49 protein-coding genes (1 of these 49 cut by a window edge) are annotated in these 57,314 nt (G+C 61.4%); 26 read left to right on the top strand and 23 right to left on the bottom strand.

Annotated elements, in window-relative coordinates; translation table 11 throughout:
* On the bottom strand, positions 1 to 1,165 hold the 5' portion of the coding sequence (locus E2F43_RS06295) for an inorganic phosphate transporter (protein WP_133210673.1). The gene continues 122 nt to the left of window position 1, outside the view; the window shows 1,165 of its 1,287 coding nt (coding positions 1-1,165); it begins with the start codon at positions 1,163 to 1,165; the stop codon falls past the left edge of the window.
* A 14-nt stretch (positions 1,166 to 1,179) separates the two neighbouring features.
* The gene (locus tag E2F43_RS06300; RefSeq protein ID WP_133210675.1) at positions 1,180 to 1,860 is read right to left on the bottom strand and encodes a TIGR00153 family protein; all 681 of its coding nucleotides are present in this window, start codon (positions 1,858 to 1,860) and stop codon (positions 1,180 to 1,182) included.
* A gap of 188 nt (positions 1,861 to 2,048) precedes the next feature.
* Here E2F43_RS06300 and tfpB point away from each other — a divergent pair, with 188 nt between their 5' ends.
* From tfpB to E2F43_RS06335, 7 genes are read left to right on the top strand one after another with little or no spacing between them, the layout of a single operon-like run.
* The gene (gene tfpB, locus E2F43_RS06305; RefSeq protein ID WP_133210677.1) at positions 2,049 to 3,824 is read left to right on the top strand and encodes a type IV pilus assembly ATPase TfpB; all 1,776 of its coding nucleotides are present in this window, start codon (positions 2,049 to 2,051) and stop codon (positions 3,822 to 3,824) included.
* A gap of 12 nt (positions 3,825 to 3,836) precedes the next feature.
* Positions 3,837 to 6,725, top strand: coding sequence for a bifunctional [glutamate--ammonia ligase]-adenylyl-L-tyrosine phosphorylase/[glutamate--ammonia-ligase] adenylyltransferase (gene glnE / locus E2F43_RS06310; protein WP_133210679.1), 2,889 nt, complete (start codon positions 3,837 to 3,839; stop codon positions 6,723 to 6,725).
* A complete protein-coding gene (gene waaF, locus E2F43_RS06315) occupies positions 6,722 to 7,765 on the top strand; it encodes a lipopolysaccharide heptosyltransferase II (protein WP_133210681.1) in 1,044 nt (347 codons plus the stop codon). The genes glnE and waaF overlap by 4 nt, the downstream gene beginning before the upstream one ends.
* A complete protein-coding gene (waaC, locus tag E2F43_RS06320; protein WP_165954206.1) occupies positions 7,765 to 8,760 on the top strand; it encodes a lipopolysaccharide heptosyltransferase I in 996 nt (331 codons plus the stop codon). Before waaF ends, waaC begins: the two co-directional genes overlap by 1 nt.
* A gap of 2 nt (positions 8,761 to 8,762) precedes the next feature.
* Positions 8,763 to 9,908, top strand: a complete 1,146-nt coding sequence (locus E2F43_RS06325; RefSeq protein ID WP_133210683.1) for a glycosyltransferase family 4 protein — start codon at positions 8,763 to 8,765, stop codon at positions 9,906 to 9,908.
* Positions 9,901 to 10,746, top strand: a complete 846-nt coding sequence (gene rfaP, locus E2F43_RS06330) for a lipopolysaccharide core heptose(I) kinase RfaP (RefSeq protein WP_133210685.1) — start codon at positions 9,901 to 9,903, stop codon at positions 10,744 to 10,746. The genes E2F43_RS06325 and rfaP overlap by 8 nt, the downstream gene beginning before the upstream one ends.
* Before the next feature lie 2 nt (positions 10,747 to 10,748).
* Entirely contained in the window at positions 10,749 to 11,492 is a 744-nt protein-coding gene (locus E2F43_RS06335; RefSeq protein ID WP_238946792.1) for a lipopolysaccharide kinase InaA family protein, read from the top strand.
* Here the strand turns inward: E2F43_RS06335 and E2F43_RS06340 are convergent.
* Positions 11,489 to 12,259: a sulfotransferase family protein gene (locus E2F43_RS06340; protein WP_133210689.1), complete on the bottom strand. Its 771-nt coding sequence runs from the start codon at positions 12,257 to 12,259 to the stop codon at positions 11,489 to 11,491. The genes E2F43_RS06335 and E2F43_RS06340 overlap by 4 nt on opposite strands.
* A 128-nt stretch (positions 12,260 to 12,387) precedes the next feature.
* Between E2F43_RS06340 and E2F43_RS06345 the strand changes: the two genes are divergently transcribed.
* A complete protein-coding gene (locus E2F43_RS06345) occupies positions 12,388 to 13,002 on the top strand; it encodes a sulfotransferase family 2 domain-containing protein (protein WP_238946762.1) in 615 nt (204 codons plus the stop codon).
* Between the two features lie 8 nt (positions 13,003 to 13,010).
* Here the strand turns inward: E2F43_RS06345 and E2F43_RS06350 are convergent, their stop codons facing one another.
* Both E2F43_RS06350 and E2F43_RS06355 read right to left on the bottom strand, forming a co-directional pair.
* Positions 13,011 to 13,763 carry a lipopolysaccharide kinase InaA family protein gene (locus E2F43_RS06350; RefSeq protein WP_133210691.1) on the bottom strand — a complete coding sequence of 251 codons (753 nt, stop codon included), beginning with the start codon at positions 13,761 to 13,763 and terminating at the stop codon, positions 13,011 to 13,013.
* An 8-nt stretch (positions 13,764 to 13,771) separates the two neighbouring features.
* Positions 13,772 to 15,307 (bottom strand): hypothetical protein, encoded by a 1,536-nt coding sequence (locus E2F43_RS06355; protein WP_133210693.1) that lies wholly within the window; start codon positions 15,305 to 15,307, stop codon positions 13,772 to 13,774.
* Positions 15,308 to 15,387: 80 nt separating this feature from the next.
* On the opposite strand from E2F43_RS06355, the gene rfbD reads away from it, so the two are divergent.
* Complete coding sequence (gene rfbD, locus E2F43_RS06360; RefSeq protein WP_133210695.1) at positions 15,388 to 16,260, top strand: dTDP-4-dehydrorhamnose reductase; 873 nt, start codon at positions 15,388 to 15,390, stop codon at positions 16,258 to 16,260.
* Position 16,261: 1 nt separating this feature from the next.
* Positions 16,262 to 17,323, top strand: coding sequence for a dTDP-glucose 4,6-dehydratase (gene rfbB / locus E2F43_RS06365; protein ID WP_133210697.1), 1,062 nt, complete (start codon positions 16,262 to 16,264; stop codon positions 17,321 to 17,323).
* 237 nt (positions 17,324 to 17,560) lie between these two features.
* On the opposite strand, the gene rfbC is transcribed toward rfbB, so the two are convergent.
* Together rfbC and rfbA are read right to left on the bottom strand one after the other, a co-directional pair.
* Positions 17,561 to 18,109 carry a dTDP-4-dehydrorhamnose 3,5-epimerase gene (rfbC, locus tag E2F43_RS06370; protein WP_133210699.1) on the bottom strand — a complete coding sequence of 183 codons (549 nt, stop codon included), beginning with the start codon at positions 18,107 to 18,109 and terminating at the stop codon, positions 17,561 to 17,563.
* Positions 18,099 to 19,016, bottom strand: coding sequence for a glucose-1-phosphate thymidylyltransferase RfbA (gene rfbA / locus E2F43_RS06375; RefSeq protein ID WP_133210700.1), 918 nt, complete (start codon positions 19,014 to 19,016; stop codon positions 18,099 to 18,101). The genes rfbC and rfbA overlap by 11 nt, the downstream gene beginning before the upstream one ends.
* Before the next feature lie 257 nt (positions 19,017 to 19,273).
* Here rfbA and E2F43_RS06380 point away from each other — a divergent pair, with 257 nt between their 5' ends.
* From E2F43_RS06380 to E2F43_RS06390, 3 genes are read left to right on the top strand one after another with little or no spacing between them, the layout of a single operon-like run.
* Positions 19,274 to 20,548 carry a glycosyltransferase family 4 protein gene (locus tag E2F43_RS06380; protein ID WP_133210702.1) on the top strand — a complete coding sequence of 425 codons (1,275 nt, stop codon included), beginning with the start codon at positions 19,274 to 19,276 and terminating at the stop codon, positions 20,546 to 20,548.
* Entirely contained in the window at positions 20,535 to 21,251 is a 717-nt protein-coding gene (locus tag E2F43_RS06385) for a class I SAM-dependent methyltransferase (RefSeq protein ID WP_133210704.1), read from the top strand. Before E2F43_RS06380 ends, E2F43_RS06385 begins: the two co-directional genes overlap by 14 nt.
* Positions 21,248 to 22,318 (top strand): prenyltransferase/squalene oxidase repeat-containing protein, encoded by a 1,071-nt coding sequence (locus E2F43_RS06390; RefSeq protein ID WP_133210706.1) that lies wholly within the window; start codon positions 21,248 to 21,250, stop codon positions 22,316 to 22,318. Before E2F43_RS06385 ends, E2F43_RS06390 begins: the two co-directional genes overlap by 4 nt.
* Positions 22,319 to 22,408: 90 nt before the next feature.
* On the opposite strand, the gene E2F43_RS06395 is transcribed toward E2F43_RS06390, so the two are convergent.
* Positions 22,409 to 23,026: a class I SAM-dependent methyltransferase gene (locus tag E2F43_RS06395; RefSeq protein ID WP_133210708.1), complete on the bottom strand. Its 618-nt coding sequence runs from the start codon at positions 23,024 to 23,026 to the stop codon at positions 22,409 to 22,411.
* Between the two features lie 112 nt (positions 23,027 to 23,138).
* Between E2F43_RS06395 and hldE the strand changes: the two genes are divergently transcribed.
* Positions 23,139 to 24,575 (top strand): bifunctional D-glycero-beta-D-manno-heptose-7-phosphate kinase/D-glycero-beta-D-manno-heptose 1-phosphate adenylyltransferase HldE, encoded by a 1,437-nt coding sequence (gene hldE, locus E2F43_RS06400; RefSeq protein WP_133210710.1) that lies wholly within the window; start codon positions 23,139 to 23,141, stop codon positions 24,573 to 24,575.
* Positions 24,576 to 24,582: 7 nt separating this feature from the next.
* On the opposite strand, the gene E2F43_RS06405 is transcribed toward hldE, so the two are convergent.
* Complete coding sequence (locus E2F43_RS06405; protein WP_133210712.1) at positions 24,583 to 25,371, bottom strand: aldo/keto reductase; 789 nt, start codon at positions 25,369 to 25,371, stop codon at positions 24,583 to 24,585.
* Positions 25,368 to 26,564, bottom strand: a complete 1,197-nt coding sequence (locus E2F43_RS06410; protein WP_133210714.1) for an FAD-dependent oxidoreductase — start codon at positions 26,562 to 26,564, stop codon at positions 25,368 to 25,370. Before E2F43_RS06410 ends, E2F43_RS06405 begins: the two co-directional genes overlap by 4 nt.
* Before the next feature lie 151 nt (positions 26,565 to 26,715).
* Between E2F43_RS06410 and waaA the strand changes: the two genes are divergently transcribed.
* Positions 26,716 to 27,987: a lipid IV(A) 3-deoxy-D-manno-octulosonic acid transferase gene (gene waaA, locus E2F43_RS06415; protein WP_133210716.1), complete on the top strand. Its 1,272-nt coding sequence runs from the start codon at positions 26,716 to 26,718 to the stop codon at positions 27,985 to 27,987.
* 19 nt (positions 27,988 to 28,006) lie between these two features.
* Here waaA and E2F43_RS06420 read toward each other — a convergent pair whose 3' ends face one another.
* Entirely contained in the window at positions 28,007 to 29,419 is a 1,413-nt protein-coding gene (locus E2F43_RS06420) for a TolC family outer membrane protein (protein ID WP_133210718.1), read from the bottom strand.
* Positions 29,420 to 29,623: 204 nt separating this feature from the next.
* On the opposite strand from E2F43_RS06420, the gene E2F43_RS06425 reads away from it, so the two are divergent.
* The 3 genes from E2F43_RS06425 to parE all read left to right on the top strand — a co-directional run bounded on the left by E2F43_RS06425 (position 29,624) and on the right by parE (position 32,922).
* Entirely contained in the window at positions 29,624 to 30,067 is a 444-nt protein-coding gene (locus E2F43_RS06425; RefSeq protein WP_238946763.1) for a DUF1249 domain-containing protein, read from the top strand.
* Between the two features lie 26 nt (positions 30,068 to 30,093).
* The gene (gene cpdA / locus E2F43_RS06430; protein ID WP_133210722.1) at positions 30,094 to 30,933 is read left to right on the top strand and encodes a 3',5'-cyclic-AMP phosphodiesterase; all 840 of its coding nucleotides are present in this window, start codon (positions 30,094 to 30,096) and stop codon (positions 30,931 to 30,933) included.
* A 102-nt stretch (positions 30,934 to 31,035) separates the two neighbouring features.
* Positions 31,036 to 32,922 (top strand): DNA topoisomerase IV subunit B, encoded by a 1,887-nt coding sequence (gene parE, locus E2F43_RS06435; protein WP_133210724.1) that lies wholly within the window; start codon positions 31,036 to 31,038, stop codon positions 32,920 to 32,922.
* Positions 32,923 to 33,201: 279 nt separating this feature from the next.
* Here the strand turns inward: parE and arsH are convergent, their stop codons facing one another.
* From arsH to E2F43_RS06455, 4 genes are all read right to left on the bottom strand, one after another.
* The gene (gene arsH / locus E2F43_RS06440) at positions 33,202 to 33,978 is read right to left on the bottom strand and encodes an arsenical resistance protein ArsH (protein WP_476707500.1); all 777 of its coding nucleotides are present in this window, start codon (positions 33,976 to 33,978) and stop codon (positions 33,202 to 33,204) included.
* 126 nt (positions 33,979 to 34,104) lie between these two features.
* Complete coding sequence (gene arsB, locus E2F43_RS06445) at positions 34,105 to 35,154, bottom strand: ACR3 family arsenite efflux transporter (RefSeq protein ID WP_133210726.1); 1,050 nt, start codon at positions 35,152 to 35,154, stop codon at positions 34,105 to 34,107.
* Positions 35,154 to 35,624 carry an arsenate reductase ArsC gene (locus tag E2F43_RS06450; protein ID WP_133210728.1) on the bottom strand — a complete coding sequence of 157 codons (471 nt, stop codon included), beginning with the start codon at positions 35,622 to 35,624 and terminating at the stop codon, positions 35,154 to 35,156. Before E2F43_RS06450 ends, arsB begins: the two co-directional genes overlap by 1 nt.
* Positions 35,621 to 35,977, bottom strand: coding sequence for an ArsR/SmtB family transcription factor (locus E2F43_RS06455; protein WP_133210730.1), 357 nt, complete (start codon positions 35,975 to 35,977; stop codon positions 35,621 to 35,623). The genes E2F43_RS06450 and E2F43_RS06455 overlap by 4 nt, the downstream gene beginning before the upstream one ends.
* A gap of 153 nt (positions 35,978 to 36,130) precedes the next feature.
* On the opposite strand from E2F43_RS06455, the gene E2F43_RS06460 reads away from it, so the two are divergent.
* Both E2F43_RS06460 and E2F43_RS06465 read left to right on the top strand, forming a co-directional pair.
* The gene (locus tag E2F43_RS06460) at positions 36,131 to 36,721 is read left to right on the top strand and encodes a YceI family protein (RefSeq protein ID WP_133210732.1); all 591 of its coding nucleotides are present in this window, start codon (positions 36,131 to 36,133) and stop codon (positions 36,719 to 36,721) included.
* Positions 36,708 to 37,703 (top strand): alpha/beta fold hydrolase, encoded by a 996-nt coding sequence (locus E2F43_RS06465; RefSeq protein WP_133210734.1) that lies wholly within the window; start codon positions 36,708 to 36,710, stop codon positions 37,701 to 37,703. Before E2F43_RS06460 ends, E2F43_RS06465 begins: the two co-directional genes overlap by 14 nt.
* Here the strand turns inward: E2F43_RS06465 and E2F43_RS06470 are convergent.
* Together E2F43_RS06470 and E2F43_RS06475 are read right to left on the bottom strand one after the other, a co-directional pair.
* Positions 37,700 to 38,305 (bottom strand): YhgN family NAAT transporter, encoded by a 606-nt coding sequence (locus E2F43_RS06470; RefSeq protein ID WP_133210736.1) that lies wholly within the window; start codon positions 38,303 to 38,305, stop codon positions 37,700 to 37,702. The two genes, E2F43_RS06465 and E2F43_RS06470, sit on opposite strands and share 4 nt — an antisense overlap.
* On the bottom strand, positions 38,305 to 39,282 hold the full coding sequence (locus E2F43_RS06475) for a sulfotransferase domain-containing protein (RefSeq protein WP_133210738.1): 978 nt from the start codon (positions 39,280 to 39,282) through the stop codon (positions 38,305 to 38,307). The genes E2F43_RS06470 and E2F43_RS06475 overlap by 1 nt, the downstream gene beginning before the upstream one ends.
* 138 nt (positions 39,283 to 39,420) lie before the next feature.
* Between E2F43_RS06475 and E2F43_RS06480 the strand changes: the two genes are divergently transcribed.
* The 5 genes from E2F43_RS06480 (at position 39,421) to E2F43_RS06500 (ending at position 45,636) form a co-directional block, all read left to right on the top strand.
* Complete coding sequence (locus tag E2F43_RS06480; protein WP_133210740.1) at positions 39,421 to 40,398, top strand: sulfotransferase; 978 nt, start codon at positions 39,421 to 39,423, stop codon at positions 40,396 to 40,398.
* Positions 40,399 to 41,481 (top strand): aspartyl/asparaginyl beta-hydroxylase domain-containing protein, encoded by a 1,083-nt coding sequence (locus E2F43_RS19195; RefSeq protein ID WP_133210742.1) that lies wholly within the window; start codon positions 40,399 to 40,401, stop codon positions 41,479 to 41,481.
* Between the two features lie 76 nt (positions 41,482 to 41,557).
* On the top strand, positions 41,558 to 42,748 hold the full coding sequence (locus tag E2F43_RS06490) for a prolyl hydroxylase family protein (protein ID WP_133210743.1): 1,191 nt from the start codon (positions 41,558 to 41,560) through the stop codon (positions 42,746 to 42,748).
* Between the two features lie 149 nt (positions 42,749 to 42,897).
* Positions 42,898 to 44,025 carry a transglutaminase-like domain-containing protein gene (locus E2F43_RS06495; protein WP_165954207.1) on the top strand — a complete coding sequence of 376 codons (1,128 nt, stop codon included), beginning with the start codon at positions 42,898 to 42,900 and terminating at the stop codon, positions 44,023 to 44,025.
* Between the two features lie 6 nt (positions 44,026 to 44,031).
* The gene (locus tag E2F43_RS06500) at positions 44,032 to 45,636 is read left to right on the top strand and encodes a tetratricopeptide repeat-containing sulfotransferase family protein (RefSeq protein WP_133210747.1); all 1,605 of its coding nucleotides are present in this window, start codon (positions 44,032 to 44,034) and stop codon (positions 45,634 to 45,636) included.
* A 222-nt stretch (positions 45,637 to 45,858) separates the two neighbouring features.
* Here the strand turns inward: E2F43_RS06500 and E2F43_RS06505 are convergent, their stop codons facing one another.
* The 6 genes from E2F43_RS06505 to serA form a co-directional block, all read right to left on the bottom strand.
* On the bottom strand, positions 45,859 to 48,684 hold the full coding sequence (locus E2F43_RS06505) for a TonB-dependent receptor (protein WP_133210749.1): 2,826 nt from the start codon (positions 48,682 to 48,684) through the stop codon (positions 45,859 to 45,861).
* A gap of 210 nt (positions 48,685 to 48,894) precedes the next feature.
* Positions 48,895 to 49,356 carry a hypothetical protein gene (locus E2F43_RS06510; protein ID WP_133210751.1) on the bottom strand — a complete coding sequence of 154 codons (462 nt, stop codon included), beginning with the start codon at positions 49,354 to 49,356 and terminating at the stop codon, positions 48,895 to 48,897.
* 20 nt (positions 49,357 to 49,376) lie between these two features.
* Complete coding sequence (locus E2F43_RS06515) at positions 49,377 to 52,370, bottom strand: TonB-dependent receptor (protein ID WP_238946765.1); 2,994 nt, start codon at positions 52,368 to 52,370, stop codon at positions 49,377 to 49,379.
* Between the two features lie 110 nt (positions 52,371 to 52,480).
* Positions 52,481 to 53,461 (bottom strand): FecR family protein, encoded by a 981-nt coding sequence (locus tag E2F43_RS06520; RefSeq protein WP_133210755.1) that lies wholly within the window; start codon positions 53,459 to 53,461, stop codon positions 52,481 to 52,483.
* Between the two features lie 129 nt (positions 53,462 to 53,590).
* Complete coding sequence (locus E2F43_RS06525; RefSeq protein ID WP_133210757.1) at positions 53,591 to 54,148, bottom strand: RNA polymerase sigma factor; 558 nt, start codon at positions 54,146 to 54,148, stop codon at positions 53,591 to 53,593.
* Between the two features lie 54 nt (positions 54,149 to 54,202).
* Positions 54,203 to 55,432 (bottom strand): phosphoglycerate dehydrogenase, encoded by a 1,230-nt coding sequence (gene serA, locus E2F43_RS06530; protein ID WP_133210759.1) that lies wholly within the window; start codon positions 55,430 to 55,432, stop codon positions 54,203 to 54,205.
* Between the two features lie 125 nt (positions 55,433 to 55,557).
* Here serA and E2F43_RS06535 point away from each other — a divergent pair, with 125 nt between their 5' ends.
* Entirely contained in the window at positions 55,558 to 56,952 is a 1,395-nt protein-coding gene (locus tag E2F43_RS06535) for an FAD-binding oxidoreductase (RefSeq protein ID WP_133211144.1), read from the top strand.
* The last annotated feature ends 362 nt before the right edge of the window (positions 56,953 to 57,314 follow it).

Raw genomic sequence — 57,314 nt, forward strand, 5'->3', positions numbered from 1 at the left:
TGCCGCGGGCAAAGCCCACCCCGAGTACCGCACCTACCAGGGTGTGGGTGGTGGAAATGGGCAGGCCGGTGGCCGACGCCAGCACCACGGTGGAGGCGGCACCCAGTTCGGCGGCAAAACCGCGACTGGGCGTCAGCTCGGTGATCTTGCGACCTACCGTGGTGATGACTTTCCAGCCATAGGTCGCCAGGCCCACCACGATACCGACGCCACCTACCATCAGGATCCACCAGGGCATTACCGATTTAGCGGCGATTTCGCCGCCGGACTGCACGGTGCTGACAATGGCCGCCAGCGGGCCGACGGCGTTGGCCACATCATTGGAACCGTGGGCGAACGCCATGGAACAGGCGGTGAATACCATCAGCACGGCGAACACCCGTTCGACGCTGTCGAAGCGATTTTCCAGGTCGTGATGGTGGTCATCCTTGATATTGCGTAACAGCAGGGCGCCCAGGCCGGCCACGGCCAGTCCCATCAGTGCGGAGATCGGCAGCGCATTGGCAAACTTGCTACCCAGTCCGAGGTCGATATCCAGGCCGACATGCTTCAAGCCCTTGAGCAGGGTGACCATGGAGATCATGAAGCCCACCATCCACATGTAAACCGGAATGAATTTCTTGGCCCGGTGGAAGGGGTCCTCGGTATCCAGGATGAATATCTTGACGCTCATGAACAGGCCAAAGGAAATGCTGCCTGCCAGCACCGGCGATACCACCCAGGAGGCGACAATGCCACCCACTTTGCCCCAGTGTATGGCGTCCACCGAGATACCCACCGCGGCAAAGCCGACAATGGCACCCACAATGGAGTGCGTCGTGGAGACCGGCCATCCCTTGAGGCTGGCAATCAGCAGCCAGGTGCCTGCGGCCAGCAGTGCCGACATCATGCCGTAGACCATGAGCTCGGGATTTCCTTCCATCACCGCCGGGTCGATAATGCCCTTGCGGATGGTCGAGGTGACCTCGCCGCCGGCCAGGTAGGCCCCGAGGAACTCGAAGACCATGGCAATAAGGATCGCCTGCTTGATGGTCAGGGCGCGGGAGCCCACCGACGTGCCCATGGCATTGGCCACATCGTTGGCACCGATACCCCAGGCCATGAAAAACCCGAAGAGGCAGGCCATAATCAGGAAGACACTGCCGTATTGCGCGATAATTTCCATGCTGTGCTCTCTTGTTATTTGGCCAGCAGGACTTGCAGGCGGTCACCGACTTTTTCTGCGCAGTCGGCGAGGGTCCCAAGCAGGGCGGTTGCGCGGTAGTAGAACATCACGTCTACCGGCGGCAGTTCCGCTTCCAGCTTGAATAATTTGCGCCGCAGGTTGAACTGCTGTTTGTCGGTGCGGCGCTCCAGTTTGTCCAGCTCCTTGATCATCGCTTCCACGCGTTTGACCTCGCGGCCGCTGAAGCCTACTTCCAGCAGGTTGTCCAGCAGCTGGATGGACGCCAGCGCCTGGCCGCAACAGCCAACGCTGGTTTCGGTCAACTCCAGCACCGCGGGAAGAATTTTTTCCGGGAACTGCATATCCCTGCCCATGACGATACTGGCGAAGTCCTCGGCGGTGTTGGCGACCTGGTCCTGGATGCTGACCAGGGTCAGCAGATCCGAGCGTGGTACCGGCAGGAACAGGCTCTTGGGCAGGTGCCGGCGCACGTTGCGCTTGATCTTGTCGGCTTCGCCTTCGGCGTCCCGGATTGCTTTGTGGATTTCCCTGGCACGGTCCCAGTCACCATCCGCGGTGGCCTGCACCAGCTCCGGCAGGTGTTCGGCCGCCTCAAAGGCGACCTGCATGTGCTCTTGGATGGGACCTATGGGCGATCGCCCAAAAAGGCTTCCCAGCGGGTTACTGCTGGCCATGGAGTGGTCTCCGGGTTGCGGGGGGGTTTTTGCGAAGTATATGAAGAAAGCGGCCCGCTGTCATAAAAACGTCAGGAATCTGTCATCATGATCATCGAGACACCCCGGGCGGGGCGCTGTGCTAGCATTGGCTTCGGCGCTGGAGGGGGCAGAAATCCGCTACCAGGAAAATAACAGGAAAAGGCACAATGGCGACAAATTTCGGTGAGCAGGTAATGGAGCACCGCCTTGAGTTGGCCCCCCTGGCCAGGCAGCTGCGTGACGATGGTCGCCTGTCAGATGCCGATATGCAGCGGATCAGCAGCAATGCCCGGGTCAAGGTGCACCCGTTGATCTACCTGGCGGAACAGAAACTGCAGGACCAGGCCCATCCCGGCAGACTGCTGGATATGGACGGCCTGCTGGCCTGGCTCAGCGAGGGCAGCGGGCAGGCGGTCTACCTGATCGACCCCCTGAAAATCAACGTCACCGCAGTAGCCGAGGTCATGTCCCAGGCTTTCGCCGAGCGCCACCGCATACTGGCGGTGGAGGTGCGTGAGGACGAGGTATGGATAGCCTCTGCAGAGCCTTATATTCGCTCCTGGGAAAGCAACCTGGAGCACGTCCTGCGCAAGCGCATTCGCCGGGTACTGGCAGATCCGCGGGATATAGCCCGCCACACTGCCGAATTTTATACCATGGCCGGCTCCGTCCGCGGGGCGCGCGGAAGCGATCGGCTGGAGAGGCGTCCGGGTACGTCCAACCTGGAGCAGATGCTGGAGCTGGGTTCCATGAAGGAGCCCGATGCCAATGACCAGCACATCGTCAATATCGTCGACTGGTTATTGCAATACGCCTTCGAACAGCGGGCCAGCGATATCCACATCGAGCCGCGCCGCGATGTGGGTAACGTACGCTTTCGCATCGATGGGGTTTTGCACAGTGTCTATGAACTGCCACAGCAGGTCAGTGCAGCGGTGTCCAGCCGCATCAAGATTCTGGGACGCATGGATGTGGCGGAGAAGCGTCGGCCGCAGGATGGCCGGCTGAAAACCCGCAGTCCAGAGGGCAACGAGGTGGAGCTGCGACTGGCGACCCTGCCGACCGCCTTCGGCGAAAAGCTGGTGATGCGCATCTTCGATCCGGATGTCTTGCAGAAAAGCTTCGAGCAGCTGGGTCTGGCGGAGGAGGACCTGGCCCGCTGGGACCATATGACCAGTATGGGCAACGGCATTGTGCTGGTCACCGGACCTACCGGGTCCGGCAAGACCACGACCCTGTATTCCACCCTGCGTCAGTTGGCCACCGAGGAGGTCAATGTCTGCACCATTGAGGATCCTATCGAAATGATGGAGGAATCCTTCAACCAGATGCAGGTCAACCACGGCATCAAACTGGACTTTGCATCCGGCGTGCGGGCGTTGATGCGCCAGGACCCCGACATCATCATGATCGGCGAGATCCGTGACCTGGAAACGGCAAACATGGCAGTGCAGGCCGCGCTCACCGGCCACCTGGTTCTGTCCACTCTGCATACCAATGACTCCCCCAGCTCCATATCGCGGATGCTGGAACTCGGCGTACCTGCCTACCTGATCAAGGCCACCGTTCGCGGCATCATGTCCCAGCGGCTGGTGCGAATACTGTGTGAACACTGTAAAACCTGGGAGCCCCTGGAGCGGGATGCCTGGCAACAGCTGACCGCGCCATTTGAGCTCGCCGCGCCGGAGAAAGTCGCCAGGCCGGTGGGCTGCAAGGAGTGTCGCGACACCGGCTACCGGGGGCGCCAGGGAATCTATGAGGTGCTGGTCAACAGCCCGCGGCTACAGCAGGAAATTCACTCCCAGCTGGAAACAGCCAGGATCCGTGAAATCGCCATGAACGAGGGCATGAAAACCCTTCGCCTGTCCGGTGCCGGCCGGGTGGCTCGCGGCCAGACCACGATTGAAGAGGTGATGCGGGTGGCACCGGTGCTGGATACCTGAGACGGGAAATCTATGAGCCTTTCAACCGAACACCTGCCCGACGTATTGGCACCACAGGCGGTCCTCGCCTGGGAGCGTATTCTCGAGCAGGCGGGCCCCCAAGAGGGCGGGGCGCTACAGGACGCGATCACCGATCCGCTGGTGGCCAGCCAGCTGGCAACCGTGCTGGCCTGCAGTCCTTTCATCGCCGGCTTGGGCCGGCGTAAACCGGACCTGCTACTGGCGCTGCTGACTGACGGCAGCCTGCAACAAAGCCTGCCCGAGGCCACCTTTCGCCAGCAACTGCAGGCAGCCCTGGACGTGCCGGGTACAGAACTGGGCCCGGAGCTGCGCCGGTTCCGGCAGCGACACATGTTGCGAATTGTCTGGCGCGATTTCTGCCGGCTGGCGGACACCCTTGAAACCGTGCGCGACACCTCCCTGCTGGCGGAGGCCTGCATCGATGTCGCCCTGGCGCACATACAGGCAGGCCTGCAACAGCGCTTCGGTCGGCCTGTCGGTCGGCAAAGCGGCCAGCCTCAGCAGCTGATCGTGCTGGCCATGGGTAAGCTGGGTGCGCGCGAACTCAACGTGTCTTCGGATATCGACCTGATCTTCGCCTTTCCGGAGGCGGGCTACACCGACGGTGAAAAGCGCCAGATCAGTAATGAGGAATTTTTCACCCGGGTGGGCCAGGGCCTCATAACCGCCCTGGACCAGGTTACCCCGGAGGGATTCGTGTTCCGCGTGGATATGCGCCTGCGGCCCTACGGGGAGAGCGGGGCACTGGTGCACAACTTCAATGCCCTGGAAGAGTACTACCAGGAACAGGGCCGGGACTGGGAGCGCTATGCCCTGATCAAGGCCCGGCCTGTCAGCGGCGACCCTCGGCTGGCAGAACAGTTGATGCAGCGACTGCGGCCCTTTGTCTACCGCCGCTACGTTGACTTCGGGGTGATTGAAAGCCTACGGGGCATGAAGCAGATGATCAGCGCCGAGGTGCGCCGCAGAGGGCTGGATGACAATGTAAAGCTGGGTCACGGCGGTATTCGCGAGGTCGAATTCATTGCCCAGTGTTTCCAGCTGATTCGCGGCGGCCGGGACCTCGGGTTGCAACAGCGAGAGTTGCTGGCGGTGCTGGAAGAGTGCGTGAGCCTCGGCTGCCTGCCCCGCCAGGTGGTCGACGAATTGCGCTCCGCCTACCTGTTCCTGCGCGACAGTGAACACGCCATCCAGGGCTATCAGGACAAACAGACCCAGAAATTGCCGGTGGATGACATTCCCCGCCAGGCCATGGCCCATGTCATGGGCTTTGCCAGCTGGGACGAGTATGAGCCGGCCCTGCGTGCCCATCGCCAGTGTGTCTCCAGGCATTTTTCCGACTTGATTGCGCCACCGGAAGAAGAGCAGACGGCTGCTGAGGCTCTCGATCATGTCGGCCTGTGGGCGGAGGATATGGACGTCCAGGTATTGGCGGAACTGGGCTATGAAGACCCGGAAAAGAGCCTGCAATTGTTGCAGGACTTCCGCGGCAGTACCCGGGTCGTTTCACTGCAGGCCGAGGGTCGGGAGCGACTGGACCAGTTCATGCCATTGCTGCTGCGCGCCTGCGCGGAGGTCGAGCAACCGGGGCTGGCGCTGCAACGGATACTGCCGCTGGTGATTGCAGTGGTGCGGCGCAGCGCCTATCTGGTGCTGTTGGTAGAGAATCCGCCGGCCCTGGCGGAACTGGTTTCCCTCTGTAGTGCCAGCCCCTGGATTGCCGACCTGATGTCCCGGCACCCGGTGCTGCTGGACGAGCTGCTGGACCGGGCCAGTCTTTACACGGCACCGGACAAAGAGGTTTTGCAGCAGGAGTTGACGCAACAGGTAGCGAGGCTGGCGACCGATGACCTGGAAGCGCAAATGGAGGCCCTGCGCTACTTCAAGGCCTCGCAGGTGTTGCGGGTGGCGGCCAGTGAAATCGCCGGGCGCCTGCCGGTAATGAAAGTGAGCGACAACCTCACCTGGATTGCCGAGGTCATTCTCGAGCAGGTGCTGGCGGTGGCCTGGGCGGACCTGGCCCGCAAGTATGGCGAGCCACAGCGCGAGGGTGAGGGCTATGGCTTCGCCGTATTTGGCTATGGCAAGCTCGGCGGCATCGAACTGGGGTACGGCTCCGACCTGGACCTGGTGTTTGTGCAGGATGGCGCCCGTGGTTCCACCGATGGTGAACGTGGTATCGACAACACGGTTTTCTACATGCGCCTGGGGCAGCGCATGATCCACATACTCGAAGCCCGGATGTCGTTGGGGCAGCTCTACGAGGTGGATATGCGTTTGCGGCCCGACGGCGATTCCGGTTCGCTGGTGCCCGGCGTCGAAGGGTTCGCCAACTACCAGCGGAACAATGCCTGGACCTGGGAACACCAGGCGCTGGTTCGCGCCCGCTTCGCCGCCGGCGACCCCGGGGTGGCCTGCCGGGTAGAGCAGGTGCGCGAGGAGGTCCTGTGCCGGAAACGCGACACTCACGAACTGGCGGCAGAGGTGGTCAGGATGCGGCGCCGCATGCGGGAACACCTGCTGCCGCGGGAAGGGGACGATCGTTTCCACCTGAAGCAGGGAACCGGCGGTATGGTGGATATCGAGTTCATGGTGCAGTACGCGGTCCTGGCCTGGGCCAACAGTACGCCGGAATTGGCCCGGTGGTCGGATAATGTGCGCATACTGGAAGTGCTGGGCAGGGAGGGGCTGCTGAGTCGTGACGAGGCCGCATTATTGACGCGGGCCTATCTGGAGTATCGCGGGGTCGCCCACCAGCTGGCCCTGCAGCAGCAGCCGGGGGAAGTGGCCGGTAACCTGTTTGCCAGCGAGCGGGCCCAGGTAAGCGCGCAATGGCAGGCGCTGCTGGGTGTTGCTGAAAAGGAAGCGGCTCAGCCGTGACGGAAGCCGGTCAGAAAGTGTTGGTCGTGGGTCCCTCCTGGGTGGGGGACATGGTCATGTCACAGGTGCTCTACCGGCTGCTCCAGCAAACTCGTGAAGGGGTGTCCATCGATGTTGTGGCGCCGGCCTGGAGTGAGCCGATACTGGCACGCATGCCGGAGGTCAACCGGGCCATTACCAAGCCCATCGGTCACGGCGAACCGGCCCTGGGTCGCCGCTGGAAGCTGGGCCGGGCCCTGCGCAGCGAGGGCTATGGGCAGGCCATTCTATTACCCAATTCCTTCAAGAGCGCGCTGCTGCCCCTGTTTGCCGGTATCCCCAGGCGCACCGGCTGGCGCGGCGAATTCCGTTATGGCCTGCTCAATGACCTGCGCGTACTCGACCAACAAACCTATCCGTTGATGGTGGAGCAGTTCGCTGCCCTGGGCCTTGAGCCCGGGGCACCCCTGCCGGCACAGTTGCCGCCACCGCGACTGGTGGTGGATCCGGCCCAGGTCGCCGGATGCCGGGAGAAATTCCTGCGCCAGAGCGATCGCCCCCTGTTGGCGCTGTGCCCGGGAGCCGAGTTTGGCTGGGCCAAGCGCTGGCCGACGCAGCACTATGCCGAACTGGCCCGGCACTATCTCGACCAGGGCTGGCAAGTGGTGTTGTTTGGTTCCGCCAACGACCAGCCGGTGACGGCAGAGATCCTCGCAGCCTGCGGCGATAGTGACCGTTGCCTGGACCTGGCGGGCAAGACGACGCTGGCGGAGGCGGTCGATATGCTGTCCCTGGCCACCGCCGTGGTCAGCAATGACTCGGGGCTGATGCACATCGCCGCGGCGCTGTCACGGCCGCTGGTCGTGGTGTACGGTCCTACTTCGCCGGGGTTCACCCCGCCGCTCAATGTCAACAGCGATGTCGTGGTCAGTGACATCGATTGCGCCCCCTGTTTCCAACGCGAATGCCCGCTGCAGCACCATCGTTGCATGCGCGACACCCCGGCGTCCCTGCTTGCTGCTAAACTGGACGCCCTGTTGAACAGCAACCTCGAGGACTGATGCACGTCCTGCTTGTCAAAATGTCGTCCCTGGGAGACGTGGTCCACACGTTGCCGGCTCTTACCGATGCTGCGGCGAATGTGCCGGGTATTCGATTTGACTGGGTGGTAGAAGAGGCTTTTGCTGAGATTCCCGCCTGGCACCCGGCGGTGGACAAGGTGATTCCCATCGCTCTGCGGCGCTGGCGCAAGCACCCCCTGCGCGACTTTACCGGACCCGAGTGGCGCGATTGTCGCAACCAGTTGCGGCGCAGTCACTACGACGCGGTGATCGACGCCCAGGGGCTGCTCAAAAGCGCCCTGGTGTCACGCCTGGTAAAGGCCCCGGTCTACGGCATGGACAAACACTCGGCCAGAGAGCGCCTCGCCTCTGCGGCTTACCATCACAAAATCCCGGTCGCCCGCGACATGCACGCCGTGGAGCGCACCCGCACCCTGTTCGCCCGGGCCCTGAATTACCGGCTGCCTGCCAGCCGGGGGGACTACGGTGTTCGGGATAACCTGGTACGGGGTAAGACCACGCACACCCGGGGGCTGCTGTTTTTTCACGGCACTGCCCGGGCGGAAAAACTGTGGCCGGAGGATCACTGGATTGAGCTGGCAAGACTGGCCGGGGCCGCAGATTATCCCGTGTGGTTGCCCTGGGGCAGCGAGGTGGAAAAGGCCCGCGCCGAGCGCATCGCCGAGGGTTGCGAGAGCGCCAGTGTACTGCCGCGGCTGGACCTGATGGGCATGGCCGGCCTGTTGCTGGAAGTGGACGGTGCCGTCGCTGTCGATACCGGACTGGGCCATCTCGCTGCGGCGCTGGATGTGCCAACGGTGTCCCTGTATGGCCCCACCAGCACCCGTCTGGTCGGTGCCTATGGCAAGAACCAGGTACACATCCAGTCTCGCTTGGGCGCCGACGATACCAGCGACCCGCTGGCCATGATGAGTTCCATCACGCCCGGGCAGGTGTGGTCTGAACTGCAGCCGCTTGTCGCCGGTGGTGGCTGAGCATGCAGCTCGCGTTCCTGCTGTACAAGTATTTCCCTTATGGTGGCATGCAGCGCGATTTCCGTCGCTTTGTGGAAGAGGTACAGAAACGGGGCCACCATTGTCGAGTCTATTACATCAGCTGGCAGGGAGAGGAGATTCCCGGCGCTGAACTGCGCCGCGTTCCGGTTTCTGCCCGCAGTAACCACCGGAGAAACGAATTGTTCTCCGCCTGGGTGAGCACAGACCTGGCAGCAGACCCGGTAGACGGCGTGGTCGGTTTCAACAAGATGCCCGGGCTTGACGTGTACTATGCCGCCGACTCCTGTTACCTGGACAAGGCCTATCGTGAACGGGGCAGACTGTATCGGCGGGGGGGGCGCTTCCGCCACTTTGCAGCCTATGAAGCAGCGGTATTCGGCCGGGACTCGACGACCGACATCCTGTTGATATCCGCCACCGAGCAGGCCAAGTTCGAGCACTATTACAGGACGCCGGCCGAACGCATGCACATGCTGCCGCCCGGTATCTCCCGCGATCGTTGCGCCGGCGCCGATGCGCAGCAGCGCCGCAGGGCGAAACGTGAGTCACTGGACGTGGCCCACGGTGAACAGGTGCTGCTCTTTGTCGGCTCGGGTTTTATCAAGAAGGGGCTGGACCGGGCCATTCGTGCGCTCGCCAATGTCCGCGAGCAACAACCCCACCAGCGTATTCGCCTGCTGGTAGTCGGCCAGGACAAGGAGCGGCGCTTCCGCCGCCTGGCAAAAAAACTGGGGGTCGGCGAACGGGTCCACTTCCTGGGCGGGCGCGATGACGTTGCCGACCTGCTGCTGGCCGCCGACTGCCTCGTGCACCCGGCGCTGGACGAGGCGGCGGGCATTGTATTGCTCGAAGCGTTAGTGGCAGGCCTGCCGGTTATCTGTACCGATGTCTGTGGTTACGCCCACCACATTGCCGCCGCCAAGGCCGGCATGGTGCTGCGCAGTCCCTTCCTGCAGGACGACCTTAATGCCGCGGTGTTGCGGTCTCTCGATGGCGTTTACCGTTCCCAGTGCCGGGAAACCGGCCTGGCCTACGCCCGCCTGACTGACCTCTATTCCATGCACAGCACCGGCGCCGAATTGATTGAAACCCTGATCGCCCGCAAGCGGAATGCCGGTCATGGCTGAGTGCTATCTGCGGGAAGACCTGGCCAGTGGTGAGCAGGCCCTGGAAGCCGACCCGCGGGCCTTGCTGGCCTGGTCCCGGGGGCTGGCCGACAACGCGGCCCCGGGCGATGTCTATCGCAACAAGGAAGGCCGCAAAACCCTGCGCTTTGACTGGCGGGGCCGCTCCTGGTTTCTCAAGTTGCACAGTGGTATCGGCTGGCGCGAGATAGCCAAAAACCTGTTGCAGGGCCGCTTGCCGGTGCTGGGTGCCAGCAATGAATTTCGCGCGGTAAAAGCACTGGAGGCGCTGGGGGTGGATACCATGGCAGTCGGTGCCTATGCCAGCCTCGGTCGCGACCCCGCCGCTATCCAGTCGATGATCGTCACCGAGGACCTGGTGGGAACGGTGAGCCTGGAAGACTATTGCGAACACTGGGCGCAGCGCCCCCCGCTGTTTGCCATACGGCTGCGGCTGTTGTGCAAGCTGGCTGACAGTGCCGGACGCATGCACCGGGCGGGCATCAACCACCGGGACTTTTACATCTGCCACTTCCACCTGGATGAAAGTACCCTGCAGCAACCCAGCCCGCGTTGCTATGTCATTGACCTGCACCGCGCCCAGATCCGTCGCCGTACCCCCCGTCGCTGGTTGGTGAAGGACCTCGCCGGGCTCTATTTTTCGGCCATGGACTGCGGCCTGCAGCGGCGCGATCTGTTGCGCTTTATGTCACGCTATACCGAGGGCGGACTGCGGGTTGCACTGGGTCGCGACCGGGCCTTGTGGCAAGCCGTGGAGCAGCGGGCGGAACGGCTTTATCGTCGCGAGCATGGCCGGCAGCCTCCGGAGCCTGGCCGGTGACAATGAGGCTGCTGCGGGGAGGCGAGTGGGCCAGCGAATTGCAGAATCACCTGCCGCTGCAAGCGCTGGACCAGTGGATGAGGCAGCGTTGCCTGGTGGTGAAAAGCGACCGGCACAGCCTGGTTGCTCTTGGCGAACTACAGCAAAAGTACTGTTACCTGAAGCTCTACCAGCCCAAGTACCTACTGCAGCAACTGGTCTTTCGCCTGGGTCGCGGGAGAGCTGTTCAGGCCTACGACCATGCCCTGCGACTGGCCGCCAGCAACATACCCGTGCCCCAGCCCCTGGCCTGTATGCAGGTGGACGGGGGTGTATTGTTGGTCACCGAAGGAATGGAGCGGGCGCGGGACCTGAAAAGCTGCTGGCAGGACAAGGGTTCAATGGTGCCCCAGTTGTCAGCGGCCGCCGAGTCCCTGGCAAGTTTGCACCGTGGCGGATTTGCCCACGGGGACAGCAAGTGGAGCAACCTGCTGTGGAGCGACAATCGCGTTTACCTGGTTGACCTGGAAGCGGTTCAGGCCTGCAGGCCTGGCAGCGCAGCCCAGTGGCGTGACCTGGCCAGGTTTACGGTAAACGCCGAAGACCTGGCACTGCCGTCAGCGGATTACGAGGCGTTCCTGGCAAGCTACTGCCAGCACAGGGACATTGGTCGGGCGGCTGTGCTCGCGGCGATACAGCAACCGGTCAAACGCCTGCGCCGGCGCCACCGCCGCAAATATGGTGAGCGTGGTAAGCGACTGGTCTAGGAGCAGCGCTGGCGCAGGTAGCGTCGCGATTTGAAAAAGACCCGCACGTTTCGCTCCCAGTCTTTCAGGTAGGGTTTACGCTCGGGGTAGCGGCAGGGGTAGAGTACCGGCTGCACGCCCTCGAGCACGGATGTCCACTGCTCATCGGGCTCATAGCCAAGTCGCTGCAGGTCCTGCGCCAGTTCAGGGTGATCCCGCAATTGCTGGGCGACTCGCGGCAAGTGTTGCCGCCACTTCTCCAGGCTCTCGCGATTGACCTCTCGCAGGCCGTTCATGGCGCGTTGGGATGCCTCTGATGGCCGCGCGTACTGGTGGAACTCGCTGAACAGATGTAACTGCTGCAGGAACTCGAAGCGCTGGCAGATCTGCCGCTGAACCGCATCCGCATCGTTTACCAGGTCCTCGTAACGCAGGCGCAGGAAGCGGGGATGTTGTTCATAGTCCTGGGCAGCCCGGTCGCACTCCCGCCAGACACGGTAGTTGCAGAAATACTCCTCCGGGTTCTGCCGATGTTTGCTGGTGATGACCGCCCGCGGGTCCCGGCCCATGTAGATTACGAACAGTTGTTCATCCCGCCCGAAGATGTGACTGAGCTGCCTGATGTCATTGGGCTGCTTGGTGAAGTAAATCTCTGCCTCTGCTTCTATTGGCTCGAAGATGCTGAGCTCATGTTCACAGTAACCGTCGCTGGCAAAACAAGTGGATACCAGTTCCATTAATAGCGTGGTACCGCTGCGGGGGCAGCCGACGATATGCAATCGCTTCACGAGCGGGTTCCCGGGTGTTTGATCCTGTGCATGGGCAGTCCTGCGGGAGTTGGTCTCATGCTATTCTAACGCCTTGGCCGCCCTGCCGTCTGCGTTGGTAGTGGCGCAAACTGACAGGGAGTACCCCGATGGGATTTTTGCAGGAAGGGGCGGGAAAATTCAGGTACTGGCATCGTACCCTGAGGGAGAGGCACCTGCGCCCCTATGTCTTCATTCACATCAACAAGACCGGCGGCAGCAGCATCGAGAAAGCCCTGGGCATTGGTCTTGACCACAGCACGGCGCTGGAAAAATATCGCCAGTTGGGCGCCGCCGCCTGGGCCAGGAAGTTCACCTTTACCATCGTCCGCAATCCCTGGGACAAGGTGGTCAGTCACTATCACTACCGGGTACGTACCAACCAGACGGGGCTGGGCGACAGGCCGATTCCCTTTGCCGAGTGGCTGCAGCGCGTTTATATCGACCGCGATCCCTTTTATTTTGACCAGCCGCGCATGTTCATGCCGCAGAAGCAATGGCTGGTTGACGAATCAGGGGAAATGCTGGTGGAGTTTATCGGTCGTTTTGAAAACCTGCAGCAGGACTTCGACAGCATTTGCCAGCGACTGCAGGTAGAAGCCAGCCTGGGTCACGCCAAGCCCTCCTCCCGTGGCAGTTACCGTGATTATTACGATGCGGAAAGCGAAGCCCTGGTGCGGGAATATTTTGCCCAGGACATCGAACTATTCGGCTACGCGTTCTAGCCTGCAGCCTAAACCAGACCTTTCCTGCGCAGGCGCCGGTGGGCCCAGCGGTAGGATTCTCTCGCCAGCAGTTTTGCCTCGGCCTCGTTGAGATGAGACATCTGCCGGCGCCAGCACTGGAAGAAACGCATCCGGTCCCGGTGGCTCAGATCATCGGGGCGCAACATGTTCAACTGCATAAGATTGCGCAGCACCTCCCTGCCTGCTGCCGGTGTACTGCGTCGGTTGCGTTCATTGTCGATCAGGTAGAACTGAAAATTGTCACCGTCCCTTTCTGCGAGCACGTTGCTGGTGCGCAGGTCGCCGTGGGTAAAGCCGGCGGCGTGCATACGTCCGATAAAGTCTCCCAACTGGCGTAGCAGCTGGCGTCTTAGCGCGAGGCTTTCACCTTCACGAGACACCAGTTCCTCGCGCAGCCAGCTGGTGACGCCTGTGCCGGGTACGGCGCTGCTGAACAGGTACTCCCGCCCTCCGGGCAATGACCCCCAGGCCAGGTTGACCGGCGTCTGGAAACCCGCATCCCGCAGCGCTTCGTTCTGCTCCCGGGCGCGGGTCGCCCGGCTGCCCCTGACCAGGGCCTTGATGCGTTCCAGGGGGCTGCGCGGCAGGAATTCCTTGTAGAACACCCCGGTGGACTCATCTGCCGCCACCCGGGCGTAGGCGGAGCTGCCAACCAGCGTCCAGCCTTCGGGGAGCTCATGGCGGCCCAGCACTTCAGCCAGGCGGGCATAGTGTTCCTGCTTGTCAGGGGTATTGGCCATGGCTGCAGCTATCGTTCGTCCCGGGGTGGGATAGTGGGTTGCGCTGAAACCCGAACCACCGACACCCGTCCCTTGTTGCCGCCGCCAAAACTGCGGGTTTCGCGAAGATTGTTGCTTGCCAGGAATTGCGACCAGCGCTGTTCTTGCTTCGGTTTCAGGTACATCACCATGTAGTCCCGATTGCGCCACAATCGCGGTGTATCGAGGATCTGGCCGAGGGCAAAGCGGCGGCCCTGTATGGCAACCCAGTCGAACTCGCGTTCGCTGAAGTAGGCAATGAACTTCTCGTTACTGACGACCGAAGCCTTGCTGTCGGTGTTCTGGGCTACCCAGCTGGCGGCTTCGGCGATAAACGCTTTCTGGTAATCGCTGTTGTGCAGGGTGTCTGCGCTCATGCCTGCCAGCAGGGCGATGGCCAGGACCTTTTTCCAGCCCCCGCTGTGCCACATGGCGCCGAGAACGAACGGCAGGTACAGCAGCGCGAAGATGACAACCTGCATGCCGTAGCGCTCCAGCATGAAGCGATTGATAAGCATGAAGATGGCCAGGTAGCTGCAGGCGATCAGCAGGTGGCCGAGCAGGAGGGTATTGTCGTCCCGGCGCAAGTGACGCAGCAGGCCGCCCCGGGCGCCCAGCACCAGGGTAATCAGCCAGGGCCAGGTCATTGCCCGGCAAAGGTTCAGCAGCAGTACAATCACCAGGCTGGCCGCGACCGCCCAGGCGGCGTCTTCGCGGGAGGTGAACTGCAGCAGTGGATCGGCCACCTCGGCCGTCAGCGCGCTGAAGGCTTGCGGGAAGCCGAGAAAGCCCTGCAGGTAGTAATGAATCGCGGGGAACAGGGGGCCTGAATCGGTCTGCTGGCTACGGTATACCAACAGGGCGGCAACCGTCAGGCCGAGGGTAATCAGCTGCGGCGTCAGCAGCAACAGACAGTGTTTTGCCCGCTGCTCGAGGTTGCGGGTAAACAGCAGGCAGAGGGGTGTGAACAGGGCGAAAAAGACGCCCTCAAAGCGGAACAGTGAGGCCAGCAGAATATAGAGAAACCAGCGCAGCCGGATAATCAGGCTGGGCTGTCTCGAGTACAGCAGAATTTCGCGAAACGCCAGCAGGACCAGTGCCCAGTAGGCCGGGTCGCGCATGATCGAGCTGCGTAAGTGGTTCAACAAGGGATGCGAAAGAACCACTACCGCGGCGATAATCTGCACGCTGTGATTGCCGCCGAGAATGCGCACACAGGCGACAAACCCGGTGCATAAGAAGGCGTAGGCGAGGGTAGTAATGACCAGCCCTGAATGCAGTACCGACAGACCACTGAGTTGATGCAGCCAGGCCATCAGCACCGCCAGGATCGGTCGCCCGTGGAGCTGTTGCGCCGCCGCCAGGCCGTCGGCCAGGTAGGCATCGGCGGAGCGCAGGTATATGATAGCGTCCCGATTGATCAGCGGATCCAGCCATATCAGCCAGCCGGACAGTAACAGGCTGGCGGCGAAAACCCATCGGTAATCGAGTTGGGGCAGGGCGGTGGCGGTGGGGTTTGCTTGCACGTGTAGGACTCTGTTGGCAGGCCCTAGTCTAGCGTTCCCTCCGCGGTCAGGCCAGTACACATCGGCGAGAGGAAATCCCATTGTCGCAAAAAATATTGATTACCGGAGCTGCCGGCCAGTTGGGGCGTGAGCTGCAACGCACCGCACCTGCCGGCGCCGAACTGTTGGCGGCCACCCGCGAGCGCCTGGACATCACCGATGCCGACCAGGTTCGCGCCTTCTTCAGCGCCCAGTCCCCGGATGTGGTGATCAATGCTGCCGCCTACACCGCTGTGGACAAGGCCGAGTCGGAGCCTGCCCAGGCGATGGCGGTTAACCGTGATGCCGCGGCAAACCTCGCCCGGGCCTGTGCCCAAAGCGGTACACGCATGCTGCACGTGTCCACCGACTTCGTGTTCGACGGCAAGGCGTGTACTCCCTATGCCCCTGATGCAGCGACCTCACCGCTGGGAGAGTACGGACGCAGCAAGCTCGCCGGTGAGGTGGCGGTCACCGGGGCCCTGCCAGGCGCGTTGGTCATGCGTACTGCCTGGGTTTACTCTGTTTTTGGCGGGAATTTTGTCAAAACCATGCTGCGCCTCATGGCCGACCGGGAGGAGCTCTCGGTGGTGGCAGACCAGGTGGGAACGCCGACCTGGGCCAGGGGCCTGGCCAGCGCCTTGTGGCAGGCGGTGGCACGGCCGGATCTCGAGGGGGTACACCACTGGACCGACGCCGGCGTCTGTAGCTGGTACGACTTTGCGGTAGCCATTGCCGAAGAGGGCGTCGAACTCAATCTGTTGCAACGAATGCCGGTCGTCCACCCGATTCCGGGTAGCGCCTATCCGACGCCAGCAAAGCGTCCGGCCTACAGTGTGCTGGACAAGGACAACACCTGGCAGGCGCTGGCGACGGAGGGCCTGCACTGGCGGGTTCAGTTGCGCGCCATGTTGCAGGAATTGAAGGAGTTATAAATTGAGCAGATCACTACTGGTAACCGGCGCCGCGGGCTTTATTGGCGCCAACTTTGTCCACTACTGGCGCCGTCAGCATCCGCAGGATCGCATTGTCGCCTACGACGCCCTGACCTATGCCGGCAACCGTGCCAGCCTGGCGGGACTGGAAGGTACGGAGGGTTTTCACTTCGTGCACGCCGACATCTGTGATTACGACCAGGTGCTGGCGACGCTGGCTGAGTTCAGGGTCGACACGCTGGTCCATTTTGCGGCCGAGAGCCATGTCGACCGCTCGATTACCGGCCCGGACGCTTTTATTGAAACCAACGTGGTGGGCACCCATACCCTGCTCAAGGCAGCGCGTGAGCACTGGCTGTCCGGGGGCAGTAGCAGCCCCCACCGCTTCCACCACGTCTCTACCGATGAAGTATACGGTTCCCTGCTGCCGGATGCTCCCGGATTCCACGAGGCACAGAAATACGAACCCAATTCCCCTTACTCGGCCAGCAAGGCCGCCTCCGACCACCTGGTGCGGGCCTACCTGCACACCTATGGCCTGCAGGTCACTACCAGCAACTGTTCCAATAATTACGGGCCCTACCACTTTCCCGAAAAGCTGATCCCGTTGTGCCTGACCAACATCCTGCGCGGTTTGCCCCTGCCGGTGTACGGCGACGGCAGTAACATCCGCGACTGGCTATACGTGGAAGACCACTGCCGGGGCATCGAAAAAGTGCTGCTCAGTGGTGCGGTGGGTGAGACCTACAACATCGGCGGCAACAACGAGTGGAACAACCTCGATATCGTCAATCTGCTCTGTGATCAAATGGACGCCCGCTTCAAGGCCGACGCTGAACTGGCAGGCCGATTCCCCGACTCACCCTGTGCCTCGGGTGGCAGTGCGAAGGCACTGATTACCTTTGTCGAGGATCGCGCGGGCCACGACTGGCGCTACGCGATTGATGCTTCCAGGATCAGCACGGAGCTGGGCTATCAGCCGGCAGAGACTTTCGAGACCGGGCTCGGCAAGACCCTGGACTGGTACCTGGCGAACGAGGACTGGTGGCGGCCGCTGTTGTAGCCAACACCTTGCCGGCCCAGGGGTTTTTGTCATCACCGCGCAGGCGGGGACACAGGTCGATGACAGCACAGTATCCTGTTAGCCCGGTTGGTCACCAGAATCTCTGGATTCCCGCCTTCACGGGAATGAGGTGAATTTGGCGAAGGCCATGTATCCTGGAAATGGGGGTTATCCAGGAATCACAGTCAATCAGGATTCACAGTTAACCGGGAATCACAGTTAACCGGGAATCACCGGCTAGTCCAGCAGCGGCGCCTCGGCAAACGCCAACCCGTGCGCATCCTTGCCTGACAGTTGCGGTATGTCACCCGCCGGCAGCGGCCATTCAATCCCCACTTGGGGGTCATCCCAGGCCAGCGATACCTCGCTCTGGGGATGGTAGACATCGGTACACTTGTACTGAAAGTCAGCCACATCGGTCAGCACATAAAAGCCATGGGCAAAGCCCGCGGGCACCCATAGCATCTGGTGATTTTCGGCGCTGAGCGTGGTGCCGTACCACTGTCCGAGTGTGGGCGAGTCCCGTCGCATATCGACCACCGCGTCGAACACCGCGCCCTGGGTGACACGTACCAGTTTGCCCTGGGTGTGTTCGGTCTGGTAGTGAAGCCCCCGCAATATGCCGCGGGCCGAGCGGCTGTGATTGTCCTGGACGAACTCCAGGTCGAAGCCCTCGTTGGCAAAGGTGCGGGCGCTCCAGCTCTCCAGGAAGAAACCGCGCTCGTCGCCGAACACTTTCGGGGTCAGCAGGTAAACGCCCTGCAGGGGTGTGGCCTCAAACTTCATGAAACACCCTCCCGTCTTCGTCCAGCAGGCCGTGCAGGTACAGGCCGTAGCCGCTCTTCTCCAGCGGGGCCGCCAGGGCCAGCAGTTCCTCGGCGCTGATGTAGCCCATGCGAAATGCGACCTCCTCGGGACAGGCGATTTTCAGGCCCTGGCGCTCCTCAACAACGCGCACAAAGTTTGCTGCATCCAGCAGGGAGTTGTGGGTGCCGGTGTCCAGCCAGGCGCTGCCTCGACTCATTACCTCGACATTCAGGTCGCCGCGTTGCATGTACACCTTGTTCACGTCGGTAATTTCCAGTTCGCCGCGGGGCGAGGGCTTGATGGCGCCGGCGATGTCCACAACATCATTGTCGTAGAAGTAGAGGCCGGTGACCGCGTAGTGGGACTTTGGCCGGGCCGGCTTTTCCTCGATATCCCGGGCCACGCCATCGGCATCGAAAGAAACCACACCGTAGCGTTCGGGATCCTGCACGTAATAGGCGAATACGGAGGCCCCGGCTTCGCGCCTGGCGGCGTTCTTCAGCCGCAGGGTGAAGCCGCCGCCGTAAAAAATGTTGTCACCCAGCACCAGGGCTACTTTGTCCCGGCCAATGAATTCCTTCCCCAGTATGAATGCCTGAGCCAGTCCGTCTGGACTGGGCTGTACGGTATAGCTGATATTGATACCCCAGTGGGAACCGTCGCCCAACAGGTCGGTAAACGCGGCCTGGTCCCGGGGAGTGGTGATCACCAGAATGTCGCGGATGCCCGCCAGCATCAGGGTCGCCAGCGGGTAGTAGATCATCGGCTTGTCATAAACCGGCATCAACTGCTTGGACACCGTGCTGGTCAGTGGATGAAGTCGGGTGCCGGAGCCTCCGGCGAGAATGATGCCCTTGTATGCGCTGGCGGCAGGTGTTTCGCTCATGCAGTGCTGATCCCGTTGACAAAGTGGCGGATTATAGCGGTATCGGCACGTATCTGACGAATCAGGTCGTTCGCTGTACGATCGGCAAGGGGTGGATTTTTGATCAGCTGCTGCTTAGAATCTAGCCCCTTTATCGCGTGATTCGTGCGCGATGGAGTCGAAATACCCTCAGGTAGCCCGAATCCCATTCGAAATCACGTAAAGAGGAAGCTGATATCAGGCAGCTAGACACAGTTCAGGCCGAAACCGGGCTACAGGTGGCGGCCAATCCCGCCCCCCCGGTGGTGCCGGCCAGGCGGCTGCGAATTGCCCTGCTCGGGTACCGCAGCCAGCCCTACGGTGGTGGCCAGGGCGTTTACCTGCGATACCTCAGCAAGGGCCTGGTCGATGCCGGTCACAAGGTGGACGTGATCTCCGGGCCGCCCTATCCACACCTGGACCCACGGGTGCGGCTGATCGAACTACCCAGCCTGGACCTGTTCGAAAACGGCCTGATGTCGTTGCGCCCTCGCCACCTGAAGTCCATGACCAACATCATCGAGTGGACCAGCAAGCTCACCGGCGGATTTGCCGAACCCTATACCTTCGGCCGCCGGGCAGTGAAATACCTGCGGCAGCACGCTGGTCAGTACGACCTGATTCACGACAACCAGAGCCTCAGTTGGGGCATGCTGGAGTTGCAGCGCATGGGGCTGCCGCTGGTGACCACGGTACACCATCCGATCACCTCGGACCTGCGCATTGCCCTGAATGCAGCCCGCAATCCCTGGGAGCGCCTGCTGATCAGGCGCTGGCACTCATTCCTGAACATGCAGAAAAAGGTGGTGAAACAGCTGCACAACGTGGTCACCGTGTCGGATTGCTCGCGTCAGGATATCGCCCGGGATTTCGGTATTCAGCCCGCAGGTATCAGCCTGGTCTACAACGGTATCGATACCGAGGTGTTCCGGCCGCTGGCGGGGATTGAGCGCCGTCCCCTGCGCCTGATGGCCACCTGTTCGGCGGACGCGCCCCTGAAAGGCACCCGTTACCTGCTGCGGGCTTATGCCAAACTGCTGGAAACCTATCCGCAACTGGAACTGTTGCTGGTGAGCAAGCCTCTGCCCGGCGGCAAAACCGAAAAGCTGGTGAAGAAGCTGGGCCTGCAGGACAAAATCCAGTTTGTCAGCGGTATCAGCACTGAACAAATGGTGCAGTACTACGCCGAAGCCACGGTTGCCGTGGTGCCCTCTGTTTATGAAGGTTTCGGCCTCCCCGCCGGTGAAGCCATGGCCTGTGGCGTACCGGTGGTGTCTACTGATGGCGGCGCCCTGCCGGAAGTGGTGGGTGATGCCGGAGTTCTGGTGCCGGCGAAAAGTGTTGACGCCCTGGCTGGCGCCATCGATGACCTGTTGCGCGACCCCGCTCGCCGGGTCGCCCTCGGTGAGGCAGGTCGAGAGCGCATTCTGGAAAAATTCTGCTGGCAGGTCTGTGCCCGCGAAATGGGTGAGTACTATAAGGAAGTATTAAGGACCGCGAATGCAGACCGTTGATTTCAGCCACTTTCCACTGGCGGCCGGCGACGTGGTGCTGGACCTCGGCTGCGGCGAGGGTCGCCACGTGATTTCCGCCTATGTGGCAGCGCAGGTACATTCCATCGGTGTGGACCTGTGCCTGGACGACCTCAGAACAACGCGGGAAAAGTTCCAGGATTTTGCTGAGCCCGAAAACGACAACAAGTCATTTGGCCTCTCCTCGGCCAATGCGCTGGCCCTGCCCTTCGCCGACAATACCTTTGACAAGGTGATCTGTAGCGAAGTGCTGGAGCACATTCCCGACTACCAGGGGGCGTTGAAAGAAGTCGAGCGCGTGCTCAAGCCCGGTGGCCTGTTTTGCGCCAGTGTGCCCAGGCGTTGGCCGGAAAAAATCTGCTGGGCCCTGAGCGAGGAGTATCACAATACCCCCGGAGGCCATATTCGTATTTTCCGCAGCGGTGAACTGCGCCGGGATATCGAGCAACTGGGGTTCGCGCGTTATCACCGCCACTGGGCCCACGCCCTGCACGCACCCTTCTGGTGGCTCAAGTGCCTGTTCTGGGACCAACAGGATGAAAACTGGCTGGTCAGGCAATACCATCGCCTGCTGGTCTGGGACCTGATGGAGCAACCGGCCCTGACCCGGGTCAGCGAGAAACTGATGAACCCACTAATGGGTAAGAGCGTGGTCATGTACTTCCGTAAGGAGGCCGCAGCATGAGCGGCCTCTACTTAAGCCGGGGCCTGTTCCCCAGTGAGTTCCTGCGCCCCACGGTGCAGTTTATTCTCGATACCCAGCGCGACAGTGGTGAGATACCCTGGTTTGACGGCGGTTATGCCGATCCCTGGGATCACGTCGAAGCCGCCATGGGCCTGTCCATTGGTGGCGAGTACGATGCCGCCCGCCGGGCCTACGAATGGCTTTACGGCATGCAACTGGTCGACGGCAGCTGGTGGGCTTCCTACCGCGGCGAAGTGGTAGACAACAGCGAGCGGCGGGAAACCAATTTTGTCGCCTACATTGCCGCCGGCGTGTGGCACCACTACCTGGTCAGCGAGGATCGCGATTTCCTGCGGGCCATGTGGCCCATGGTGGACAAGGCCATCGGCTTCGTCCTGGCCCTGCAAACCGAACACGGGGACATTCACTGGTCGGTGGATGGCGAGGGCAAGGCCAAAGAAGATGCCCTGGTGACCGGCTGCAGCTCTATCTACAAGAGCCTGGAATGCGCCCATAATATTGCCTTCACCCTCGGCGAAGAGCGGCCGCACTGGCTGTCGGCCCGCGATCGTCTCGGCCACGCCCTGCGTCACCGGCCCGAGCGCTTCGACCGTACCTGGGAGAGCAAGGCCCGCTATTCCATGGACTGGTTCTACCCGGTGCTCACCGGAGTCCTGCCGCAGAAAGAGGCCCGCGCCCGCATTGCCGCCCGCTGGGATGAATTCGTCGAAGACGGGCTCGGCTGTCGCTGCGTTTCCGACGAGCCCTGGGTTACCGTCGCCGAGTCCTGCGAACTGGTCATGGCCCTGCTTGCCGCCGGCGATCACGCCCGCGCCGTTGAAGTATACAGCTGGCTGCACCAGTGGCGCTTGCAGGACGGCTCCTACTGGACGGGCTACCAGATGGTCGAGGACCTGCTCTGGCCCGACGAAAAACCGACCTGGACTGCCGGCGCCATTCTGCTGGCGGCCGATGCCCTGACCGAGCACACCGCTGCTTCCAGGCTGTTTTCTTCGGTGCAGTTGCTGGGTGTTGATTCTGAAGAGCGTATTTCCAAGGCGGATTAGTCGGGTTTTTGGCTACGCTGCCCGGCGGGGCTGACAGGCCGTTCCGTTGGAAAGAAACAAACGACCGAACAGGCCACCTGGCAGGAAGTGTTAGAGCCGCCGCAAGAACCCTAGCGTATTGACCCGCCCAATATCCGCAAAGAGGCCAGATGCCTTTGCCATCCGATAAATAGCAAACGGCGCCTGCCCCCCTTCATGGGCATCTTCAAACAGATCGTGAATCGCCAGAATCCCGCCGCGTTGCAAGTGCGCGGTCCAACAGCGATAGTCGCTCAGCGCCGCTTCAAGACTGTGGCCGCCGTCGATAAACACCATCGCCAGTGGCGTCTGCCAGTGACGCGCGGCGGCCGCGGAGCTGGCAACGACCGGAACCACCGTGTCGTTGAGCCCGGCACTGGCGATGTTCCGGCGAAACTCCTTGAAGGTATCCACCTGCCCCTCGCCGGTGTCGTAGAGCTCAGGGTCGTGAAAGTACTCTCCCTGCTGGTGCTCCTCCGAGCCTCGGTGGTGGTCCAGGGCAAACACGGTGGAGTTGTGCTGGCGGCAGGCCAGGCCAAGGTAAATAGTGGACTTGCCGCAGTAACTGCCGATTTCCAGAACCGGTCCCCGCGCGCTGCTTTCAAGGGCATATTGATACAGGGCCTCAGCCTCGTCGCGGGCGAGAAAGCCTTTCAGCTCGTCGATATTGGCAGGCAGGTCGGGAATCATGGATACAATGCATTGACAGTTGGCCGGGAAAAGTAGCGGTTTTGGCCGGCGGAGGCAAGCGGCCTCCGTGTTATGATGGCGGCCGCTGGCCGCGTGAAAAGGACAGGAATCAATGAAACTGGATATGCCCCGATTCGACCAGGCACAGGTGCTGGTGCTGGGGGACATCATGCTCGACCGTTACTGGGAAGGGGCGACCTCCCGTATCTCACCTGAGGCACCGGTGCCGGTGGTCAGGGTGGAGCAAATCAATGACCGGCCCGGTGGTGCCGCCAACGTGGCGCTGAACATTGCCGCTCTCGGAGCGGGCGCCCAGCTCGGCGGCTACACCGGTGACGACGAAATGGCTGATTCGCTGCAGGACATGCTGGCCGCCGCCGGTGTTCATTGCGGCTTCACCCGGGTGGCCGGTCACCCCACGATCACCAAATTGCGCGTGTTGAGCCGGCACCAGCAATTGATCCGACTGGATTTCGAGGAAGCAGACCTTTCCCGTGCGGGGGCACCCCTGGAAGATTCCCTGCCCGCGCTGCTGCCCCACTGTGGCGCGCTGGTACTGTCAGACTATGCCAAGGGAGCACTGGACGATCCGGCGCCCTTGATCGCCGCCGCCCGCGAGGCGGGCCTGCCGGTGCTGGTGGACCCCAAGGGCACCGACTTTGCCCGCTACCGCGGCGCAACCCTGTTGACCCCCAACCTGCATGAGTTCGAGGCGGTTGCGGGGCAATGTGACAGCGAGAGCGAACTGGTGCAGCGCGGCGAAAAACTGATGAACGAACTGCAACTGGATGCCCTGCTGGTCACCCGGGGCGAGCAGGGTATGACCCTGTTGCGTCCGGGCGAGGAGGAACTGCACCTGCCGGCGCGAGCGCGGGAGGTATACGACGTCACCGGCGCCGGTGACACGGTGATCGCGGTACTGGCCAGCGCTGTGGCCGCCGGAGCGGGACTGCCCCAGGCGGTGGCGTTGGCCAATATTGCCGCCAGTATCGTGGTCGGCAAGATCGGTACAGCGACAGTCAGTGGTCCGGAACTGCGCCGGGCGGTGCAGCAGGATGCTGGCTCCGAGCGGGGGGCAATGACGCTTGAGCAACTGCAGATAGCGGTGGCTGATGCCCGCAGCCACGGCGAGAAAGTGGTGTTCACCAACGGCTGCTTCGACATTATCCACGCGGGCCATGTCACTTACCTGGATGAGGCACGACGGCAGGGCGACCGGTTGATTGTGGGGGTTAACTCCGACGAATCCGTGCGCCGACTCAAGGGCAAGGGACGGCCGATCAATCCCGAGGAACGGCGCATGGCGGTGCTGGCGGGTCTGGAAGCGGTTGACTGGGTGGTCAGCTTTGCCGACGACACACCCAGGACCCTGCTGGAGGCCCTCAAGCCGGATGTCCTGGTGAAAGGCGGCGACTACGCCGGCAAGGAAGAGGTGGTTGGCTGGGAGATTGTCGAAGGCTACGGCGGCGAGGTGAAAGTGCTGAGTGTGGTGGACGACCTCTCCACCACCGCTATCGTCACCCGGATTCAGCAGGAAAAAGACCGCTAGACGGCGTTCAACGGGCCAGGGTTCTGCGCACGGCTTCCACGTTACCGGCGAGGTGGGCCGGGTTTATGGTGCCGACAATGGCGGCGCTGGTGCCCGGATGGGAAAATACCAGGTCCATGGAAGCCTGCACGGGATCGGGGTATTCCCGCGCCAGATGGCCACTGGCCAGCGCCTTCTTGATCACCGCCCCCACACCCAGCTGCGCGCAGCTGTCCAGCACGGCCGCTTCCTCGCGCTGGGCGAGGTTGTAGGTCAGCATTACCACATCCGATTGCCGCGCCGCGGCCTGCCCGCCGGCCACCGTCTTGGTGGACATGCCGAAGGCGCGAATCAGGCCTGCAGATTTCATCTCGGCCAGCGCCTGCAGGGTGCCCAGTTGTTCGATGATGTGCAGGTCGTTGCCGTCGGAGTGCACCAACACCAGGTCGATCACCTCCGTGCGTAAGCGTTGCAGCGAGCGCTGCACACTGGACCGTGTGTGTTCGGGGCTGAAATCGAAGCGTGACACACCGTTTTCAAAATCTTCTCCCACCTTGGAACAGATGACCCACTCTGAGCGCTGGCCCAGCAGCAACTGGCCCAGCCTCTCCTCGCTATTACCGTAGGCCGGGGCGGTGTCGATGAGATTAATGCCCAGCTCCCGGGCAAGGGCCAGCAGATTCATCGCGGCCCGGTCATCGGGGATGGTGAAGCCCTGGGGATATTTAACCCCTTCATCCCGGCCCAGTTTCACGGTACCCAGCCCCAGCGCACTGACCTCGATACCGGTTTTTCCCAGTGGCCGCAGCCAGTTCATGAGAACAGGGTGTCCCAGTAGGGGGCGGCGATGCCCGGCCTGCCCAGGCTCTCCAGCGGGCCGAGGTCGCTGGCGCTAGCCGCAGTGATGCCGCGTCGCGACAATGCCTCGTCGATTTCATTGGCGAGGTTGGGACTCAGGCTCAATTTGGTGGGCCAGGCCACCAGGGCATTGTCAACGCTGTCGACCGCGCCGACGAAGGCGCTGTCCGGCCTCAGCAGCGCCGATTGCCGTGGCTCGCCACGGTCCAGCCGCACGGTGCGCCACTGGCGCTGGCCGAAATCTATCCACGGCAGCAGCTCGTCAATTTCTGACCTGGCCTTGGCGATGAGCTCTTCCGGCTCCGCATCGGCGCCTTCAGTGGCCAGGTCGCCACCCAGGTACCAGACCGGTTCACCGGCACTGGTGCGATGGCTGGATATGGTCAACCGCGGTGTGGCACTGCCGCCGGTGCAATGGGCATAAAACGGGGCCTGGTACTCGTGTTTCATGAACACCTGCTGCAGGGGCCGCCTTTGCATTGCCGGTTCGCTGCCGCCGAGTGCCGAAACCAGGGCCTCGTTGCCGGTACCGGCGGTAAGAATGATCTGCTGCGCCTGTAACTCCCAGCCATCGCCCCTGATCATGGCCCGCCTGTCCCGAGCCTCCAGCGAGGCGCGGTTCCAGTCGATTTTGAAGATCGCCTCGGCCTGTTGCCTGGCAAGGGTGGCGACCAGTGACGGTACATCCAGCACCAGGTCTATCAGCCGGTAAGCCTGACCCTTGAATTGTGGCGAGCTGAGGGGCGCCGGGTAATCTGACCGCCGCAGTTTTTCGACCCGGCCGCGCAACATCTTGCTGGCGAAAAATGAACTGACCCTGGAGGTGAGTCCGGTGTGTGACCAGAGGTAAAAATCCTCGCTCAAGACATTGCACTCGCGCAGGTCGACCTTACCCGCGCCTTTCAGGCAGCTGCGCCAGATGGCCGGCATGGCAGAAATCGCTTCCGAGCTGCCACTCCAGGCGCCGGAAAGAGCGTACTTGATACCGCCGTGAATCATCCCCTGGGAACCTATGGTCTGGTAGCTGCCAAGGGCATCCTGCTCGAACAGGACCGCGTTGATACCGCGATTGCGCAACTGGTTCAGGGTCCACAGCCCGGCGATGCCGCCGCCGATGATAGCGATGTCTACCTGTATAACGGGGGACCCCATGGGGCACTCCAGCTCGGATTGAAAGCCCGATTATAGCCTGTGTGAAAATCAGCTGAGCCTTTCTTGCAGGAATTATTTCCCGCGATGGCCGCTGGGCGCGCGGGAACCCGCGCTGTTATGCTTTGGTCCAGGTTTCATCGCGGAGAGTTACATGCGCCTCCTGTACAGCGCCCTGTTTTACCTGCTGCTGCCTGCGATCCTGCTGCGCATGCTGTGGCGTTCGCGCCGGGCGCCGGCCTATCGCCAGCGCCTGGCGGAGCGGTTCGGGTTTTTCAGCTGTCCTGTCGAGGTCACTCGGGACCCGGTGATCTGGATTCACGCGGTCTCCGTCGGAGAGACCCTGGCGGCAGCGCCGCTGGTCGAGGATTTACTGCGCGAGTATCCCGGCTATCAACTGGTCGTGACCACCACCACACCGACCGGCTCCGAACGGGTCCGGGCACTGTTCGGTGAGCGCGTGTTTCACGTCTATTCACCCTGGGATATGCCGGGTGCGGTGCAGCGTTTCGTCAGCCGCATTCGTCCGCAGCTACTGGTCATCATGGAGACCGAGCTGTGGCCCAACCTGTTGCACTACACTCACCGTAGCGGTTGCAGGATCATGCTGGCCAATGCCCGCCTTTCTTCGCGCTCTGCGCGTGGCTACGGTCGGGTGGCGGGTCTTGCCCGACGAATGCTCTCCCAGCTGGATGCCGTGGCCTGCCAATCGGAGCCCGATGGCCAGCGCCTGATTGCCCTGGGCCTGCCGGTGGAACGGTTGGAAGTGACCGGCAGCATCAAGTTTGATATCGACCTGGACCCTCAGCTGAGACAGCAGGCGGCTGAGCTGAAAGCAGCCCTGGGCCGACCCGTACTGTTGGGTTCCAGCACCCACGAGAGTGAGGAGGCGCTGATCCTCGATGCTTTTGAGCTGCTGCGCAGGGATATTCCCGATCTGCTGTGCCTGCTGGTGCCGCGGCACCCGGAGCGTTTCGGGTCGGTGTTCCAGCTGTGTAAAAGTCGGGGTTTTAACACCGCACGCCGTTCCGCCGGTGAGCTCGCCAGCGCCGGGCACGAGGTCCTGCTGGGGGACACCATGGGAGAACTGCGACTGCTGTCGGGGGTGGCCTCGGTGTGCGTGATCGGGGGCAGCTTTATCGAGCACGGCGGCCAGAATGTACTGGAGGCCGCTGCCTGGGGCGTGCCGGTGGTGAGCGGGCCGCACATGTTCAATTTCGCTGAAATCACCAGCCTGCTGGTTGCTGCCGGGGGCATGCAGCAAGTCGCTGCCGCTGATGAACTGTCCGCTGTCCTGCTGGAGCTGCTTTCAGATGACACCCGTCGGGAGGCCATGGGGCGGGCGGCTGCCGGGGTTGTGGCCGCGAATCGCGGCGCCAGAGCGAGGCTACTGGCAATGATCGAGGAGCAGCTGGCCGGCACCTGAACAGGTGCCGGCGAGGATATCATTCGCTGCCGGTGGCGGCGGCGGGCGGGGGAGTGACCATAAAGGAGTCGAGGTTCATGACATCCTCCGGGCTCAGCAGGCCGGCCTGTTCCTTCAACCGGAGCAGATTGATGATGTAGTCGTAGCGGCTGTTGGCATAATCCCGTTCTGCGGAATAGAGGGTGTTCTGGGAGTTGAGTACGTCCACCACGTTCCGGGTGCCCACCTCATAGCCGGCCTGGGTCGCGTCCAAAGCGCTCCTGGAGGAGACAATGCTCTGCTTGCGGGCTTTTACCCGTGACACGTCACTGAGCACGGTCATGTGCAGAGAGCGGGTGGCGGTGACGGTATTGCGACTGAGATTGATGCGATTTTCCCGGGCGGCGTTGAATTCCTGTGCAGACCTGCGCCGATTGGCGCTGACGGCTCCGCCCGAGTACAGTGGCACATCTACCCGCACTTCCCAGTAGTCGCCGTCGGTGGCGTTGAAGGGAGAGGTGTTGAATCCGGTTTCCGGCTCGATATCGCGGCTGCCGTCGGTTTCGGTATCGGAGTAACGGTAATTACCGCTGACCTTGAAGGCGTGTTCCAGGGCGTTGGCCTTGGCCTGCTTGCGCGCCGCCTCTTCCCGGTACTCGGCAGCTTTCAGCAAAAAGTTGTTGCCGAGGGCAAATTCAACCCAGGATGCGCGGTCCGCGGGTTCCGGGGCCGTGATATCGAACTCTTCCTTGAGGATATCCAGCTTCTCGTGCTTCTGTCCGGTGAGCACAGACAATTGTTCCAGCGCTACGGCGACGTTGTTTTCGTCGACGATACGGTTGACCTGGGACAGGTCGTAGGCTGCCTGCGCCTCATAGACATCGGTAATCGCGATCAGGCCAACCTCGAAGCGCTGCTGGGTTTGCTCCAGCTGGCGTTCGAAGGCCCGCTCCTGCGCCTTGGAGGCTTCCAGATTGTCCCGGGCCCGCAGCACGGCCAGATAAGCCTCTACCACCCGGACGATCAGGTTCTGTTGATTTCCGGCGAAGGTTGCTTCGGCCTCCCTGGTCAGTTCCTTGCCGGACTGGAAGCTGAACCAGGCGGGAAGATCAAACAGTGCCTGGCTGAGCGAGACCGTAAAGCCCTCGCTTATGGTATCGATGTTGGTTGTTGTGCTGATCCTGCCAATTCCGCCCGCTTCCAGGTCCAGGCTTTCGCCATCGGTTTCGGTATCTGTCCCCGAGCGGGTGTAGTTGGCCCCAATCTGGGGGAGCAGGGCCGACAGCCCGAGGTTCTCCTGTTCACGATTGGCGAGGTAGGTGGCCTCTTCTGCCTTCAGCTGGGCATCGTTCTCCAGCGCCAATTCATAGATGTCGAGCAGGGAGTCTGCACTTGCGCTCAACGTTACCAGTGAGAGTGCCAACGCATTAAGCGTGACTCCAATCCTTCTCATGTGTGTTCCTCTGTAATGGGGGGCCGCGGTGATCTGCGCCCTGATTCTAGCAGCCTGTGGTCGGTCTTGCATTGTGTGAACTGCAACTCAAAATTGGCCATAGTCTCCGCTATCATAAGTGTTACACTCAAAACTCGTCCATGTCACAGGACACGGATTTGTCGCATTTCATCGGATCCAGGCGCATCAGGAGGTAAGTCGCACGTGTTGCAGGCCGGTAACAGGCAGTTCAAGCTTGATCTCGCAGAGCTTCACGCAATTTGCGAGGCCAATTACGCGCGCCTGTTGCGACTTTTCCCGGACTATGAAACCAGTAACTACCGGGAGTTTCAGCTGGGGCCGGCCCGGGTCCGGCTGGAAGTACTGGAGCGCTGCCGCTATACCACCATCTTCCGACTGACACAGCAGCACGCCGAGGCGCGCTGGCTGGGTGGCCTGCGGGTGGAAGTGCGCGCTTATCACGACGCAGGCATGCTCGAGGTAGGCAGCTTCCAGTCTCACCGCCGCATCCAGCCGCGCTACAGCTACCCCAACGATAAAATGCACCAGCAGGATGAAAAGTCCCAGCAAAACCGGTTCCTGGCGGACTGGCTGGAACACAGTCTGGCTAACGGTCACAGCAGTCACCCGGTATCGGTCGGGACCTGAGCGGTTCCGACCGCATTTTTTACAGCATGCCTGATTCATACCACAAGACCTGCACGATTGACGCCACCGGGGATCGCCTGCGCTTATGGCAGTTAACCGACACGCACCTGTGCGCCGAAACCGGCGGCACCCTGCTGGAGATGGATACCGACCGCTCGCTGCAACTGGTGATTGCCCAGGCACTGGACGAGCGTGGCACCCCGGACGCGGTGCTGTGTACCGGCGATCTCTCGGATCAGGGATCCCTGACCGCTTACCAGCGGCTGGAAGACTATCTGCAGGCCATTCCCGCCCCCAGCTTCTGGCTACCGGGCAATCACGATGACCGCAATGAGATGCTCGCCGCCAGCCGCGGCAGGCATCGACTCCCCGGCGAAATCCGTGGCGGTCAATGGCAGATCATCATGCTCGACTCCCAGATTCCGGGTGAAGTGGGTGGCCGGCTTGGCGACAATGAACTGCAGCGGCTGTCGACGGCGCTGGAAGAGGGCAAACGGGAAGGGCTGTACGCGCTCGTCTGCCTGCACCACCAGCCGGTCAGTGTGGGCAGTGCCTGGATCGACCAGCAAATGGTGGCAGACGCCGAACAGTTCTGGAACTTGCTGGAGCGCTACGAGGCGGTCAAGGCGGTACTCTGGGGACACGTTCACCAGCAGATTGACTCCCGGCGCGGCGCCATCGCCCTCATGGCATCGCCATCCACCTGCGTGCAGTTCGCCCCCGGCAGCAGGGATTTCAAGGTCGATGACAAGCCACCGGGCTATCGCTGGCTGGATTTGTTTGCAGACGGCCGTATAGAAACCGGGGTATCACGGGTCACCGGTGCGGAATTTACCGTGGACCTGGAGTCCGGCGGTTACCTGTAGGCGCCCGGAAAAATTTTCTTTCTTTCACAGGCTGTTGTCCGGCCGCGCTCATGTACAATGAGCCGAATTCAACTCCCGCAGTAACCACACGCCAGTGCAATAATGAGCCAATATACCGCTGAAGATATTGAAGTCCTCACCGGACTCGAGCCCGTGCGCAAGCGCCCGGGCATGTACACCGACACCACCCGCCCCAATCACCTGGCCCAGGAAGTTATTGATAACTCCGTCGACGAAGCGCTCGCCGGGCATGCCGACCAGATAGACGTTGTCCTGCACAAGGACGGTTCCGTCACGGTCTCCGACAATGGCCGCGGAATGCCGGTGGATATCCATCCCGAGCAGCGCAAGCCCGGAGTGGAAGTGATCCTCTCTACCCTCCACGCGGGTGGCAAGTTCTCCAACAAGAACTACCAGTTCAGCGGCGGCCTGCACGGAGTGGGCGTTTCCGTGGTCAATGCCCTGTCAAAGCAGCTGCTGGTAACCATCAAGCGGGATGGCCAGGTGCACCAGATCAGTTTTTCCGGTGGCGAGAAGACCTCGGACCTGGAGGTCATTGACAGCTGCGGCAAGCGCAATACCGGTACCTCGGTGAAGTTCACCCCGGACGAAAAGTATTTCGACTCGGTTAATTTCTCGGTCTCGCGCCTGGTGCATGTGCTGCGGGCCAAGGCGGTGTTGTGTCCGGGCCTGCGGGTGAAATTCAGGGATGAGAAAAAAGGCGAGAACCAGGAGTGGTATTACGAGGACGGGCTCACCGACTACCTGGCCGACGCCACCATCGATTTCCCGGCTATTCCGGAAGAGCCCTTTGTCGGCAGCTTCAGCGGTAGTAACGAGGGTGTCGACTGGGCGGTGCAGTGGTTGCCCGAGGGGGGCGAGGTTATCGCCGAGTCCTACGTCAACCTGATTCCCACGGCCCAGGGCGGCACCCACGTTAACGGCCTGCGCACGGGACTGCTGGATGCCATGCGCGAGTTTTGCGAGCTGCGCAGCCTGCTGCCCCGGGGCGTCAAGCTGACACCGGACGATATCTGGGACCGCTGCTGCTACGTGTTGTCCTTCAAGCTGGAAGACCCGCAGTTTTCCGGCCAGACCAAGGAGCGTCTGTCCTCCCGGGAAGCCGCGGCCTTTGTCTCCGGCGTTGCCAAGGACGCCTTCAGCCTGTGGCTGAACCAGCATACGGAGGAGGCGGAAAAGCTGGCGGACATGTGCATCAACAATGCCCAGAGCCGGATGCGCAGTGCCAAGAAAGTCGTGCGCAAGAAAGTCTCTGCCGGGCCCGCCCTGCCAGGTAAGCTGGCGGACTGTTCCGGCGAGGATCCGTCCCGGGGCGAATTATTCCTGGTGGAGGGCGACTCTGCCGGGGGCAGCGCCAAGCAGGCCAGGGACCGCGAGTTCCAGGCCATACTGCCCCTGCGCGGCAAGATCCTCAACACCTGGGAGGTGGACTCACAGGAGATTCTCGCTTCCCAGGAGGTGCACAACATCTCCATTGCCCTGGGTATCGATCCGGCCAGCGATGATCTCAGCGGGCTGCGTTATCACAAGGTCTGCATCCTCGCTGATGCCGACTCCGATGGCCTCCACATCGCTACCCTGATCTGCGCCCTGTTCGTCCGCCATTTCCGCAACCTGGTGGCCGCCGGTCACGTCTACGTGGCGATGCCGCCTTTGTACCGTATCGATGTCGGCAAGGAAGTATTCTACGCCCTCGACGAGGCAGAGAAGCAGGGTATCCTGGACCGTATCGAGGCGGAAAAGAAGAAGGGCAAGGTCAACGTGCAGCGCTTCAAGGGCCTGGGCGAAATGAACCCCCTGCAATTGCGTGAGACCACCATGGACCCGGACACCCGCCGTCTGGTGCGGCTGGTGCTGGACGCTGGTGATGGCACCAACAACATGCTCGACATGCTGCTGGCCAAGAAGCGGGCATCTGATCGCAAAGCCTGGCTGGAGAAGAAGGGCGATCTGGCGGAAGTGGTATAAGCGCTGGTCCATCTTCCGGATTCTTCTCGTGGCCCCGGACCTCGCGCGCTTTGGCTGCCGCTTGTCATCCCGGTTTTTCTCGCGAACCCGGCACGTCTTAAAAACCCGGCCCTCACCGTCATCCCGACCCTCTCGGCATCCCCGGCCACACGTCATCCCGCCCCCTCGTCATCCCGACTCCCTCGTCATCCCGACTCCCTCGTCATCCCGACTCCCTCGTCATCCCGGCGAACGCCGGGATCCAGCGGCCCTGATCGCTGCGGCCGCTGGTCGGAAAACTCAAATCGCCCGCTGGTTAACCCGCGCCATTAACTCCTGTGCGGATTCCTTGCGCTCTGAATACCTGTCCACCAGGTAGTCGGCGTTATCGCGGGTCAGCAGGGTGAACTTCAGCAGTTCTTCACAGACATCGACAATGCGGTCGTAGAAAGCCGATGGTTTCATCCGGTCCCGGTCATCGAACTCGGCCCAGGCCCTGGCGACAGAGGACTGGTTGGGGATGGTGATCATGCGCATCCAGCGGCCCAGTACCCGCAGTTGGTTCACCACGTTAAATGACTGTGAGCCGCCCTCAACCTGCATCACCGCCAGGGTCTTACCCTGGGTAGGCCGTATCGCGCCAATGCTCAGCGGTACCCAGTCGATCTGGGCTTTCATAATTGCCGTCATTGAACCGTGGCGTTCCGGTGAGCACCAGACCTGGCCCTCTGACCAGGTCATCAGTTCGCGCAGTTCCTGCACCTTTGGATGGGTCTCGTCGCCATCGTCGGGCAGGGGCAGGCCGGAAGGATGGAAGATGCGCGTTTCAGCGCCCATTTGCGCCAGCAGGCGGGCGCTTTCTTCCACCACCAGGCGGCTGAAAGAGCGTTGGCGCAGGGAGCCGTAAAGCAGCAGGATGCGCGGTGGATGGGTGGTGCGTTCTTTGGGGATGAGACGTTCCAGGTCGGGGGTGTCCAGAAGGCCCGGGTCTATATTTGGCAGGTCGTTTACTGCCGTGGCGTCATCCGGGCGAAGGCCGCGGTCCGACATATCGGGATCCAGGGGCTTGTCAGTCATAAATCATCCGTTTACGTTAAAGCGCGTCTTGGCATCGAACAAACTATCGAGCAGGGGGCGAACCTGTGTCGCTAGTCCCTGCATTCGGGCCTTCGCCGGATTGACGAGGGAAACCAGCATTTGCTGTTAATTTGCCTCCGCGGGAATGACGGATTCTGCCGTGGCAGCGGTTGCCGAGGAAAACCAGCCCCGGGTGTTATTGGCAAATTTCACCAGCGACAGCATCACCGGCACTTCTACCAGTACCCCCACCACCGTTGCCAGGGCGGCGCCGGAATTCAGGCCGAACAGGGAAATGGCAACGGCCACCGCCAGTTCAAAGAAGTTACTGGTGCCGATCAAGGCAGCGGGTGCCGCCACATTGTGTGGCAGTTGCAGCCGTTTGGCCGCGAGGTAGGCCAGGAAGAAAATGCCGTAGGTCTGGATCAGCAGGGGGATGGCAATGAGCAGAATCTGTTCCGGGCTGGCGATGATCGTTTGCGCCTGAAAGCCAAACAGCAGCACCACCGTAGCCAGCAGGCCGCTAACCGAAAGCGGCTTGAGGCGATGGACAAAGTCCGAGACCTCGTCGTGCAGGACGCGGCGGGTGAGGTAACCTGCCACCAGTGGCAGTACCACGTATAACAAGACCGACAATAACAGGGTTTCCCAGGGCACGGTGATGTCGCTGACGCCCAGCAGCAAGGCTGCGATCGGTGCGAACGCGAAAATCATGATGATGTCGTTGACCGAAACCTGGACCAGGGTGTAATTGGGATCACCCCGGGTCAGCTGGCTCCAGACGAACACCATGGCAGTGCAGGGTGCGACGCCCAGCAGAATCATGCCGGCGATGTACTCGCCTGCAGTTTGTGGATCCACCAGGTCGGCGAAAATAACCCGGAAGAACAACCAGCCGATGGCGGCCATGGTGAAAGGTTTTATCAGCCAGTTGATCACCAGGGTAAGCGCCAGCCCGCGGGGTTTTCTGCCCACGTCCCTGATCGCTGTGAAATCCACCTGGATCATCATCGGATAAATCATCAGCCAGATCAGCACGGCAATCAGCAGGTTGACCCGGGCGTATTCCCAGCTGGCGATGGTGGCAAAGGCGTCGGGGAAAAGATTACCCAGGCCGACCCCGGCGATAATACAGAGGCCTACCCAGAGGCTCAGGTAACGTTCAAAAATACCCATCAGCTCTCTCCCAGGCGCTTGCATAGCGCCAGCAATTGTTCGCTGTCCAGGCTGGCCGGGCCGGCGGCCAGCACCTGTTCGAGGCGCCCGTGCAGCCGCTCTATGGTGTGCCGGAATGCGGCGGCGACCTCTTCTTCCGTCCCCTCTATGCGCGACGGGTCCTTGAGCCCCCAGTGCACCCGGGGGCTGCGGTTGAACCAGATCGGGCACTGCTCGCCGGCGGCCTGGTCGCAGACGGTGATCACCATATCGGGCCGCCAGTCCTCGTAGTCGTCCCATGACTGGCTGCGCAGGCCATCGATGCTGATGCCTGCCTCCTGCAAATAGCGCAGCGACAGCGGGTGAACCTCGCCGGCAGGCTGGCTGCCGGCGGACCGGGCCTCGAGGGCGTCAGCTCCCAGGCTGTTGCACACGGCCTCGGCGATAATACTGCGGCAACGATTGTGGGTGCAGATGAACAGCAGCTTCATGTCGTTGCCTCACACAGTTGGCGGTTGCGTTGCGGCCGGTCTCCCATGGCCAGCAGGCGCTTGCAGCAGCAGGCAGTCAGCTGGCCATTGTCGTCGGCGGTGTTTTCGATCACCGCGTGCACCCAGTCGGGGAGTTCGCCGTTGATGCTGTAATAAACCCACTGACCGACGCGGCGTGTGGTGAGCAGGCCACAGTCCCGCAGCTGCGCCAGATGCCGTGACACCTTGGGCTGGCTGAGTTCCAGGGCAGAGGTCAGTTCGCATACGCAAAGCTCCCCCTGGTCCCTGATCAGCAGGACAGTTTTGAGGCGTGTTTCTTCGGCCAGGCATTTGAACAGGGTCAGTGCGTCCATGATTCCTCCGGCAATTGCGCGGCAATATATACACAAAATCATATATATGCAAATATGAATATGCGGTTTCGACCGCTAGTGCTTGGTCTGGCCCTCGCCTGGCGCTAGGATGGTGGTTCTATCCCGGCACAATATGACAGCAGGAGTACTATCATGAACAAACGTGTGGCTATCGCAGGCATTCTACTGGCCGGGTTCGTGGCCTGTACCCAGGCCATGGCCCAGTGGGAGCTGGATTCCGAGCACTCGGCCATCAACTTCATTTCCGTGAAGAACGCCGCCATCGCCGAGACTCACAGTTTTGGCGGCCTGGTGGGCTACATTGGCAAGAGCGGCACGGTGCAGCTCAACATCGACCTGGCGAGCGTGGAGACCCTGATCCCGATTCGCAACGAGCGTATGCGGGAGCTGCTGTTCGAGACGGCTGACTTCCCCAATGCCACTGTTGTCGCCGAGATAGATCCGGCGATTCTGGCCGAGGTCGCGAAGGGTGGCACCGTCAGCACCGAGGTGCCGGTCCGGCTAAGCCTCCACGGCGTGGAAGATGAACTCCCGGTACCGGTGACAGTGTTCAGTGATGGCGGCAGCCTCAGCGTGGTGAGCTCCAGACCGGTGATAATCAATGCCGCTGACTACGGTTTGGCCGCCGGCGTGGAAGCCCTGCGCAAGATCGCCGGACTGAACACCATCAGCACCGCCGTGCCGGTGACCCTGAACCTGCATTTCAGTCATGTACCCCAGTGAGGTTGAGCATCTACAGCTTGAACTGAATGGCATCAACCTGCATCTGGCCTGTCAGGGGACCGGGCCACTGGTGGTTATGTGCCATGGATACCCCGGCCTCTGGTACAGCTGGCGACACCAGATGGTCGCGCTCGCCCGGGCGGGCTACCGCTCGGTGGCGCTGGACATGCGGGGCTATGGCCGCAGTAGTCGGCCCATCGATGTAAACGCCTATGGCTTTGATCAACTCAGCGCCGACGTGCTCGGAGTCATGGACTACTTCCAGGAAGACCAGGCCGTGCTATTGGGGCATGACTTTGGCGCCAACCTCGCCTGGTACATGGGCATTTATCACCCGGACCGGCTGCGCGGCATTGTCCCCCTTTGTGTGCCCTACGATATGGAGCTCGCCGGGGGGTGCGATATACCTCCCAGCGAACTTTATGCCGCGATTGCCGGCAGACACTTTTTCCACATGCACTACTACCAGCAGCCGGGCGTGGCAGAGCAGCACCTGCTGGGCCGGGAGAGAGAGTTTCTTGAGCGCCTGTTCTGGGCCCTGTCCGCACAGGGTGAATTACTGAGCTGGGAAAATTATCCCAGCGAGGGCACCCAATACCTGGATGTCCTCTCGCCCCCGGGACGGCCACTCCCCTGGCCCTGGCTCAGTGTCGAAGACATGGATTATTACGTGCAGGAATACCTGGCCGCGGGCCCGCAGCTTGCTTTCACCGGGGGCGCTAACTCCTATCGGGCAATGGATCATAACTGGCGACTGACTCGCGACCACGCCCACGCCGAGCTGACTCTGCCTGCTCTGTGGGTGGGTGGGGAACAGGATCCGGTGGTCAAACTAGCGGGAGATGCCCCCTTCGCCCACATGCGCAACAAGGTGCGGGACTTGCGCGGCCTGGTGCTGTTGCCGGATGCAGGGCATTTTATCCAGCAGGAGCAGCCGGCGTTGTTGAACGCCCTGCTGATCGAATTCCTCGCCAGTCTCTAAACCGCTACGCCCGCCTGCAGATGCAGGAACTTCTGCACACCCTCAAAGAACATCTGCACGGAGATGATGACCAGGATCATACCCATCAGGCGCTCTACCGCGATCAGGCCGCGATTTCCCAGCGCCTTGAGCAATAGTGGCGCGCACATCAGTATCACCGCGGCCGCCGCCCAGGCGCCCACCAGGGCCAGAGTCCAGTCGAACATGCGGCTGGGGTCGGATGTCACCATGAGCATGGATATAGCCAGTGCCGAGGGACCGGCGACCATGGGGATAGCAAGGGGTACGATGAACGGTTCTCCTTCCGGAGTCTCGCCCATAAGTCCATAGGGGGACGGGAAAATCATCCGGATCGCGATCAGGAACAGGATGATTGCCCCGGCTATGCTGATGGATTCCTGGCGCAGGCCGAGCAGGTTGAGGACCGTCTCTCCCCCCCAGAGGAAAATAAGCAGGACGACCAGGGCGATAAGCAGTTCGCGGGCCAGTATCCACTGCCGGCGCTTTTCGTCCACATCCTTGAGGATGGACAGGAACACCGGGATGTTCCCCAGCGGGTCCATGACGAAGAGCAAAGTGATAAGGGCCGATATCGTGTCCATTATTTCCAACCGTAGTCCTGGCCGACCAGATCATACAGCTTCTGGTTATAGGGCGCGAAAAATGCGCGCAGAATCTTGCGGGTCTTTCCCGCCAGCGGCGGATACTTTTCGGGTGCCGCCCAGTCGCCAGCGGCGCTGCCCGCATAATGGCGCCTGAGTTCATCGTCACTCGAAAAATCGTGGTAATCGAGACCCAGGAACTCGGCGGCCCTGGCCATATGACCGGCGGGATCGCGGAAAAATGGCTCCGACTGCATCACCAGGATTTGCTCCCGGGGGTACAAGCGCAGCCAGCGTTCCAGTTGATCACAATAAATGGATCGGAACACATAACTGGTGTAGTAAAAGGCCTGCAGGTCTATGTCTGCCCGCAGCGGGCGCTGATTCCGGTGGCGGTTGTGGAGGGTGAAATTCAGTGTGTTTCCGCGCTCGTCCTGGCAACAGGCTTCGATCGTACCTGCGGGATGTTCGAAGCCGCGGTTATGGGCTTCCAGCAGCGCCGGTGCCTCCTCCATCTCCGCCTTGACGATGTCCTCAAAGCGCTGGTCGTCTTCCAGCCCGCTGCGTTGCGACATGATGAAGTGGGAGTAGGCACGATCGATGGGATTGCGCAGTAATACGATGATTTTCAGCTCTGGAAGCTGGCCCCGCAAGCGCCGGCCTACCAGCGGGTGCAGCAGTGAGGACGTGGAATAGTCGCCGCCGATGATGTCAGCACTGCCGGGCCTGGCACAGGGCTTCACGTTGCGGAACAGGGACTGGTACTGGCGGGCGTCAGGTTTGCGCCAGGACCAGAAGTTGGGTTCCTTGACCACCCAGGGTAGTACCTGGGGATGAGCCGGGAAGTAGGCGGCGAACGACGTGGTGCCACACTTGGCGCCACCGGCGAGGAGGAAGTCCGGTTTGGGCAGGTCCTCGTGCAGGCGAAACCGCGGGTCGTCGATGGCCAGTGACAAATCGGAGACTGGGCTATTCATATCCGGGGGAAAAATGGGAAACTGTAGGTGAGTATAGCCACCTGTCGACTGATAAGCGACGCACCGCCCGATGTCTGATACCGCATTCCGAAAGCTCGCCGCCACCCGGCGGGTACATTGTCGTCAGCAGGAGAACCCATGACCCGGGTGGAACAGCCGGTCTTTATCCTGGCGGCACCGCGATCCGGCAGCACCTTGTTGTTTGAGACCCTCAGGCATTGCCAGGCCCTCTGGAGCCTCGGCGACGAAGGACACGGGGTGATTGAGCGACATCGTGAACTCAGCCCCAGACCCTTTAGCAGCGACTCCAACCGTCTGACGGAGGCGGACCTGCCCACGGCGCTGGCGCAACAGCTGCGCCAGGACTTTCTGGCCGCGCTGGTGGATCATCGCGGCCAGGCGCTGCCGCGTTCCGGGAATGGCACGGTGCGGATGCTCGAGAAGACCCCCAAGAATATCCTCCGTGTGCCGTTCTTTCTGGGCCTGTATCCGGACGCCCGGTTTATCTACCTCTACCGCGATCCGCTGGAAAACGTCAGCAGCATCATGGACGGCTGGCGATCGGGTCGCTTTACCACTTATCTTGACAAGACCACGCCTCACGGCACCTGGTCGTTCTTGCTGCCACCGGGCTGGGAACAGGTCAGGGAGCGGCCGCTGGTGGAGATTGCCAGCTACCAGTGGACCGCGTGTCACCGCCATGCCTTGCGGGACCTGGGCCGGCTCGATGACAGCCGCTGGTGCGCTGTCAATTTTTCGCGTTTTCTGGCGAACCCGGAAGCAGAGGTCCAGCGGCTGTGTGATTTCATGGCGGTACCCATGGACGCAGGCCTCAGGCGCCATTGTCAGCAGGACCTGCCTCTGTCCCGCTACACCCTGGATCGGCCCGCTGTGGCGAAGTGGCGGCGTAATGAGGCAGCGCTGGCGACTGTGCTGGATGATCTCGCGCCAATGGTGGACCAAATCAATCGCTTTTGCGCCGGCCGGGCGGCGCCTCTGCTGCCGCCGCAGATCCGGGAAGTGCCAGCGCAGGCAGCGGGACGTAAAATGGGTCGTAACGAGGTCTGCCACTGCGGCTCCGGCCGACGGTTCAAACACTGCCATGGGAAAATCTGAATGAAGCTGGATGCCGAATTTTATCGACTGCCCTACCGCTTTGACGCCCAGCGTCTGGTGCAGGAAGTCGAGTCTGTGCCAGACAGCAGCTGGATCGAGCATCCCGATCGCCATCGCGGCAATATGGCCTTGCCGCTGATCTCCCTGAACGGTGAAGACAACAACCTGTTTCACGGGCCGATGCGCATAACCCCTCATTTGCAGAAACTGGAATACATTCAGCAGGTACTTGCCAGCCTCGGCGAGGTCTATGGCCGCAGCCGCCTGATGCAACTGGCCCCCGGCTGTGAGGTGCCGTTGCATACCGACACCAACTACCACTGGTACAGTCGGGTACGCATTCACGTCCCGATTACCACCACCCCCGAGGTGATTTTTCACTGCGCCGACAAGCAGGTGCACATGGGAGCGGGCGAGTGCTGGATCTTTGATGCCTGGCAACAACACCGGGTCACCAATGACAGCGACCAGACCCGCGTTCACCTGGTATTTGACACTGCCGGGTCGTCCCGGTTCTGGGATATGGTGGCCGCCTCGGAGCGCCCCTGCGATACTGATGGTGCCGCACAACTGGAAGACCGCTACGTGCCTTACCGCCCCGGTGCCCGGGTGCAGGTCATGACGGAAAAGTACAATGCCACCCCGGTTAAGTCTCCCGGGGAGGTGGATGGCATGATCAACGACCTGATCAGTGACTACGAGGCGGCGGCGGGCAATGACCCGGCAATTATCGCTGAATATAACCACCAGTTGCGACGCTTTGCCCGCGACTGGCGCATGTTGTTCAGCCTTTTCGGTTACGAGCCCCAGGGACAGGAACAATACAATGGCCTGATTCACGCCTCTGCCGCTGCTCTGGAAGCCTTCCCGGGCAGCCTGGTGACTGCCAGCAATGGCCAGGACGTGCGTTCGATTTTCTATCACCGGGTACTGGATGCGGCGCTGGAACCGGACCGGTTGGCGGAATTTCTGCCCTCCGCGCCCGTGGCAGCGGAATCTCGGGGGGAGGCGCCGCGTCGACTGGGTCGCAACGAACCCTGTCACTGTGGTTCGGGCAGGAAATACAAGCATTGCCACGGTTGACCTGGCGGGGACCATAACGGGAAAAATATGCCTGCAAATAGACCAATAGTGATCGCAGCCGGGGAGGCTAAATTCCGTGTTCGATTCTGAACTGCGGCGCCTGGCGGATGCCGGTAGTGCCGAACACCAGTGGAAACTGTCGCTTGCCTATCAGCAGTCAAAGCGGCCGGCCAGGGCGAGCCGTTATTTTCGCAAGGCGCTTGAACAGGGCTATCCGGAAGCGATTATCCATCAACTTCAGCAATGGACCTCGGTTCCCGGCGAGTTTGCCAACTTTACCCGCGCGCAGCAGTTGCTGGACAGGTATCCGGCCATGGAGGAACTTGTCCCCTGGCGTTGGCGGCTGGGGGTCATAGCCGGTAGCCTGTCCACTGAACAGGAAATCGAGGCGGCACGGGAGCAGCTCAGCCGGGGCAACCCCTGTGCCCTGCGTTACCTGGCGTTGCGTTGTGCCTTTGCCGGCCTGGATGTGGCGGCCCGGGCTTTGCTGGAGCGGGCGGCAGCGGGCGGCGACCTGTGGTCACGGCGGATCCTGGATGATGACGCGGTCGAGTCCCTGCCGCCGCTGCGGTCGGCGAAGGGGTTAACGACCTCGGGTGTGGCGGATGGCTGGGAAGCGGCTTTTGCAGACAGCAGCGATCGCGGGCAGCGGGAGGAGTTACACGCCAATCCCCGCCTGTACCTCAGTCGGGGCTGGCTGCCGGTGCTGGGTTGCCGGCTGCTCGCCACTGTGGCGGAAGCGGAATTACGACCGAGCCTGACCTATGATGCCCGCAGCGGGCGGCAGATCAATAGCGCCTTCCGGACCAGTCACTCGATGACATTCATGCCCTGGCTGGTTGACCCGTCGATCGCCTATATCCAGCGGCGGCTGGCTGCATTTTGCGGCAGGGCGCCGCGCCAGTGTGAGGTGTTGGGTCTGCTCCGCTATGGGCCGGGACAGGAGTACAAACTGCATTACGATGCGTTTGCACTGGACCAGCCCGGGGTCGATGAGCTGATGCGGGACGGCGGTCAACGCACGCGAACCGCGCTTATTTATCTGAACGCGGGTTATGTCGGTGGCGAAACCCGCATGGAAAACCTGGACCTGGAAATTGCGGGCGCGGTCGGTGACTTGCTGGTATTCGATAATGTGGACGAGCGGGGCCAGCGTCACCCGGATTCCCTGCATGCAGGCAAACCCGTTTTGCAGGGCAGCAAGTGGCTGGCCTCCCAGTGGTTTCGGGAAGATCAGACGGAGTTCACGCGGCAAATGGGGTGGTAATCGCCAGCCTGGGGGTCATGTGCCAAATGGTATTATGATTTTCAGGAATAGTAGGGCGCCTGGCTCGACCCTCGGAAGCGGCAAAATAGTGGTAGACTAGCAGGAGTGCGCCCTGGAGGTAGTCCACAATGGTTGTGCGGTTCTTGTCGATGTTACGTCTGCTCCTGCTGCCCCTGGTCCTGACGGCGTGCGCGGTGCAACCTGATACGCTGGCGCCCGCAGCCCTGACCCCGCAACAGGCCCTGGAAAGCCCCGCCCTGGCGCTGACCGGAGAGGCGCGATTACCCTCGGTTGACCTGCTGGCAGTCAATGAAGAAATGCGTGAATTCCTGCGAGAGCAGGTACCGGAAGACGCCAGCAGGCAGCGCAAGGTTAAACTGATTCTCCAGGCGATCCTCGATGATGGCCTGCAACTGGACTATAACAGTTTCAAGACCCTGACCGCGGAACAGGCGTTTTATCAGCGCCAGGGCAACTGCCTCTCCTTTACCAACCTGTTCGTGGCCCTGGCCCGGGAAGCGGGGCTGGACGTTGAGTACCAGGAGGTTGATGTGCCGCCAAGCTGGGACCGCTGGGGCAATAACCACCTGTATAACCGCCATATCAATGCCCGCGTGCGTTTACCCTTCAAGGGCGATCAGGCGGTGGATTTCAACATGAGAGACTTCGACGTTGAATACACCCGCAAAAGAGTCTCAGACCAGTACGCCAGGGCGCTCTACCACAACAATATGGCCGTTTACTGGCTGGGAGAGCAACAGCTGGACCAGGCCTATCTCAGCATTCGCGAGGCGATATCGCTTCACCCTGGAACCGCCTTTTTCTGGACCAATCTGGGCACTGTGCACAGTCGGATCGGCGATGCTGCCAGGGCAGAGGCGGCCTGGCTGGAGGCGGTACGACTTGCCGAAGAACCCTCGGCCATGAGTAATCTGGCCCGTTTTTATGAGCGCCACGACAAGCCGCAACTCGCCGGGTATTATGCCGATGCCGTAGAGGGCTACCGGCGCAAAAATCCCTACTACCTCTACAGCCAGGCTGAGCAGGCTTATGAAATGGGTGAGTACGAGGAAGCGCTTTCCCTGCTCCGGCGTGCGGTGAAAATTCGCGATGACGAGCATGAGTTTTATCGCCTGATGGGATTCAGCCAACTTTACCTGGGTGATGAGGCCGCTGCCCTTGACAGCTTCGAACAGGCGGAAGCCGTCGCCGACAATGAGATTGACCGACATCGTTACAACCAGAAGCAACGCCTGATGGCGCAGGTGGCACATTAGGTATTGATGAAACAACGCCCCCGACCCCAGAAACTCACATCGTTAGAGCAATCGCAGTTAGCAGAAGCACAACGCCTGTTTGATGGCGGGCATTTTGCTCCCGCGAGGGAGCTCTGCGCCCGGTTGCTCAGTCGCAAGCCGAGAGCACCAGAGCCCCTCTTGTTGCAGGCCTGGATATGTGCAGAGGAGGCGGACTTCTTTGCTGCCCAGCAGGCGGTAGAGCGGGCTGCCGCCCTGTTACCGACAGACCCCGGGGTGCAGGCCTGGGCGGCACAGCTTTGTTCCGATGCGGGTGACCTCAGGGCCGCCGAAACCTATGAACAGCAGGCGCTGAAGCTGCAAGCGACAGATCCGGCGGCGCTCAGGAGCCTGGCGGCCAGCTTTACCAACGCAGAGCGTTATTTAGAGGCCCTGCCCTGCTACCAGCGCTTGCTGCAGTTGGAACCCTGGAGCGTCGGCAACTGTATGAACGTGGCCTATTCGGCCCGTTTTGCCGGTGACATGGCGCTGGCTGAAAAGCTACTGCTGGAAGTGCTTGACCACGACCCCGGCTTTTTCCAGGCCCAGTTCGCGCTCTCCCAACTGCGCACGGCGGATCCCGGGCAAAACCATATTGACTGGTTTGAAGCGTCTCTGGCGGCCAACCGGGATAAGCCCCAGGCGAGAAGCTTTCTCGGCTATGCCCTGGGCAAGGAGTATGAGGACCTGGGCGACTTCGAGCGGGCCTTTGACCGTTACAGCCTGGCTGCAGACTCCGTCAGCAGAAACCGGAAACAGGTGCAGGCCGATATTGAGGTGATCCATCGACTGCGAGAGCAGTCCAGTGCGTTGCCCGCGGTGCCGGACGGTGAGGCGGGGCAGGGCATGGTTTTCATCATCGGACTGCCGCGCACGGGGACCACCCTGCTGGACCGTATTCTGGGAGGCCACAGTTGCATCGAGAATTCCGGCGAGCTTCTCGCCTTCCCGTTTTCCACCCATCGCTGCCTGGGGCTGACAGTCAGGGGCGCCATGTCATCCGGGCTGCTGGATAAACTGGCCGGCCTGGATTATGACGAGCTGGGCCGGGCCTATCTGGCCTGCCTGCCGCAGCGGCTGTTGCAAACGGGTTTCATGACCGACAAGAACCCCATCAACTTCCTCTACGCTGGCCTTATCGCCAGAGCGCTGCCCGCGGCGAAGATCATCCACATCCGGCGTCACCCAATGGATTCCTGTTTCAGTAACTTCAAGCAACTGTTTGCCCCGGGAGCCTATTTGCACAGCTACGATTTGCCGGCAATGGCGGCTTACTATTCCGCCTATTCGGCGCTGGCCGAGTTGTGGCAAGACACCCTGGGTGATCGCTATCTGGAGGTCTGTTACGAGGACCTGGTGGTTGATTATGAGCGGGAAGCCCGGCGCTTGCTCGCCAGTTGCGGACTCGACTGGGAGGATGGCATCAGGCAGTTTTTTGCCCGCCGGTCGTCTGTGGGCAGTGCCAGTTTTGCCCAGGTCCGGCAGCCGGTCTACTCGACTTCGGTCGCCAGGTGGCGCCAGTTCGAGTCGCAACTACAACCCCTCAGGCAGGCGCTGCTGGATCAGGGCATCCCCGAATCAGCATTGGCCTAGTACAGCCGGCGCACTACCGTGCGGCCCCGTCCAGCCGCTTCAGTCAAATCCTGACCAACCCGATTGTCATCGCGGCGCCCGCCGGGATGACGGATAGCGCTGAGCAGCAGCAGTTGGCGATTTACACTGCCTGAATTCAGCATCGGCGATGCCCCAGCCAAAGACAAAAAAAGGCCGCTTCCCGGGAGAAGCGGCCTTTGATCGGCAGGATTTATGCTGAGTTTAGAAGCTCAGGGTAATCCGCGCATAGTAGAAACGACCGATGCTGCCAGTGTAGGTGTGGTCGGTATTGAATGCGAACGCACTGTCAATAAACGGTGGTTCCTCATCAAATACGTTGTCCGCACCCAGTGACAGGCGGGTGTTCCACTGGTCGATGTTGTACTGGAGCTGCACGTCGTGCGTGGTGTAGGACTCAATGCTGCGCTGAGTGATGTTTTCACCCGGGCCCTGGTGCCACCACAGGCCTTCCAGGTTCTCTTCTACACCGCTGGTGTAGTGAGTACGCCAGCTGGCAGACCAGTTGTCCATCATCCACTGCAGGGTCAGCAGGCCGCGATTACGGGCGAACATACCGTCGCCGAAGTCGTTGCCGTTGTCATCCCAGTAGAAACCGGCATGACTCTTCACTGAGCCGTCAGCTTCAGTCTTGTCGTACTCGATCAGGTACGTCCAGTCCAGGCTGGCGCCGAAGATACCAAAGGCCGTTTCCGGGAACTGGGTCTGGAAGGACAAATCGACACCTGAGGTCTCGATGCGACCCGCGTTGGTGTTGAGGTCACCCACAGTGATGATGTTACCCCAGACTGAGGTCTCGGGACCGAAACGCTGGATGGTGTCACAGTAAGCACCGGAGGTGTAACAGCCTGTCAGGCGCGTCTGCGTGCCCGCAACGGTAACCGGGTTCTTGATGTCGATATCCCAGTAGTCAAGGGTCATCGAGGTGCCGCCCCACAGGTCGGGTTCCCAGACCAGGCCGAAGGTGTAGGTATCCGCAGTTTCCTCTTCCAGATCGGGGTTACCGCCCTGGTCGGAAGGAATCTGGGTTACGCCACCGCTGTCATAGCCGCCAGCCGGAACGCCGTTGGCAATACAGTTGGCATTGGCATCGGTGGCACAGGGGTCAACCGCAACCGGGAAGGTCCGGAACTGGCCCTGGTACAACTCGGGAATGGACGGCGCGCGGAATGACTCACCCGCGGTACCGCGGAAGGTCAGGCTGTCCAGAATCTGCCAGCGCAGGTTCAGCTTGGAGTTGGTGGTGTCACCGTAGGTGCTGTAATCACTGTAACGGGTAGCGAAGTTCAGCTCCAGGTACTCAACCAGGGGCAGGTCGGACAGCAGCGGGATGTTGAACTCGATAAAGGCTTCCTCAACATCGTAGCCACCGCCAGTGTTCTGTGACACGCCAGCCGTAGAGGTGCCCAGCAGCTGGTTGGTATCAACCACCTGGGAACCATCAAACCAGTGCTTCTCCAGACCGAAGGCGATACCCAGCGGACCGGCGGGCAGGTCGAACACATCCCCGTTGGAAGCGGCAAAGGTTACCGACTTCAGCTCGTTCTTGCCGTTGGTGAACGCGTTGTAGTTCTTGGAGACATAGGCCAGCATCTCCTGGGTCACCTGGTTTTCGGTGCCCGGCAGGCCGAAGATATTCAGCGGTACACAGCCCGCGATAGCGGCATCGGGAGAGGCACCGCACTGCAGGACGCCCTCGTCGTCGAAGTGGGTGGGCCCAACCGCTTCAGCTACGCGGTCCAGGTTGAAATAGCCTTCCAGGTACTGCGAGGAGTTGTTCTCGCCGTAACCGCCGGCCAGTTCCCAATCCCAGTTCCAGGAGGTGCCTTCCAGGGCGATGTGCAGCTGGTAGGTTTCGGTCTGGAAGTTGCTCGCGCGACCGCCGGTTTCTTCCATCCGGCGGCGCCAGTCGTCGATCTCGAAGGTTTCTCCGGCTTCGTTTTTCGGGCCGTACTGCTGGTTGTACCAGTTGTCAGCAGAGTAGGGAGCGGGCACACCGAAGAATACCAGCGGCGCCAGAGGCTCCGGAGCACTCAGGGTCTGGGATTCGCTGTGGGAGTAGAAACCATCGGTTTTAAAGGCCACGTCTTCCAGGAAGCCGAAGTCACCGAACTCGTAGGTGGCGGCCAGGTTGATGCCCCAGCGCTCGTTGGGGGTGACCAGGTAGTTAACCGGCTGGTAGTTGTAGTTGTCGGCGCTGGTACGGGGGCGCCAGTCACCGCCTTCTTCACCGCGAGTATAGCGGTTGCCGGTAGTGGGGTCAGCGTGGTTGCCCCAGGGCGGCGCGGAGGAGCCACCGGGTACGCGGGGGTTGTTCGGCTGCCAGTAGGGCTTCCACCAGTAGTCGTTCTCTGAATACTCTCGGTCGCCAGCCCAGACGGTTTTCTGGTTGTTCCACCAGCCGGCTACCACGGCGTTACCCTTGTCGCCGGCGACGCCCAGGGTGAAGTCCATGCTTTCTGTGTCACCGTCACCTTCGCCGTATTCGCCGTAGTAACCGTTGACTTCGAAGCCCTGGAAATTACGGCGGGTGATGAGGTTGACCACACCGGCGATCGCGTCGGAACCGTAAACGGCGGAGGCGCCGTCCTTCAGTACTTCTACACGCTCGATCATGGCGGTGGGAATGTTACCCAGGTCCACCGAGTCATCGGCGCCCAGGCCGCTGGCCACGACGCGCTTGCCGTTCAGCAGCACCAGGGTGCGGTTGGCGCCCAGGCCGCGCAGGGAGAAGGTCACACGACCCTCACCACCGTTGTTGACGTTGGTGTTGGTGGCGGAACCGGCAGATGCCGTGATGTTGCGCAGGATATCACCCACGTTATTCACACCCATCATGTTCAGTTCGCTGCGTTGCATGACGGTGACCGGGTTGGCACCTTCAAGGTCGGGTCGGGAGATACGGGAACCGGTAACAACAACTTCTTCCAGTGCTCCCTCTTGTGCACTAGCCACCTGCGGTATTGCTGCGGCAGCGCCAAGGCCCATGGCGGCGGAGACCGCGAGGGTGAGACGATTTTTTCTCAACATAGGATTACCCCTGTAATTTATGTCTAAGCATGCTTTTTATTCAGGTGACTGCGGATAGTCACCGAACACCCAACTTAAACGAATTTCCGGGGGGGGTCCTCAAAGGAGAAGCCAGAGTTGTGACAAATTCACACTTTTGCGGCGGAACTTTGTCAAATTGCCAAAACTAATTGAGCATCTGGCGCTAAGTCGCTGAAATCGCGGCAGGTTTCAGCGTACCTGCTTGACGCCGATCTTTTTGCCCGTGGCCAGGTGTTCCATCACATAAAAGCCCAGGGCGTTTTTACTGATGCGCACCCGGGTGTCTTCACCACTGTAGTAGTAGCGGGCGGCATTGCGCTGCTGCCAGACCTGGCCATTGTCCAGGTAGAAATAGGTGCTGTCGGACCAGCCCTTGAACGGCTGCTTGATGGAGGCGGTCAGCTCGAAAGCCTTTTCCACCTCCTTGACCTCCTCCACGGATTTGCGTATCTGCGGGGCCTGCCAGGCGGTGTAGCGAATCAGCCACTGATCCAGGGCTTCCCTCTCTGCATCCGAGAGCTTGTGCAGGCCGGCGTCCTGGTATTCCTGGGTGCTCATAAGCCCTTCGACACCGGGGAATTGAACGGTGTCCTGGGCCAGGGTGATTGTACTGGCCAAAAGCAGCAGGCTGGCGAGGATTCTTTGCGGCATGTGGGGTCCTTTGTGGCTTGTCAGAAGCGCTGGCTCAAGCGGGTGTACCAGAAGCGCCCCTTCAGTTCATGGGTCCTGCCGTCGATATTATCGTTAAACGCGGAACTGGCCAAAGGGGCCTCCTCGTCCAGCAGGTTATCTATTCCCAGGGAGAGGCGCAGCCCCTGCAGAATATCGAAGGTATAGCTGAGCTGCAGGTCGTGCGCGGTCCAGGCGTCGATTTTGCGGAATTGCCCGGTGCCGGGGATGGTTTCAGAGAGGCTGTCCACATGATGTATCTGGTAGCTGCCTTTCCAGCGATCCTGCCTCCAGCTCAGGCTCAGCTGGGATTTCCACTCGGGAATGCCACCCAGGCCCTCTGAGGCTTCATCGCGAAACGTGCCCGCCAGGTCCAGGGTCGGGGCAGTGGCATCCAGCCGCGCCTGGTAGTCGCGAATCCAGGTGCTGTTGAGCTTGAGGCTGATCTGGCCCCAGGGCCGCTGCGGCAGGTGCCAGGTTGCCGCGAGGTCAGCACCGCGAACCCGGCGTTCGCCAATGTTCAGGTTGTTGGCGGTAACCAGCGTCAGGTTGCCCACGTCATCGCGGCTCACCCGATCGGTAAAAGCGCCGTTGCGCGCGTTCTGGTTGACCAGAAACTGGGCGCTGGAAGAGACCACATTCTCCTGTTCGATGTGAAAGTAGTCCGCTGACATCACCAGGCCCTGCACTGACCCGGGAGTCCACACCAGGCCGAGGCTGTAACTGTCTGATGTCTCTGGCCGCAGTGCCGGATTACCACCCTTGACGGTAAGGAATTGATTGCGGGAGGGGTCTGCAAGTGCCTTACAGCCTGGCAGTACACCCACGTTGGCCGCCCGGGTACAGGGATCGTCAATAAAGGCCTGTTCTTCGGTGTTGCCCTCGTACAGTTCGTTCAGGCTCGGAGCCCGGAAGCCCTCTGCGTAGTTGGCTCGCAGGAGCAGGGACGGGTTGGCCTGCCAGCGCAGGGTGATTTTGGGGTTGGTGGTGGAGCCGAAATCACTGTAGTCGGAGACGCGAATGGCAGCTTCCAGATCCAGGCTTTGCAAGCCGTCACCGGCTTTCCACAGTGGCACCAGCGTTTCCAGGTAGACTTCGGACACGGTGCGAGAGCCGCTGGTCGCCTCGAAATTACTGGCGCCAATGGTGCTGGCGTTGGCCAGCAGGTCTGATGGCCGCTTGCTGGTGGATTCCCAGCGATGTTCCAGGCCAAAGGCCAGGTCGGTGCGCCCTGCGGGCAATCCGGAGAGGGCGCGAGAGAAGTTGGCGGAAAAGCCAGACAGTTTGGAGTAACCACTCACCTCTCCCCTGGCCTTGATGTAGTTGACCTGCGCTGGGCTAATAGCGCCGTTGGGACCGATGAGGTCAATAGCCACGCAATCGTCTACGGGGGGACCCTGGCAGTTATCAGCCGGGCCAATTCCGCGGGCCAGCCGGTCGGCGTTGACGATGGCTCGCGTCGATTCCACGGCCTTGCTCATGCTCCAGTTGTAACCAAAGTCCCAGTTCCAGTCCGCCAGCAGGCCTTCGACCACGGCGCTGAAGCGCGTGGTTTCCGACTCGTTGAGCTGGCGCCGGTTGGGGAATTCCAGCAGCCGTCGGCGCACATCAGACAGTTCCACCCCAAAGGGGTTGTAGATGTTGTCTGCAGCTACCACCAGCGGGTTTTGCTCGAAGGCGGTAAACACGGGAGTGGGCGCCAGGGTGGCCTGGCTTTCTGTCTCCACGTAATGCAGGTCGATAAAACCGGTGACACTCTCGCTGAAATCGTAACTGGTATTGGTGTAAACGCTGCTGCGCTCCAGGGGGACCACGGCGGTGGTATACGGGGCGTAATCGAACAGGTCCTCAGGCGTGGCGCTGCGATAGCCATTGCCCTGGGCGATCAGGGTTTCGCCGCTCGGCAGGGTCAAGCGGGCGTTGGGGGTGGCGCTGGAGCGTTGATCCGAGCCGCCAATGGCGCGGGTGTCAGCACTGGCAGAAACGTCTCTGTCCCGACTGTAAATCGGCTCCTGCTGGTACAGCGAGGCGCTGATGAAGAAAGAGCCATCCGGCAGCCCGGTGCCGTATTGAAAGGTCGCCGTGGAGGTATCCAGGTCGCCTTCCTGGCTGCGTCCGTAGTATCCCTCGGCAAGAAAACCGTGGAAATCCTGTTTCATGATCACGTTGACCACGCCGGCGATGGCATCCGAGCCGTAAATGGCTGAGGCCCCGTCCTTGAGAATCTCGATTCGCTCAACGGCAGCGGGTGCAAAGCTGTTCAAATCCACAGATTCGCCGGCGAGGCCGTCGTTAGCCACCCGGTGACCGTTGACCAGCACCAGGGTATTACTGGCGGGCAGGCCGCGAAGTGTCACCGTGGCCGTGCCATTGCCGCCGTTGGAGATGGCGGTGCTGAGGGCGTTGCCGCTCACCGCCGGTACAAACTTAAGCAACTCTCCCAGAGACTGGGCGCCACTCAGCTCGATGTCTGGCGAGGCCAGCACGTCCACGGGTGCTCCCGCGTTGTAACCCGTGCGCCGGATTCGTGAGCCGGTTATCCGGCTGCCATAGACATAGGTATGCTCGATCCCCGGGACATAGGTGGGGTATTTGCCGGCCATGTCCTCGGGCTGGACGCATTCGTCGCGCCGGGAGCTGCAGGTCGGGCTGTAAATGGCGATGACGTCACCATCCACCAGTTTCCAGTTGAGCGTGGTTCCTCCCAGTAACTGGTCGAGGGCGTCGCTGGGTCGCATGGTTCCCACTACCGGGGGGGCTGGCAGGTTGCGCACCACGTGATCGGCAAAGACAATGGAGAGCCCACTTTGCTGGCTGAGCTGGATCAGGGCCGCGGACAGTTGCGGGGCCTCGATCGTGTAATGGATGGAGTCCGCGGTACTTGCAGTCGCGGGCTGGGCAAGGCCCAGACTCAGGGCAGCCGCCAGCAGGGCGCCGCGCCATGCAGGTGGCGCCGCCGGGAGCACTTCCGGATCTCTCGCAGTGCCGATAGACATGGGCAGCTCGGTTGTGGCAGGGCCACAACCCTTTGAAAATATTGGATTTAGTAGGAACTACGGCGGTGCAGATCGGGATGGCCGGAGTTCCACGCAGGCCCCTTTATAGCTTACTGATCTGCTTTGAGCAACCGCACCGCGGAATCGCTTAACGGCCGGATTTCAAGCTCCAGACTGATGGCAAGTGCTGCCAGCGATGTCTCGGGGTTGTCCAGCTCGAACACACCGGAAACCGTGCGGCTGAGAAGTTCGGGATCGGAGATGAAGATCCGGGTACTGGAATAACGTTGCAGTTCCGCAACCAGCTGGGGGAGCGGCATTTCCCGGGCAACCAATTGTCCTTGCTGCCAGGCAAGGGCCTGCTCCAGGTTGTCGTCGGTGCTGACCTCCCAGCCCTGTTGCTGGGACAGAAGTCGTTGATTTGTCCGCAACACCTTTGAGGTTGGAGCGCGGCCGGGGCTAGCTTGCCGTTCCGTCACCCTGACCACGCCTTCGGTGACGGCGATTTCTGTCCCTTCTTCCCGACGATAAACGTTGAAGGCGGTACCCAGTGCAGTTACCCGGGTCTCACCTGCGTCCACGTGGAAAGGCCGCTCCTTGTTGGACTCAACCTTGAACCAGGCTTCGCCTTTCTGTAATTCAATCAGGCGCTCGTCGTCGGTATAGGTCACGCTGATCTGGCTGTCGGTGTTGAGCCGGGCGAGAGAGCCGTCGGGCAATGCCACTTCGATACGCTCGCCCACCACACTCCGGTATTGATTGCTGACCGGTTCGGATTGTAGCTGGGGCCACAGGAATACGGCGAGCACCAGGGAAGCCGCTACTGAAGCAACGGCCGCTGGCAGCCAGCGCGAGCTGTTGGCTGCCTCGGTGGGCAGGCCTTCCGCGGGCTGCATATGACGGACGACGCCGAGGTCGTCCCACAGGTCCAGCGCTTCGTCCATGGCGGCTTGATGAGAGCGGTCTTCAGCGAGCCACAGGGCAAAGGATTGACGATCGTCTTCTGACACCTCATCGGAGCGCAGCCGGGCAACCCAGCCCAGGGCTGCGTCGCAGGTTTGCTCATACTGTTTGTCAGCTTGCTGGCTCATTGTCTCTACCACGGCTTCCTGCCGCTTGATTTTCTGCAGCAATCCCGCCGGGGACTTGCCTGAGTATAGTCGTTATATTGGTGTAACGAGTGAGCAAATGGTTCCCTCAATCGCCACCGGTAAAACTTGTTAATCATCAAGGTCAGGGGCCTCGTTGGCCTCAATGGCCGCCATGGTCTGTCGACACTGTTTCAGGGCCCGCAGGATATATTTCTCCACGCTGGAGACCGATACCTGCATCTGTTCGGCAATGGCGCTGTAGGGCAGCCCGTTCTGGCGGTGTAGCAGGAACGCCTGCTTGACCTTGAAGGGCATGCTGTCGAGCGCACTTTCTATCGCCTGCAGTTTTTGCCGGGCTCCCAGGATCTGCTCGGGGGAGGCGCCTGCCGCATTAAGGTCTGGCGGTTCACCTTCCATCACCTGCCCCTTTTCGGTTCTCAGGAAGCGAAAATGCAATTGCCGCCGGCGCAACTGATCCACCGCCAGGTTGGTGGCCACCTGGAACAGGAAGGCGCGGGCATTGTCGAGATTTTCGGGCTGCTCCAACCGGTGCAGGCGCATGTAGGCTTCCTGCGCCAGCTCCGCCGCATCTTCCCGGCTGTCCAGCTTGCGCGCCAGGTAGTTCTCCAGCGGGCCCCCATGCTTGGACACCAGTTCGGCAATGAACTTGTCTTTGTCGCTAGTCACAGGCAGATCATGCCACCGCAAAGCGGCCCGTGGCCAGCGTCTGTCGCCGATGGATCAGAACAGCACCCGACAGCGAATGGTGCCGTCGATGGCGGCCAGTTTTTCCAGGGCGATGTCGCTGTACTCGGCGTCAACATCGATGACCACGTAACCGACCGTTTCGGTGGTTTGCAGGTACTGGGCGGAAACGTTGACGCCGTTGTCGGAAAAGACATTGTTAATGGCGCTCATCATGCCCGGTACGTTGTTGTGAATGTGCAGCAGCCGGTGGCTGCCGGCGTGCTCGGGCAGTGCCACCTCGGGGAAGTTGACCGAGGAGATGGTCGTACCGTTGTCGGAATACCGGGCCAGTTTTTCGGCCACTTCCATGCCGATATTTTCCTGTGCCTCCACGGTGCTGCCGCCGATATGCGGGGTGAGGAAGGTATTGTCGTAGGCCCGCAGCGGGGACACGAATTCGTCGTCATTGGAGCGCGGCTCGACCGGGAATACGTCGATCCCGGCGCCACCCAGCCTGCCCGCGTCCAGGGCGCTGGCCAGGGCGTCGATGTCGACGACGGTTCCGCGGGAGGCATTGATCAGTATGGCGCCCTGCTGCATTTGCGCCAGTTCTGCGGCGCCGATCATGTTCTGGGTGGAACCGGTCTCCGGTACGTGCAGGCTGACCACGTCGGAACTGGCCAGCAGTTGATTGAGGCTGGGTACCTGGCGGGCGTTGCCCAGGGGCAGCTTGTTCACCACATCGTAAAACTGCACCTGCATGCCCATGCCCTCGGCAATCACTCCCAGCTGCATACCGATATTGCCGTAACCGATGATGCCAAGTTTCTTGCCTCGAATTTCGAACGAGTTGACCGCGCTCTTCATCCACTCGCCGCGGTGCGCCGCCGCATTTTTTTCGGCGACGCCGCGCAGCAGCAGAATGGCCTCGGCGATGACCAGCTCCGCCACGCTGCGGGTGTTGGAGAAGGGCGCGTTGAACACCGCAATGCCGCGACGGGTAGCCGCCGCAAGATCGACCTGGTTGGTGCCGATGCAGAAACAACCGACGGCCACCAGCTTTTTGGCAGCGTCGAAAATGTCCTCGGTCAGCTGGGTGCGGGAGCGAATGCCCACGAAGTGGGCCCCCGCGATAGCGGCCTTGAGCTCCTCCGGGGGCAGGGCTTTCTTGTGCACTTCGATATTGTGGTAGCCATCGCGTTGCAGCGTTTCGATGGCGGAGGGGTGAACGCCCTCCAGCAGGAGAAATTTGATCTTCTCCTTGGGCAGTGACTGTTGGGTCATGACCGGTGAATCCTGTCTGGTAAAAGGCCGCAAAGCTGGCCGGGCTGGAAAAAGGGCGCGTATGGTACCATACGCCGCCCCGAATCTGCCCCCTGTAAAATACCGGAGGATGCCCCTTGGCAGCATTGCTGGATACCGCTCTTTTAAACACCCTTCGAGACATCTGTGGCGAAGGCCGGGTGCTGACAGATGATGAGAGCCTGCAGCATTACGGCCGGGACTGGACCCGGTTTCACCGGCCCGCCCCCTGCGCCGTGGTGCTTCCCGGCAGCATCGAGGAGGTGCAGTCGATTGTCCGCCTGGCGGCCAGGGAGCAGTTGTCCCTGGTTCCCTCCGGCGGGCGCACCGGACTCAGTGCCGGAGGGGTGGCCTGCAGGGGCGAACTGGTGGTCGCACTGGACCGCCTCAATCGCATCGATAAGTTCAACCCCGTGGATCGTACCGTGCGCTGCGGCGCCGGCGTGATTACCGAACAGCTGCAACAGTTTGCCGAAGAACAGGGACTTTATTATCCCGTTGACTTCGCCTCATCGGGCTCCAGCCAGATCGGCGGCAATATCTCTACCAATGCCGGGGGGATCAAGGTGATTCGCCACGGCATGACCCGGGACTGGGTTGCCGGCCTCAAGCTGGTCACCGGCACCGGCGAATTACTGGACCTCAACCGCGGCCTGATCAAGAACAACGCCGGTTATGACCTGCGCCATCTGGTCATCGGCGCCGAAGGCACCCTGGGTATCGTGGTGGAAGCCACCATGCAGCTGGATCGAAGCCCCGGGGACCTGGCGGTGCTGGTACTGGGCTGCCCGGACATGGCGGCGATTATGCAGGTGCTGGCCAGTTTCCAGGCGCAGATCGAGCTCTCGGCGTTCGAGTTCTTCTCCGAGCTGGCCCTGCAGAAGGTGGTCCAGCACCAGGGTTTGCAGCGCCCCTTCGAAACCCCCTGCGAATATTACGCCCTGCTGGAGTTCGAGCAGGCCGACGAGGCGGCCATGGATAAAGCCATGACCCTGTTCGAGCACTGTGTGGAGCAGGGCTGGGTGCTGGATGGCACCGTCAGCCAGAGTGTTGCCCAGGCGCAAAACCTGTGGCGCCTGCGGGAGGACATTTCCGAGACTATTACTCCCTGGACACCCTACAAGAACGATATCTCCACGGTGATTTCAAAAGTCCCCGACTTCCTGGCCGAGGTGGAAGAGGTGGTCAACAGCAACTATCCGGATTTCGAGATTGTCTGGTTCGGCCACATTGGCGACGGCAATGTGCACCTCAATATCCTCAAGCCGGAGTCGCTGGAACTGGACGCCTTCAGGGAGCAGTGCGGCGAGGTGTCGAAGTGGGTATGTGAGATTGTGCAGCGCTATGGCGGTTCGGTGTCGGCGGAGCATGGGGTGGGGTTGCTCAAGAAAGAGTACCTGGGCTACTCACGATCGGATGCCGAGATCGAGATCATGAGGCAGATCAAGCGGGTGTTTGATCCGCACCTGATCATGAATCCCGGGAAGATTTTCGACGTTTAATCTGTTCTCTACCCGCCGAGCTGGCGCCGCGGGGTAGTTGCGCCCGGTGACCGCCAAAAATCGTACTTCCCTGTACAGGCTCGGCGGCTGCCATCCATGGCAGCCGACGCCCCCGGGCACAACTACCCCGCGACACCAACTCTACAATCGTTTGTCGAAATCTCGAGACGCGAAACTGCGATGGTCAGTTGATTCGCGATGCAAGAGACGGCGGTGCGGTTTGTATCCCTCCGGGGGCGTCTGAGCGCATGGACGCGCTCAGCCGAGCCTGTACATGGACGTACGCTTTTTGGCGTACCCCGGAGGGATACAAACCGTAGCGACGGCTCGACGAGTAAAGCGCCTGGATCCCGGTGTGCCGG

The organism is Seongchinamella unica, assembly GCF_004354085.1.
Taxonomy (GTDB): domain Bacteria; phylum Pseudomonadota; class Gammaproteobacteria; order Pseudomonadales; family Halieaceae; genus Halioglobus; species Halioglobus unicus.

What these genes read in the sequence shown, in the direction of transcription:
- E2F43_RS06300 (WP_133210675.1), bottom strand. Translation starts at nt 1,860, where the DNA reads ATGGCCAGCAGTAACCCGCTGGGAAGCCTTTTTGGGCGATCGCCCATA.
- E2F43_RS06325 (WP_133210683.1), top strand. Translation starts at nt 8,763, where the DNA reads ATGCAGCTCGCGTTCCTGCTGTACAAGTATTTCCCTTATGGTGGCATG.
- E2F43_RS06460 (WP_133210732.1), top strand. Translation starts at nt 36,131, where the DNA reads ATGAACAAACGTGTGGCTATCGCAGGCATTCTACTGGCCGGGTTCGTG.
- E2F43_RS06455 (WP_133210730.1), bottom strand. Translation starts at nt 35,977, where the DNA reads ATGGACGCACTGACCCTGTTCAAATGCCTGGCCGAAGAAACACGCCTC.
- E2F43_RS06405 (WP_133210712.1), bottom strand. Translation starts at nt 25,371, where the DNA reads ATGAACTGGCTGCGGCCACTGGGAAAAACCGGTATCGAGGTCAGTGCG.
- E2F43_RS06475 (WP_133210738.1), bottom strand. Translation starts at nt 39,282, where the DNA reads ATGAATAGCCCAGTCTCCGATTTGTCACTGGCCATCGACGACCCGCGG.
- hldE (WP_133210710.1), top strand. Translation starts at nt 23,139, where the DNA reads ATGAAACTGGATATGCCCCGATTCGACCAGGCACAGGTGCTGGTGCTG.
- rfaP (WP_133210685.1), top strand. Translation starts at nt 9,901, where the DNA reads ATGGCTGAGTGCTATCTGCGGGAAGACCTGGCCAGTGGTGAGCAGGCC.
- E2F43_RS19195 (WP_133210742.1), top strand. Translation starts at nt 40,399, where the DNA reads ATGAAGCTGGATGCCGAATTTTATCGACTGCCCTACCGCTTTGACGCC.
- E2F43_RS06335 (WP_238946792.1), top strand. Translation starts at nt 10,749, where the DNA reads ATGAGGCTGCTGCGGGGAGGCGAGTGGGCCAGCGAATTGCAGAATCAC.
- E2F43_RS06350 (WP_133210691.1), bottom strand. Translation starts at nt 13,763, where the DNA reads ATGGCCAATACCCCTGACAAGCAGGAACACTATGCCCGCCTGGCTGAA.
- E2F43_RS06520 (WP_133210755.1), bottom strand. Translation starts at nt 53,461, where the DNA reads ATGAGCCAGCAAGCTGACAAACAGTATGAGCAAACCTGCGACGCAGCC.
- arsB (WP_133210726.1), bottom strand. Translation starts at nt 35,154, where the DNA reads ATGGGTATTTTTGAACGTTACCTGAGCCTCTGGGTAGGCCTCTGTATT.
- E2F43_RS06505 (WP_133210749.1), bottom strand. Translation starts at nt 48,684, where the DNA reads ATGTTGAGAAAAAATCGTCTCACCCTCGCGGTCTCCGCCGCCATGGGC.
- glnE (WP_133210679.1), top strand. Translation starts at nt 3,837, where the DNA reads ATGAGCCTTTCAACCGAACACCTGCCCGACGTATTGGCACCACAGGCG.
- E2F43_RS06390 (WP_133210706.1), top strand. Translation starts at nt 21,248, where the DNA reads ATGAGCGGCCTCTACTTAAGCCGGGGCCTGTTCCCCAGTGAGTTCCTG.
- E2F43_RS06395 (WP_133210708.1), bottom strand. Translation starts at nt 23,026, where the DNA reads ATGATTCCCGACCTGCCTGCCAATATCGACGAGCTGAAAGGCTTTCTC.
- E2F43_RS06450 (WP_133210728.1), bottom strand. Translation starts at nt 35,624, where the DNA reads ATGAAGCTGCTGTTCATCTGCACCCACAATCGTTGCCGCAGTATTATC.
- rfbA (WP_133210700.1), bottom strand. Translation starts at nt 19,016, where the DNA reads ATGAGCGAAACACCTGCCGCCAGCGCATACAAGGGCATCATTCTCGCC.
- rfbC (WP_133210699.1), bottom strand. Translation starts at nt 18,109, where the DNA reads ATGAAGTTTGAGGCCACACCCCTGCAGGGCGTTTACCTGCTGACCCCG.
- E2F43_RS06345 (WP_238946762.1), top strand. Translation starts at nt 12,388, where the DNA reads ATGGGATTTTTGCAGGAAGGGGCGGGAAAATTCAGGTACTGGCATCGT.
- E2F43_RS06510 (WP_133210751.1), bottom strand. Translation starts at nt 49,356, where the DNA reads ATGCCGCAAAGAATCCTCGCCAGCCTGCTGCTTTTGGCCAGTACAATC.
- E2F43_RS06410 (WP_133210714.1), bottom strand. Translation starts at nt 26,564, where the DNA reads ATGGGGTCCCCCGTTATACAGGTAGACATCGCTATCATCGGCGGCGGC.
- E2F43_RS06495 (WP_165954207.1), top strand. Translation starts at nt 42,898, where the DNA reads ATGTTACGTCTGCTCCTGCTGCCCCTGGTCCTGACGGCGTGCGCGGTG.
- tfpB (WP_133210677.1), top strand. Translation starts at nt 2,049, where the DNA reads ATGGCGACAAATTTCGGTGAGCAGGTAATGGAGCACCGCCTTGAGTTG.
- E2F43_RS06465 (WP_133210734.1), top strand. Translation starts at nt 36,708, where the DNA reads ATGTACCCCAGTGAGGTTGAGCATCTACAGCTTGAACTGAATGGCATC.
- serA (WP_133210759.1), bottom strand. Translation starts at nt 55,432, where the DNA reads ATGACCCAACAGTCACTGCCCAAGGAGAAGATCAAATTTCTCCTGCTG.
- E2F43_RS06500 (WP_133210747.1), top strand. Translation starts at nt 44,032, where the DNA reads ATGAAACAACGCCCCCGACCCCAGAAACTCACATCGTTAGAGCAATCG.
- parE (WP_133210724.1), top strand. Translation starts at nt 31,036, where the DNA reads ATGAGCCAATATACCGCTGAAGATATTGAAGTCCTCACCGGACTCGAG.
- E2F43_RS06480 (WP_133210740.1), top strand. Translation starts at nt 39,421, where the DNA reads ATGACCCGGGTGGAACAGCCGGTCTTTATCCTGGCGGCACCGCGATCC.
- E2F43_RS06470 (WP_133210736.1), bottom strand. Translation starts at nt 38,305, where the DNA reads ATGGACACGATATCGGCCCTTATCACTTTGCTCTTCGTCATGGACCCG.
- waaA (WP_133210716.1), top strand. Translation starts at nt 26,716, where the DNA reads ATGCGCCTCCTGTACAGCGCCCTGTTTTACCTGCTGCTGCCTGCGATC.
- E2F43_RS06385 (WP_133210704.1), top strand. Translation starts at nt 20,535, where the DNA reads ATGCAGACCGTTGATTTCAGCCACTTTCCACTGGCGGCCGGCGACGTG.
- E2F43_RS06515 (WP_238946765.1), bottom strand. Translation starts at nt 52,370, where the DNA reads ATGTCTATCGGCACTGCGAGAGATCCGGAAGTGCTCCCGGCGGCGCCA.
- E2F43_RS06420 (WP_133210718.1), bottom strand. Translation starts at nt 29,419, where the DNA reads ATGAGAAGGATTGGAGTCACGCTTAATGCGTTGGCACTCTCACTGGTA.
- arsH (WP_476707500.1), bottom strand. Translation starts at nt 33,978, where the DNA reads ATGACTGACAAGCCCCTGGATCCCGATATGTCGGACCGCGGCCTTCGC.
- waaC (WP_165954206.1), top strand. Translation starts at nt 7,765, where the DNA reads ATGCACGTCCTGCTTGTCAAAATGTCGTCCCTGGGAGACGTGGTCCAC.
- cpdA (WP_133210722.1), top strand. Translation starts at nt 30,094, where the DNA reads ATGCCTGATTCATACCACAAGACCTGCACGATTGACGCCACCGGGGAT.